The sequence below is a fragment of the Flavobacterium gillisiae genome, from assembly GCF_900107635.1.
GTDB classification, from domain to species: Bacteria; Bacteroidota; Bacteroidia; order Flavobacteriales; family Flavobacteriaceae; genus Flavobacterium; species Flavobacterium gillisiae.
This window is the reverse complement of record NZ_FNRD01000008.1, coordinates 1-57,201: the sequence shown is the minus strand read 5'-3', so window position 1 is coordinate 57,201 and position 57,201 is coordinate 1. Positions and strand designations below refer to the sequence as shown.

Annotated in this window: 61 protein-coding genes and 1 pseudogene (1 of these 62 only partly in view); 23 read left to right on the top strand and 39 right to left on the bottom strand. The window is 33.8% G+C overall.

The genetic code is table 11. From position 1 onward, the window contains the following. From BLV35_RS11965 to BLV35_RS19300, 5 genes are all read left to right on the top strand, one after another. Positions 1 to 630: the final stretch of a glycoside hydrolase family 16 protein gene (locus BLV35_RS11965; protein WP_091090246.1), read on the top strand. It extends 1,011 nt beyond the left edge of the window; the window shows 630 of its 1,641 coding nt (coding positions 1,012-1,641); the start codon falls outside the window, past its left edge; it ends in the stop codon at positions 628 to 630. A 98-nt stretch (positions 631 to 728) separates the two neighbouring features. Next, positions 729 to 3,014 (top strand): beta-glucosidase BglX, encoded by a 2,286-nt coding sequence (gene bglX / locus BLV35_RS11960; RefSeq protein WP_394331046.1) that lies wholly within the window; start codon positions 729 to 731, stop codon positions 3,012 to 3,014. Between the two features lie 3 nt (positions 3,015 to 3,017). Further along, entirely contained in the window at positions 3,018 to 3,773 is a 756-nt protein-coding gene (locus tag BLV35_RS11955) for a glycoside hydrolase family 16 protein (protein ID WP_091090238.1), read from the top strand. A gap of 363 nt (positions 3,774 to 4,136) precedes the next feature. Then, on the top strand, positions 4,137 to 4,721 hold the full coding sequence (locus tag BLV35_RS11950; protein ID WP_091090235.1) for an RNA polymerase sigma factor: 585 nt from the start codon (positions 4,137 to 4,139) through the stop codon (positions 4,719 to 4,721). Between the two features lie 50 nt (positions 4,722 to 4,771). After that, complete coding sequence (locus tag BLV35_RS19300) at positions 4,772 to 4,915, top strand: hypothetical protein (RefSeq protein ID WP_176980612.1); 144 nt, start codon at positions 4,772 to 4,774, stop codon at positions 4,913 to 4,915. A gap of 92 nt (positions 4,916 to 5,007) precedes the next feature. On the opposite strand, the gene BLV35_RS11945 is transcribed toward BLV35_RS19300, so the two are convergent. After that, a complete protein-coding gene (locus BLV35_RS11945; RefSeq protein ID WP_091090232.1) occupies positions 5,008 to 5,658 on the bottom strand; it encodes an endonuclease III domain-containing protein in 651 nt (216 codons plus the stop codon). A 213-nt stretch (positions 5,659 to 5,871) separates the two neighbouring features. On the opposite strand from BLV35_RS11945, the gene bcp reads away from it, so the two are divergent. Continuing rightward, positions 5,872 to 6,330, top strand: coding sequence for a thioredoxin-dependent thiol peroxidase (bcp, locus tag BLV35_RS11940; RefSeq protein WP_091090228.1), 459 nt, complete (start codon positions 5,872 to 5,874; stop codon positions 6,328 to 6,330). Positions 6,331 to 6,417: 87 nt separating this feature from the next. Here bcp and BLV35_RS11935 read toward each other — a convergent pair whose 3' ends face one another. After that, complete coding sequence (locus tag BLV35_RS11935; RefSeq protein WP_091090225.1) at positions 6,418 to 7,893, bottom strand: TonB-dependent receptor; 1,476 nt, start codon at positions 7,891 to 7,893, stop codon at positions 6,418 to 6,420. A 96-nt stretch (positions 7,894 to 7,989) separates the two neighbouring features. Between BLV35_RS11935 and BLV35_RS11930 the strand changes: the two genes are divergently transcribed. Further along, positions 7,990 to 8,754, top strand: coding sequence for an MBL fold metallo-hydrolase (locus BLV35_RS11930; RefSeq protein ID WP_091090222.1), 765 nt, complete (start codon positions 7,990 to 7,992; stop codon positions 8,752 to 8,754). 12 nt (positions 8,755 to 8,766) lie between these two features. Next, positions 8,767 to 9,267 (top strand): hypothetical protein, encoded by a 501-nt coding sequence (locus BLV35_RS11925; RefSeq protein ID WP_091090218.1) that lies wholly within the window; start codon positions 8,767 to 8,769, stop codon positions 9,265 to 9,267. Positions 9,268 to 9,308: 41 nt separating this feature from the next. On the opposite strand, the gene BLV35_RS11920 is transcribed toward BLV35_RS11925, so the two are convergent. From BLV35_RS11920 to BLV35_RS11905, 4 genes are all read right to left on the bottom strand, one after another. After that, complete coding sequence (locus BLV35_RS11920; RefSeq protein ID WP_091090214.1) at positions 9,309 to 9,947, bottom strand: alpha/beta hydrolase; 639 nt, start codon at positions 9,945 to 9,947, stop codon at positions 9,309 to 9,311. 75 nt (positions 9,948 to 10,022) lie between these two features. Further along, entirely contained in the window at positions 10,023 to 10,349 is a 327-nt protein-coding gene (locus BLV35_RS11915; protein ID WP_074723179.1) for a hypothetical protein, read from the bottom strand. A gap of 9 nt (positions 10,350 to 10,358) precedes the next feature. Beyond that, the gene (locus tag BLV35_RS11910; RefSeq protein ID WP_091090210.1) at positions 10,359 to 11,612 is read right to left on the bottom strand and encodes a dihydroorotase; all 1,254 of its coding nucleotides are present in this window, start codon (positions 11,610 to 11,612) and stop codon (positions 10,359 to 10,361) included. A gap of 46 nt (positions 11,613 to 11,658) precedes the next feature. Further along, entirely contained in the window at positions 11,659 to 13,587 is a 1,929-nt protein-coding gene (locus tag BLV35_RS11905; protein WP_091090207.1) for a vWA domain-containing protein, read from the bottom strand. A gap of 226 nt (positions 13,588 to 13,813) precedes the next feature. Between BLV35_RS11905 and BLV35_RS11900 the strand changes: the two genes are divergently transcribed. After that, a complete protein-coding gene (locus BLV35_RS11900; protein ID WP_091090204.1) occupies positions 13,814 to 14,929 on the top strand; it encodes a lactonase family protein in 1,116 nt (371 codons plus the stop codon). Between the two features lie 113 nt (positions 14,930 to 15,042). Here BLV35_RS11900 and BLV35_RS11895 read toward each other — a convergent pair whose 3' ends face one another. The 8 genes from BLV35_RS11895 to BLV35_RS11860 all read right to left on the bottom strand — a co-directional run bounded on the left by BLV35_RS11895 (position 15,043) and on the right by BLV35_RS11860 (position 25,105). Then, the gene (locus BLV35_RS11895) at positions 15,043 to 16,395 is read right to left on the bottom strand and encodes a DEAD/DEAH box helicase (RefSeq protein WP_091090201.1); all 1,353 of its coding nucleotides are present in this window, start codon (positions 16,393 to 16,395) and stop codon (positions 15,043 to 15,045) included. 118 nt (positions 16,396 to 16,513) lie between these two features. Beyond that, complete coding sequence (locus tag BLV35_RS11890) at positions 16,514 to 17,779, bottom strand: YaiO family outer membrane beta-barrel protein (RefSeq protein WP_091090198.1); 1,266 nt, start codon at positions 17,777 to 17,779, stop codon at positions 16,514 to 16,516. Then, the gene (locus BLV35_RS11885) at positions 17,776 to 20,223 is read right to left on the bottom strand and encodes an LTA synthase family protein (RefSeq protein WP_091090196.1); all 2,448 of its coding nucleotides are present in this window, start codon (positions 20,221 to 20,223) and stop codon (positions 17,776 to 17,778) included. The genes BLV35_RS11890 and BLV35_RS11885 overlap by 4 nt, the downstream gene beginning before the upstream one ends. A 10-nt stretch (positions 20,224 to 20,233) precedes the next feature. Next, positions 20,234 to 21,667 (bottom strand): glycosyltransferase family 2 protein, encoded by a 1,434-nt coding sequence (locus BLV35_RS11880; RefSeq protein ID WP_176980611.1) that lies wholly within the window; start codon positions 21,665 to 21,667, stop codon positions 20,234 to 20,236. A 12-nt stretch (positions 21,668 to 21,679) separates the two neighbouring features. Continuing rightward, positions 21,680 to 22,786, bottom strand: a complete 1,107-nt coding sequence (locus BLV35_RS11875) for a hypothetical protein (protein WP_091090195.1) — start codon at positions 22,784 to 22,786, stop codon at positions 21,680 to 21,682. A 5-nt stretch (positions 22,787 to 22,791) separates the two neighbouring features. Next, complete coding sequence (locus tag BLV35_RS11870) at positions 22,792 to 23,151, bottom strand: response regulator transcription factor (RefSeq protein WP_091090193.1); 360 nt, start codon at positions 23,149 to 23,151, stop codon at positions 22,792 to 22,794. A gap of 367 nt (positions 23,152 to 23,518) precedes the next feature. Further along, positions 23,519 to 24,283, bottom strand: a complete 765-nt coding sequence (locus tag BLV35_RS11865; RefSeq protein WP_091090189.1) for a TIGR02757 family protein — start codon at positions 24,281 to 24,283, stop codon at positions 23,519 to 23,521. A 159-nt stretch (positions 24,284 to 24,442) separates the two neighbouring features. Next, positions 24,443 to 25,105 carry an ABC transporter ATP-binding protein gene (locus tag BLV35_RS11860; protein WP_091090186.1) on the bottom strand — a complete coding sequence of 221 codons (663 nt, stop codon included), beginning with the start codon at positions 25,103 to 25,105 and terminating at the stop codon, positions 24,443 to 24,445. A gap of 247 nt (positions 25,106 to 25,352) precedes the next feature. Here BLV35_RS11860 and msrA point away from each other — a divergent pair, with 247 nt between their 5' ends. Beyond that, complete coding sequence (gene msrA, locus BLV35_RS11855) at positions 25,353 to 25,901, top strand: peptide-methionine (S)-S-oxide reductase MsrA (RefSeq protein WP_091090182.1); 549 nt, start codon at positions 25,353 to 25,355, stop codon at positions 25,899 to 25,901. Continuing rightward, a complete protein-coding gene (locus tag BLV35_RS11850) occupies positions 25,901 to 26,200 on the top strand; it encodes a hypothetical protein (protein WP_091090178.1) in 300 nt (99 codons plus the stop codon). Before msrA ends, BLV35_RS11850 begins: the two co-directional genes overlap by 1 nt. Positions 26,201 to 26,206: 6 nt before the next feature. Here the strand turns inward: BLV35_RS11850 and BLV35_RS11845 are convergent, their stop codons facing one another. From BLV35_RS11845 to BLV35_RS11820, 6 genes are all read right to left on the bottom strand, one after another. Beyond that, on the bottom strand, positions 26,207 to 26,509 hold the full coding sequence (locus BLV35_RS11845; RefSeq protein WP_091090174.1) for a DUF6787 family protein: 303 nt from the start codon (positions 26,507 to 26,509) through the stop codon (positions 26,207 to 26,209). 32 nt (positions 26,510 to 26,541) lie between these two features. Next, positions 26,542 to 26,979 (bottom strand): DUF6146 family protein, encoded by a 438-nt coding sequence (locus BLV35_RS11840; protein WP_091090171.1) that lies wholly within the window; start codon positions 26,977 to 26,979, stop codon positions 26,542 to 26,544. A gap of 112 nt (positions 26,980 to 27,091) precedes the next feature. Next, positions 27,092 to 27,652: a hypothetical protein gene (locus BLV35_RS11835; protein ID WP_091090167.1), complete on the bottom strand. Its 561-nt coding sequence runs from the start codon at positions 27,650 to 27,652 to the stop codon at positions 27,092 to 27,094. Between the two features lie 94 nt (positions 27,653 to 27,746). Further along, the gene (locus tag BLV35_RS11830) at positions 27,747 to 28,697 is read right to left on the bottom strand and encodes a D-2-hydroxyacid dehydrogenase (protein ID WP_091090163.1); all 951 of its coding nucleotides are present in this window, start codon (positions 28,695 to 28,697) and stop codon (positions 27,747 to 27,749) included. A 147-nt stretch (positions 28,698 to 28,844) separates the two neighbouring features. Beyond that, entirely contained in the window at positions 28,845 to 29,915 is a 1,071-nt protein-coding gene (gene serC / locus BLV35_RS11825; protein WP_091090160.1) for a 3-phosphoserine/phosphohydroxythreonine transaminase, read from the bottom strand. Positions 29,916 to 30,008: 93 nt separating this feature from the next. Beyond that, positions 30,009 to 31,067, bottom strand: coding sequence for an acyl-CoA reductase (locus tag BLV35_RS11820; RefSeq protein ID WP_091090154.1), 1,059 nt, complete (start codon positions 31,065 to 31,067; stop codon positions 30,009 to 30,011). 135 nt (positions 31,068 to 31,202) lie between these two features. On the opposite strand from BLV35_RS11820, the gene BLV35_RS11815 reads away from it, so the two are divergent. Next, the gene (locus BLV35_RS11815; protein ID WP_091090150.1) at positions 31,203 to 31,553 is read left to right on the top strand and encodes a 4Fe-4S dicluster domain-containing protein; all 351 of its coding nucleotides are present in this window, start codon (positions 31,203 to 31,205) and stop codon (positions 31,551 to 31,553) included. A 99-nt stretch (positions 31,554 to 31,652) separates the two neighbouring features. Here BLV35_RS11815 and BLV35_RS11810 read toward each other — a convergent pair whose 3' ends face one another. The 3 genes from BLV35_RS11810 to BLV35_RS11800 form a co-directional block, all read right to left on the bottom strand. After that, positions 31,653 to 32,186: a hypothetical protein gene (locus BLV35_RS11810; protein WP_091090146.1), complete on the bottom strand. Its 534-nt coding sequence runs from the start codon at positions 32,184 to 32,186 to the stop codon at positions 31,653 to 31,655. Positions 32,187 to 32,315: 129 nt separating this feature from the next. After that, positions 32,316 to 33,059 (bottom strand): class I SAM-dependent DNA methyltransferase, encoded by a 744-nt coding sequence (locus BLV35_RS11805; RefSeq protein WP_091090143.1) that lies wholly within the window; start codon positions 33,057 to 33,059, stop codon positions 32,316 to 32,318. Positions 33,060 to 33,215: 156 nt separating this feature from the next. Next, a complete protein-coding gene (locus tag BLV35_RS11800) occupies positions 33,216 to 35,864 on the bottom strand; it encodes a TonB-dependent receptor (RefSeq protein ID WP_091090687.1) in 2,649 nt (882 codons plus the stop codon). Between the two features lie 311 nt (positions 35,865 to 36,175). Between BLV35_RS11800 and ychF the strand changes: the two genes are divergently transcribed. After that, positions 36,176 to 37,270 carry a redox-regulated ATPase YchF gene (gene ychF / locus BLV35_RS11795; RefSeq protein ID WP_091090140.1) on the top strand — a complete coding sequence of 365 codons (1,095 nt, stop codon included), beginning with the start codon at positions 36,176 to 36,178 and terminating at the stop codon, positions 37,268 to 37,270. Positions 37,271 to 38,108: 838 nt separating this feature from the next. Here the strand turns inward: ychF and BLV35_RS11790 are convergent. The 5 genes from BLV35_RS11790 to BLV35_RS11765 all read right to left on the bottom strand — a co-directional run bounded on the left by BLV35_RS11790 (position 38,109) and on the right by BLV35_RS11765 (position 41,528). Continuing rightward, complete coding sequence (locus tag BLV35_RS11790) at positions 38,109 to 39,374, bottom strand: type II toxin-antitoxin system HipA family toxin (protein ID WP_091090138.1); 1,266 nt, start codon at positions 39,372 to 39,374, stop codon at positions 38,109 to 38,111. 2 nt (positions 39,375 to 39,376) lie between these two features. Beyond that, positions 39,377 to 39,640: a helix-turn-helix domain-containing protein gene (locus tag BLV35_RS11785; RefSeq protein ID WP_091090135.1), complete on the bottom strand. Its 264-nt coding sequence runs from the start codon at positions 39,638 to 39,640 to the stop codon at positions 39,377 to 39,379. A 382-nt stretch (positions 39,641 to 40,022) separates the two neighbouring features. Beyond that, complete coding sequence (locus tag BLV35_RS11775) at positions 40,023 to 40,979, bottom strand: HipA domain-containing protein (protein WP_449403928.1); 957 nt, start codon at positions 40,977 to 40,979, stop codon at positions 40,023 to 40,025. Continuing rightward, entirely contained in the window at positions 40,972 to 41,304 is a 333-nt protein-coding gene (locus tag BLV35_RS11770; RefSeq protein WP_091090130.1) for a HipA N-terminal domain-containing protein, read from the bottom strand. Before BLV35_RS11770 ends, BLV35_RS11775 begins: the two co-directional genes overlap by 8 nt. Next, positions 41,304 to 41,528, bottom strand: a complete 225-nt coding sequence (locus tag BLV35_RS11765; protein ID WP_016991033.1) for a helix-turn-helix domain-containing protein — start codon at positions 41,526 to 41,528, stop codon at positions 41,304 to 41,306. Before BLV35_RS11765 ends, BLV35_RS11770 begins: the two co-directional genes overlap by 1 nt. 304 nt (positions 41,529 to 41,832) lie before the next feature. Here BLV35_RS11765 and BLV35_RS11760 point away from each other — a divergent pair, with 304 nt between their 5' ends. The 4 genes from BLV35_RS11760 to BLV35_RS19295 are packed head-to-tail and all read left to right on the top strand — an operon-like array spanning position 41,833 to position 43,439. Further along, a complete protein-coding gene (locus BLV35_RS11760) occupies positions 41,833 to 42,588 on the top strand; it encodes a hypothetical protein (RefSeq protein ID WP_091090127.1) in 756 nt (251 codons plus the stop codon). Between the two features lies 1 nt (position 42,589). After that, the gene (locus tag BLV35_RS11755) at positions 42,590 to 43,012 is read left to right on the top strand and encodes a DUF5675 family protein (RefSeq protein ID WP_091090123.1); all 423 of its coding nucleotides are present in this window, start codon (positions 42,590 to 42,592) and stop codon (positions 43,010 to 43,012) included. Positions 43,013 to 43,015: 3 nt separating this feature from the next. After that, the gene (locus BLV35_RS11750) at positions 43,016 to 43,276 is read left to right on the top strand and encodes a hypothetical protein (protein WP_091090120.1); all 261 of its coding nucleotides are present in this window, start codon (positions 43,016 to 43,018) and stop codon (positions 43,274 to 43,276) included. Beyond that, the gene (locus BLV35_RS19295; protein ID WP_016991037.1) at positions 43,266 to 43,439 is read left to right on the top strand and encodes a hypothetical protein; all 174 of its coding nucleotides are present in this window, start codon (positions 43,266 to 43,268) and stop codon (positions 43,437 to 43,439) included. The genes BLV35_RS11750 and BLV35_RS19295 overlap by 11 nt, the downstream gene beginning before the upstream one ends. Before the next feature lie 113 nt (positions 43,440 to 43,552). Here BLV35_RS19295 and BLV35_RS19740 read toward each other — a convergent pair. After that, positions 43,553 to 43,972: pseudogene (locus tag BLV35_RS19740) on the bottom strand (DUF6943 family protein). 1,100 nt (positions 43,973 to 45,072) lie between these two features. On the opposite strand from BLV35_RS19740, the gene BLV35_RS11735 reads away from it, so the two are divergent. Further along, entirely contained in the window at positions 45,073 to 45,279 is a 207-nt protein-coding gene (locus BLV35_RS11735; protein ID WP_232226431.1) for a hypothetical protein, read from the top strand. A gap of 433 nt (positions 45,280 to 45,712) precedes the next feature. Here the strand turns inward: BLV35_RS11735 and BLV35_RS11730 are convergent, their stop codons facing one another. The 7 genes from BLV35_RS11730 to BLV35_RS11700 form a co-directional block, all read right to left on the bottom strand. Then, on the bottom strand, positions 45,713 to 46,288 hold the full coding sequence (locus BLV35_RS11730; protein WP_016991354.1) for a hypothetical protein: 576 nt from the start codon (positions 46,286 to 46,288) through the stop codon (positions 45,713 to 45,715). Positions 46,289 to 46,305: 17 nt separating this feature from the next. Beyond that, positions 46,306 to 47,208 (bottom strand): helix-turn-helix transcriptional regulator, encoded by a 903-nt coding sequence (locus tag BLV35_RS11725; RefSeq protein WP_016991355.1) that lies wholly within the window; start codon positions 47,206 to 47,208, stop codon positions 46,306 to 46,308. A 59-nt stretch (positions 47,209 to 47,267) separates the two neighbouring features. Next, positions 47,268 to 47,474 carry a hypothetical protein gene (locus tag BLV35_RS11720; RefSeq protein ID WP_016991356.1) on the bottom strand — a complete coding sequence of 69 codons (207 nt, stop codon included), beginning with the start codon at positions 47,472 to 47,474 and terminating at the stop codon, positions 47,268 to 47,270. Positions 47,475 to 47,484: 10 nt separating this feature from the next. Continuing rightward, positions 47,485 to 48,066, bottom strand: coding sequence for a hypothetical protein (locus BLV35_RS11715; protein ID WP_029596901.1), 582 nt, complete (start codon positions 48,064 to 48,066; stop codon positions 47,485 to 47,487). A 210-nt stretch (positions 48,067 to 48,276) separates the two neighbouring features. Beyond that, the gene (locus BLV35_RS11710) at positions 48,277 to 49,566 is read right to left on the bottom strand and encodes a PDDEXK-like family protein (protein ID WP_091090116.1); all 1,290 of its coding nucleotides are present in this window, start codon (positions 49,564 to 49,566) and stop codon (positions 48,277 to 48,279) included. A gap of 85 nt (positions 49,567 to 49,651) precedes the next feature. Beyond that, positions 49,652 to 50,185 carry a YqiA/YcfP family alpha/beta fold hydrolase gene (locus BLV35_RS11705; protein WP_016990225.1) on the bottom strand — a complete coding sequence of 178 codons (534 nt, stop codon included), beginning with the start codon at positions 50,183 to 50,185 and terminating at the stop codon, positions 49,652 to 49,654. Then, the gene (locus tag BLV35_RS11700) at positions 50,175 to 50,570 is read right to left on the bottom strand and encodes a hypothetical protein (RefSeq protein ID WP_016990226.1); all 396 of its coding nucleotides are present in this window, start codon (positions 50,568 to 50,570) and stop codon (positions 50,175 to 50,177) included. The genes BLV35_RS11705 and BLV35_RS11700 overlap by 11 nt, the downstream gene beginning before the upstream one ends. A 172-nt stretch (positions 50,571 to 50,742) precedes the next feature. Here BLV35_RS11700 and BLV35_RS11695 point away from each other — a divergent pair, with 172 nt between their 5' ends. After that, complete coding sequence (locus BLV35_RS11695; protein WP_091090112.1) at positions 50,743 to 51,162, top strand: hypothetical protein; 420 nt, start codon at positions 50,743 to 50,745, stop codon at positions 51,160 to 51,162. A gap of 84 nt (positions 51,163 to 51,246) precedes the next feature. Beyond that, on the top strand, positions 51,247 to 51,495 hold the full coding sequence (locus BLV35_RS11690) for a hypothetical protein (protein WP_143031856.1): 249 nt from the start codon (positions 51,247 to 51,249) through the stop codon (positions 51,493 to 51,495). 205 nt (positions 51,496 to 51,700) lie between these two features. Here BLV35_RS11690 and BLV35_RS11685 read toward each other — a convergent pair whose 3' ends face one another. The 3 genes from BLV35_RS11685 to BLV35_RS11675 all read right to left on the bottom strand — a co-directional run bounded on the left by BLV35_RS11685 (position 51,701) and on the right by BLV35_RS11675 (position 53,943). Then, positions 51,701 to 51,931, bottom strand: coding sequence for a hypothetical protein (locus BLV35_RS11685; RefSeq protein WP_016990229.1), 231 nt, complete (start codon positions 51,929 to 51,931; stop codon positions 51,701 to 51,703). Between the two features lie 158 nt (positions 51,932 to 52,089). Continuing rightward, complete coding sequence (locus BLV35_RS11680) at positions 52,090 to 52,806, bottom strand: hypothetical protein (RefSeq protein ID WP_091090106.1); 717 nt, start codon at positions 52,804 to 52,806, stop codon at positions 52,090 to 52,092. Between the two features lie 258 nt (positions 52,807 to 53,064). Next, complete coding sequence (locus BLV35_RS11675) at positions 53,065 to 53,943, bottom strand: hypothetical protein (RefSeq protein WP_143031855.1); 879 nt, start codon at positions 53,941 to 53,943, stop codon at positions 53,065 to 53,067. A 345-nt stretch (positions 53,944 to 54,288) separates the two neighbouring features. Between BLV35_RS11675 and BLV35_RS11670 the strand changes: the two genes are divergently transcribed. The 3 genes from BLV35_RS11670 (at position 54,289) to BLV35_RS11660 (ending at position 56,974) form a co-directional block, all read left to right on the top strand. Beyond that, a complete protein-coding gene (locus tag BLV35_RS11670; protein ID WP_091090099.1) occupies positions 54,289 to 54,522 on the top strand; it encodes a hypothetical protein in 234 nt (77 codons plus the stop codon). 76 nt (positions 54,523 to 54,598) lie between these two features. Beyond that, complete coding sequence (locus BLV35_RS11665) at positions 54,599 to 56,293, top strand: tetratricopeptide repeat-containing sensor histidine kinase (protein ID WP_245712056.1); 1,695 nt, start codon at positions 54,599 to 54,601, stop codon at positions 56,291 to 56,293. A 12-nt stretch (positions 56,294 to 56,305) separates the two neighbouring features. Then, positions 56,306 to 56,974, top strand: coding sequence for a DUF5932 domain-containing protein (locus BLV35_RS11660; protein ID WP_091090091.1), 669 nt, complete (start codon positions 56,306 to 56,308; stop codon positions 56,972 to 56,974). Positions 56,975 to 57,201 lie beyond the last annotated feature (227 nt).

The window sequence follows — 57,201 nt, the reverse complement described above, 5'->3', positions numbered from 1 at the left end:
GCTACAAAATGGGCTTATGACTTAGGTGCTGGCGGTTGGGGAAATAGCGAATTGCAAACCTATACTAGTAGTGCAGATAATGTTATTGTTTCTGGTGGAAATTTAAAAATCACTGCGAAAAAAGTAGGAAGTGGATATACTTCAACGCGATTAAAATCAGAAGGTAAATACAAGTTTACCTATGGTAAAGTAGAAGTAAGAGCCAAATTGCCTGCAGGTGCAGGAACATGGCCAGCAATCTGGATGTTAGGTTCAGATTACGCTACCAATACATGGCCAGGTTGTGGAGAAATAGATATTATGGAACACAAAGGAAGTGAGCCTAATGTTATTCATGGAACATTACATTACCCTAATAATTCTGGTGGTAATGGAAATGGAAGTACTAAAACAATTACTAACGCTTCTACTGAATTCCATGTTTACAAAACCATCTGGAGTCCAGCAACAGTAAAATTATATGTTGATGACGTGTTGTTTCATACTGTAGCAAATAATAGCAGTTTGCCATTCAATAAAGATTTTTTCATGATTATGAACGTAGCCATGGGAGGAACTTTTGGAGGAGCAGTTGACTCTGCCTTTACCCAATCTTCAATGGAGATAGATTACGTAAGAGTGTATCAATAATTAGGTATATATTTATCAGATTGAAAGGCCGGATTTTACCGGCCTTTTAATTTTGATAAAATAAAAAAAAGGAACCCATGCAAAATAAATTAAAACTTATGTTAACAATCATTACAGTCAGCCTTACGGTTGTTGCTTGTAGTGATAAAATCATGAAACCATCCGTTTCTTATATGACAGATAATCCTTTAGAAACTAGAGTAGATTCGATTTTAAAGTTGATGACTTTAGAAGAAAAAATCGGACAACTCAACCAGTACAATGGTTTTTGGGAAATTACAGGCCCAACTCCAAAAGAAGGGCAAGCCGCCAAAAAATATGCCGACTTGAAAAATGGTTTGGTAGGTTCGATGTTGAATGTCAAAGGAGTCAAAGACGTTAGAGCGTTACAGAAAATTGCGGTGGAAGAAACCCGTTTAGGTATTCCATTAATTTTTGGATTTGATGTGATTCATGGTTACAAAACGATTAGCCCTATTCCATTAGCTGAAGCAGCAAGTTGGGACTTAGTGGAGATTAAAAAATCGGCAGCTGTTGCGGCCGAAGAAGCAGCTTCTGTTGGATTAAACTGGACATTTGCACCCATGGTAGATATTGCTCGTGATGCCCGTTGGGGACGTGTGATGGAAGGAGCAGGAGAAGATCCTTATCTAGGAAGCCAAATCGCAATTGCTCGTGTACAAGGCTTTCAAGGAGATGATCTAAAAGCTAAGAATACAATTTTGGCTTGCGCCAAGCATTTTGCAGGTTACGCTTTTGCCGAATCAGGTCGTGATTACAATACTGTAGATGTAGGAGAATCTACTTTGCAAAACATTGTTTTTCCTCCTTTCAAAGCGGCTCTTGATGCAGGTGTGCGAACGTTTATGAATTCGTTTAACGAATTGAATGGAATTCCTGCTACCGGAAATAAATACCTACAAAGGCAAATCTTAAAAGACGATTGGAAGTTTGATGGTTTTGTAGTGTCTGACTGGGGTTCTATCAACGAAATGATTGCACATGGTTATGCAAAAGACAGCAAACAAGCAGCAGAGATAGCTATTAATGCAGGTTCTGATATGGATATGGAATCTAGTGCTTATGTAGAACATTTAGCGGAATTAGTAAAAGAAGGAAAAGTAAAAGAAAGTACAATTGATGATGCAGCTCGAAGAATTCTAAAAGTGAAATTTGAGTTGGGTTTATTTGATAATCCGTATTTGTATTGCGACGAAAACTATGAAAAAGAAACAGTAGGAAAACCTGCTTTTCAAGAAGCAGTGCTCGAAATGGCTAAAAAGTCAATTGTTCTCTTAAAAAACGAAAAAGAACTTTTACCACTTAAAAAATCAGGTCAAAAAATAGTGGTTATAGGAGCATTAGCAAATGATAAAACTAGCCCATTAGGAAGTTGGAGAATTGCTGCCGATGATAATTCTGCGGTTTCATTGTTAGAAGGATTAAAAAAGTATAAAAACAATAGCTTATCTTATGTAAAAGGAGCTGATGTTGCTGTAGGTAGAACTCAATTTGTTTGGGAAACCAAAATCAACATGACGGATAAAAGCGGATTTGCAGAAGCAATTAATGCTGCTAAAGGGGCTGATGTAGTTATTATGTCTTTAGGAGAACACGGTTTGCAATCTGGAGAAGGTAGAAGTAGAACTGATCTTGGTTTGCCTGGAGTACAACAAGAATTGTTGGAAGAAGTCTATAAAGTGAATCCTAATATTGTTTTGGTTTTAAACAATGGACGTCCACTGGCCATTCCGTGGGCAGATGAGCATATTCCTGCTATTGTTGAGGCTTGGCAACTAGGAACGCAAAGTGGGAATGCTATCGCACAAGTATTGTACGGGGATTACAATCCAAGTGGAAAATTACCTATGACCTTTCCTAGAAATGTTGGGCAAGTACCTATTTATTACAATTACAAAAACACAGGTCGACCTGTGATGAATGAGCCAGAAAGTGTTTTTTGGTCACATTATATTGATGAGAAAAATACGCCTTTGTATCCTTTTGGTTATGGTTTGAGTTATTCTAAATTTGAATATTCGAATTTAGAATTAAGTCAAAAATCATTTTCAGACAATGGTCAAATGGAAGTATCTGTAATAGTAAAGAATACGGGGAAATATGCAGGAAAAGAAGTAGTTCAGTTCTATATCCGTGATTTGTTTGCTTCGGTAACACGACCAGTAAAAGAATTAAAAGGATTTGAAATGATTGAATTACAACCTAATGAATCCAAAAAAGTGTCTTTTATAATCAATGAAAAAACAATTGAGTTTTTTACGGCTAATTCAAAATGGGAAGCTGAAGCAGGTGATTTTAAAGTGTTTGTAGGAGGAAGTTCTGCGCAAACATTAGAAGGGGATTTTCAATATTTAAATAACTAGTAAATGAATAAATTCTTAATATTACTAATGGTATGTTCGATTTCGTTCGCTCAGCCAAAAGGTAAAAAATTAGTTTGGGAAGAAAACTTCAATGGCAAAAACTTAAATGAGGAAATTTGGAACGTAGAACTTGGAGATGGTTGCCCTAATTGTGGTTGGGGGAATAGTGAAAGGCAGCTTTACACTAATGAAAATCATAAAATCGTAAAGGGAAACCTTGTAATCACTGCTAAAAAAGAAGAGGATAAATATACCTCCACTCGAATTACAACCAAAGGGAAAAAAGAATTTCAATATGGTTATTTTGAAGCGAAAGCAAAACTACCAGTTGGGAATGGCATATGGCCAGCTTTTTGGATGTTGGGATCTAATATTGATAAAGTAGGTTGGCCAAAATGTGGTGAGATTGATATTTTAGAGTATGTAGGGAGAGAGCCCGATATGGTTTTTACTTCTTTGCACACGCAGGACAGTCATGGAAATACTATCAATACAAAAAAAACAAAGTTTGAAGATATTGAGGACGGATATCATATTTACGCTATGGATTGGTCTAAAGATAAAATAGATTTTTTTGTCGATGGTAAATTAGTATACACTTTTAATCCAGAGCATAAAACGGAAGCAATCTGGCCTTATAATCAACCTTTCTATTTTATTGTTAATCTGGCAATTGGTGGAAATTTTGGAGGACCGGATGTGGACGACTCTATTTTTCCACAAGATTTTTCTGTAGATTACATCAGAGTTTACCAATAAATAAAGGAGACACCGTAAGAAAAGTAGCAAGTAAATTTAAACTTGCTACTTTTTTTGTTTTCAGCGTATATTCATCTTTTTCATATTACATTGGCGGTTTTTAAGATATGAAAATTACGGGTAGCAATGGTCTTCAAGTTTTTTTAGCATCCTGTAAATCTGTTTAAATGGAATCTTTAACTCCTTGTTTTTAACACTTTAAAGCTTAGGCTGTTAAATTTTCTTAATTTTATTTGTTTGTTAGCGTAAATATTTGTTAAATTTGAGTATTGAATTAACATTAAACAAAAATTAGCCTATTCCATAAAACTACTTTTAGAAAAAATTACTCCAAATTTTAAACAAAAACTAAAAGGTATAACTATGGCTAATATACAACCCCCAGACGCTTTATTGGTACAAAATTATGTAGCAGGTAATGAAGAAGCCCTGTCCACATTAATCAAAAGGCATGAATCAAGAATTTACGGCTTTATCTACTCTAAAATTTCCGATAGAGATATTTCAAATGATATTTTTCAAGACACTTTTATTAAAGTAATCAAAACGTTAAAATCTAATTCATATAATGAGGAGGGTAAGTTTTTACCTTGGGTTATGCGAATCTCACACAATCTTATTATTGACCATTTTAGAAAAAATAAGAAAATGCCTTTATTTAGAGAAACAGAGGAGTTTTCCATTTTTTCGATCATGTCTGATGATTCCCCTACAATTGAAAATAAAATTATTTCTGATCAAGTAGAAAGAGACATAAAAAAACTAATTGAAGAGTTGCCTCTTGACCAAAAGGAAGTTTTAGTGATGCGTATGTATCAGGATATGAGTTTTAAAGAAATTTCTGAAATCACAGGGGTAAGTATTAATACATCCTTAGGTAGAATGCGTTACGCTTTAATGAACTTAAGGAAAGTTATTGACAAACATCAAATAGTTTTAACTAATTAACAATATATAGATATATGCTGCGTTATTAATGAAAACAAATTAATCACAGCATGGCAAAAATTTACTCTAAAAAATCATTAGTCACTAGGACAATGAAACCAAGAAAAGAAGTCGTTTCTTTTTTGTTAAATTATTCAAAGGCATTAAGCATGATAGAAATTGACAATCATAGTTTCGAAATTATTTCGAACTAGAACATCAGTTAGTTTCAGTGCTTAAAAATGAAGTTCTATTGAGGAACTTGAATTGATAAATTTCACTAATTTGTATTTCAAACTAGTGAAATTTATTTTTTATAGTACCCATCTAAAACCGTTTTTCTTCCTACCGTTTTAGTGATGATGTCTTTTTCTAGATCCCAGCCTCGTGCTGGAGAATATTGTCTTCCGTACCATATTATTTGCAAGTGCAAATCATTCCAAATCTCTTCTGGAAAAATACGTTTGGCATCTTTTTCGGTTTGAACCACATTTTTACCATTAGTCAAATTCCACCTATACATTAAGCGATGAATGTGCGTGTCTACTGGGAAAGCCGGAACTCCAAAAGCCTGAGACATCACCACACTTGCAGTTTTATGTCCTACCGCAGGCAATTCTTCTAAATATTCAAAACTTTGAGGCACTTCACCTCCGTGTTTATCAATTAAAATATGGGATAAACCATGAATTCCTTTCGACTTCATTGGCGAAAGCCCACACGGACGTATGATATCTCTAATTTCCTCCACAGACATTTTTATCATATCATACGGATTATCTGCTTTAGCAAAAAGTAATGGCGTAATTTGGTTAACGCGAACGTCTGTGCATTGCGCAGAGAGCAGCACCGCGATCAATAAAGTATAAGGATCCTTATGATCTAAAGGAATGGGAATCGTAGGATATAATTCTTTTAACGTATTTATAACAAATGTTACCCGTTCTTGCTTCGTCATTTTTGTATTTTTATATCTTGTAAAAATAATATAAATTTTAGGATGTGCCTAATCCAGCTGTTCATTACAAGTCCTCCTTTAAAAAACCTTTTTTCTAAGTCTATAAAGGAGCTTCCTGCCGGTCGCTCTTTATAAACAAGAAAAAAATAGTTTTTTTCAGTCCGGGCTTTCCATTATCATCTGGGGCATTTCATAGATTATAAATAAAAAAATATGACAACATTAAAAAAAGGAGATAAAGCACCTGATTTTTCAGGATTAGACCAAGACGGGAATGCTCATAAATTAGGAGATTATAAAGGAAAAAAACTAGTTGTTTTCTTTTATCCAAAAGCAAGTACACCAGGTTGTACAGCCGAAGCCTGTGATCTTAGGGATAATTTTGAACGCTTTAAAGCGAATAACTATGAACTTCTAGGAGTTAGTGCCGATGCACAAGCGAAACAAGCTAAATTCAAAGAAAAATATGATTTTCCTTTTCCATTATTGGCAGATGAGGATAAATCAGTAATTGAAGCCTTTGGTGTTTGGGGACCTAAAAAGTTTATGGGAAAAGAATACGATGGAATTCACAGAACCACTTTTGTAATTGACGAAAATGGAGTTATCGATGAAGTAATCGAAAAAGTGAAAACTAAAGCCCATGCTGACCAGATTCTAAAAGAGATCTAGAAGCAATCAGTTTTAGTAATTAAAAAAAGCCAAGAAAGTAAATTTTACTCTCTTGGCTTTTTTATTTTATAGACCAAACTGTTTGTCTTAACAATCGGTGTTCAAATTATTTTCGTTCAATATTTTCGTCGGATTGTATCCAAAAAGGCTATGCTCTTTAATTATTTCAGCAATACCGGAAGGAAGCATTGGTTCCCAGCCTGGTTTTCCATCGCTAATCATTTTTAAAACCTCTCTTGAGAAAACCTCTAAAATTGCAGGATCATAATCATCAATATCAACTACTTTTCCATTGAATTTGAAGAATTTGTACAATTCTTTCATTCTAGGATGTACTTTTAGATTTTCTGAAGTAGTGATATCTCCATTCTCATCAAGCATTGGATATAAAAACACCTTCATATCGCGGAAGAATAATTTCCCGAAAGCTTCTAGAATTCCTCCACTTAAATGGCGATAGTACTTTTCGTCAAAAATATCAACCAGGTTATTTACTCCCATGGCTAATCCCATTCTTGCTTTGGTATAGTTGGCAAAATACTCAACCACTTTATAATATTCTTGGAAATTCGAAATCATTACCGTTTGCCCCAGTGAACAAAGCAATTCAGCTCGGTCCATGAAATCGCGTTCGTCAATTTCACCGTCGGAACGTAAATTTGATAAGGTAATTTCAAAAACAACTAGTGTATTTTCTTTCTCCACCTTATTTTCTTCAAGAAACATCTTTAATGATTTCTCGTACATGTCCATATTTACCTTGGTAACAGGACGGAAACTACCTCTTAGCGCAAGAATGTTCTTTTTATACAATATGGCTGCAGGAAGTATGTTTCGTCCTTGAGGATCAAACATAACCGCATCAGTCATTCCGTTTTTTACTAATTGTAAACTCATCAAACGATTGTCTACATCTGCAAAACGAGGACCTGAGAAATTTATAGTATCTATTTCTAGTTGGTCTTTGTCTAAATGGTCATATAAATAACGCAATAATCGTTTAGGGTCATTGTATTTATAGTAAGCACCATAAATTAAGTTCACCCCAAGGATACCAAGTGTTTCTTGTTGTAATCGAGCATCAGTCTCTTTAAAACGAATATGAAGTATAATTTCGTTATAGTCTTCATCAGGCTCAATTTGGTAGCGGATACCTACCCAACCGTGACCTTTAAATTGTTTGGCAAAATCAATTGTAGCAACAGTATTGGCATAACTAAAAAACATTTTATTGGGATGTTTTTCTCTGCTCAATCGCTTCTCAATTAGCTCACCTTCCATGGTAATCATTCTCTTAAGTCGGCTTTCTGTTACATACCGTCCATCTTTTTCTATACCATATATAGAGTCACTAAAATCTTTATCATAAGCTGACATTGCTTTTGCGATAGTTCCGGACGAACCTCCAGATCTAAAAAAATGTCTTACAGTTTCTTGTCCAGCACCAATCTCGGCAAAGGTTCCATATATATTTTCGTTCAAATTTATACGTAGAGCTTTATCTTTTATTGAGGGTATTTGTGCGATGACTTTGTCACCTTTTAGTTTTATTTCTGTATCCATTATATTTTAAATATGGCTAATATGATACAAAGTTAGTTAAATAGGTTTCTAATGAAAGAGAATTAATCCTATTTTTGTAAAAAAATTAAAGAGCAATTGAAAGTATATTTTTTAGGCACTGGGACATCACAAGGAATTCCTGTCATTGGGAGTAATCATCCTGTATGCAAAAGCATTGATTTTAAGGACAAAAGGCTACGTGTTTCGGTTTGGATTAGTTGGGATGAACATTCCTACGTTATCGATTGCGGTCCTGATTTTAGACAGCAAATGTTGGCGTCTAATTGTCAAAAAGTAGATGGAATCCTATTTACTCATGAACATGCAGACCATACTTCCGGTTTAGATGATATTCGTCCGTTTAATTTTAAACAGGGAGAGATTCCTATTTATGCCCATCATCGGGTGATTAATAACCTTAAAGAACGTTTTGATTATATTTTTAGAACTGAAAATCGATATCCGGGTGCACCTTCGGTAAAAACAATTGCTGTTGTCAATAATGAGCCTTTTCAAATAGGAAGCAAAGTTGCGATTCCCGTAAATGTAATGCATGGTGATTTACAAGTTTTTGGCTATAGAATTGATGATTTTGCTTATCTTACAGATGTAAAAACAATAGATGAAAGTGAAATTCATAAGCTTAAAGGTTTAAAAGTATTAGTAATAAATGCATTAAGGGAAGAACAGCACTTCTCCCATTTAAACCTAGAAGAAGCCTTGGATTTAATTGCGCTACTAAAACCTGAAAAAACATATTTAACACATATTAGTCATGTCTTTGGTTTTCATGAAGAGGTACAAAAAAAGTTGCCTGAAAATGTTTTCCTTGCTTATGATAATTTAGAAATTACACTATAATAAATAATTAAAATGAAAAAATCGTTTCTGCTCTATGCCTTTATAATACTGGTTCTTATGAATGTTTTTACCTATAGTTTTTACAGTAGCGAGGTCGCTTTTGAACAAAACAGATATGAAAAAACAACTAAAAAATTAAAAGATAGTTTGACTTCAGTTACAGCTAAGTTGACTGATGCTAATTATTTTTCTTTAGAAAAAAATGAAAATGCTCAAAATTATTTTGACTCCGATGATGCGGAAAAAATGATTAAGTATGAAGAGTTAATTCCTTATGTAACGGAGAAATTATTGGATTATAATTCAAATCCCAAAGGGAATCCTTATGTAGGTCAAGATCAAATAGGGGCTAATAAATTCATCATCAATAAAGTAAAAATTCTAAATCACAGATGGATAATTGCTGATTATAGTGATGGAGAAATTTGGGGAGAAGTGCTTCTTAAATATTTTGTAAATAGTGATGAAAGCATTTCTTTTGAAGTAAATCAAACCCTATTGTATCAGAAATAAAAAAAAAGGTTCCGATTTCGGAACCTTTTTTTTGCTTTATTTTACAACCAATTTTTAAAATCTGTAAATATCTGAGGTGATATTCCGTGTCCAATTGGGTATTCTTTGTATATAGAATTGATTCCTAATGCGTCTAAAAAAGGCTTTGTTTTTCTTGCCCATGTTACCGGGATTACTTGGTCAACGACACCATGAGAAGCAAATATCTTTAGTTTTGACAAATCGTTATTTCGATAATTTTCTTCAAAAATCTCGTCATTTACATAGCCGCTTAAAGCAATTACTTTATTGATCTTTTCTGGATGTGATAATGCAATCGCGTAACTCAATATCGCTCCTTGGCTGAAGCCAAGCAAGGAAACTGCTTTCGGATCAATCGGATAATTAAGAATTAATTCATCGATGAAACCAGCAATTAAATCTCTAGAAGATTTTGCTTGTTCGTTGTCTGAAAATTTATTTTGGTCTGCATCAAAATTGATGGCATACCAAGCATAACTTCCATATTGGAGATCATAAGGTGCTTGTGCAGATATTACATAATACTCATCAGGAAGTTCATCTGCAAATGAAAATAAATCTTCGGCATTGCTGCCGTATCCGTGAAGTAAAAGTAAAAGTGGGTTTTTATCTAGTTTTATTTTTGGTTCTCTAATGAGATATTGTAAAGATGAATTCATTTTGTTTATGATTTTTAAAAATCTATGTCAAAGTTCTAAATTTTGACATAATTGAATAATTTTTGAAATTAATATTTAGGAAATACTTGAAAACCATTTTTGGAATAATGCTCCCAATAAAGGCATCGGTTTTGTTTCTCCTTTTATTGCGCTAAAGATACCATATGACCACAATACTGAAACGAAAATCCACATTGGAGCGGATATAAGTAGGCTGTCAAAATTACTAATAATTAATCCTAGTGAGATAAAAGTAAGCGTTATTCCTAGTCCTTGACGGATATGAAATGAAGCAAATGTATTTTTATCTTCGGAGTTCATGGACATCGCGATAAAAACGCCAATACCTAAAATATAGCTGGTAATCGCTGCCGTTTTTCCTTTTTCAATGGTATTATTCATATTGTATGATTATGCTAATATTAATTTTCCTTGGTTTACGATTCCGTACACTTTTCCTTTTGTTTCTGTTCCCAGAAATGCGGAGTTTTTAGATTTTGATAAGATGGCGGCTTTAGAGAAAATACCTTTTCCCTCTGGAGTGAATAAACTCATATTCGCTTTGGCTCCTTCCGCAATAGGTTGACTTTCGATACTAAAAAATGTTTTTCCTGAAGTCAATTTTTCTACTACTTTTTCTAGTGGTAAAACAGTCATTAGAGCGCCAAAGGCACTTTCTAATCCGATAGTTCCATTTTTGGCCATATCAAACTCCATTTTTTTATGTTCAATATCCATAGGATTATGGTCTGATGTGATCATATCTATGGTATTGTCCAATACTCCTTTGAGCAATGCTTTTCGGTCTTTTTCTGTACGTAGTGGAGGCGAAACTTTAAATCGTGTATCAAAACCTTCCAGTTTTTCATCCGTCATAACTAAATGATGTACTGTGACACTACAGCTAACCTGAAGTCCTTTTGATTTGGCATCTTTAATTAATTGAACTGATTTTGCAGTAGAAACAGTTGGGATGTGCAACTTACCTCCAGTGTATTCTAATAAAAATAAATTTCTAGCAATTTGCAATTCTTCGGCCAGATTCGGAATTCCTTTTAAGCCTAGTCGAGTGGAAACGATACCTTCGTTAACTACACCTTGACCTTTTATTTTTTCGTCTTGTGGAAACGCGATCACTAATCCGTCAAAATCCTGAACATATTGTAAGGCAATTTTCAGCAAATTAGCATTGTCTTGGCTTTTATTATAATCTCCAAAGGCAACTGCTCCACAGTTAGTCATATCAAATAGTTCCGCCATATCTTTTCCTTCACTTCCTTTTGTCAAAGCGCCAATAGGGAAAAGCTGTGTAGCACTTCCGGTAGCTTTATTTTGAACAAAGTTAACTTGAGATTGATTGTCTATGATAGGGAAGGAGTTGGGTTGCAAAGCGATAGCGGTAAAGCCACTTTTTGCGGCAACACTTAATCCATTAGCAATGGTTTCTCTATCTTCATAACCCGGTTCGCCAAGTGAAACGCTACTGTCAAACCATCCTTGTGATACATGGAGATTATCGAGTTTTACTTCTTCGGTTTTATCTGTATTTGGAAGGGAAGTAGCTATTTTTTTTATAATACCATCTACCACTAAAATATCTACTGTCTGATTGTGAAAAGCACTGTTTGAATCGATAATTTTGGCGCTTCGGAGGATAAATTTCATATATAGAGACTGTTTTTTTTAATTCTAGATTCTAAAAACAAATAATTTATTTCATAAATCGTATGATTGCCATTTCAGTGACTAGAAATAGCAATGCAAAGATAACAAACCATTTCCAAATTTGATTGTCCAATCGGTTGGTTTGTAAAGTATCAAATACATTTGCTACTGAATCAATTACTTTATACTCAGAAAGTACGTTTTCATAGACTGCGCTAAGATCGCTTTCTCTTCTGTCGTAATTAAAACTAATGTTTTCCAAAAGTTCTTTTTGGTTGTAGATTCCGTAATTACCGGCTTCTTCTGGATAATCATTAAACGTTAATTTTACCTTATCATTGATGATTCGTTGCACGGGTATAAAACTTTCAGTTGAATTAGTAACGCTTAAGACCGCATCTTTCGATAGTGCAACATCAACCAAAAATGGATTTGAATCTCCAATAGTAAATGCGTTGATACCTTTTGGCTGGTTGTTCATTGCCATTTTATAAAAAGTGGGAACGATAAGAGGAGACTGTTGGAAATTTGAATTTGCAGTATTTATTGGAGCCGAAAAAACATACACGGTAGAAAGTGCATTTGGTAATGCAGTTAAGAAGGTACTTTGATCGTCATTATATAGTGCTGCCGGATTTGTATTTGATATTGTAAAGGAACCGTTTGTTTTCGGATATTGGAAATTAGTAATTCTGTTTTCAAAAACAGCTTTAAACAACGGGTGATTGAAATTGATTTTAGTGATTAATTTCTCGACATTTTCAAAAAATTTAAATTGGATGGCTCCAAAATTTCCTAGAAACTGGTTCAGGTTTGCTGCTGTATCTTTATCTGAAGGGATAACGACAAGACTACCGCCCTTTTCCACAAAAGAACGTAAAGTAGTTTGCAAAGCTTGCGGAATATCATCGAGTTCATTTAATATAATTACATCTTGTTTTTCAATGTTATTGTAATCTAATGAGCGAATAGTCGCATTAACAAAATTGAATTCATTTTCAGTATAAATCCGACTTAGGAAGTTACTTTTTTCGGGTTCACCAATGCTAATGATACTGGTTTTTTTTATTTTCGAAATAGTGAAATATAAAGTATTATCGTAGGTAAGACCATTATCAGTAATAGTAACATAACCGTGAAAGGGTTGTTTTGGAATAGTGAAATTAATGCTCTTCTTTTTAGTTTCAAAGTTGACTGCGGTTTTTGCAACTAGCTTGTTTTGATTGTAAACTGCAATTGGTACCGCTTTAAAATCAGTCCCATAATGTGATAATTCAACCGATATATCATAGAAATCATCTGATATTTCATTAATGTAAACGCTATCTATCGAAGTATTATTTTTTTGTTCTGCTTTTGGTATTATAAAATAAGGGACATCATTTTTATCCCTGTTTTTAAGTTGTTTTTCAGTTAGACCAACTGCATCTGTAATAATAATGATGTCTTTTTTAAATGCAGATTTATGTGCTTTTATTTTAGCCATAATTGGATCCAACTGAAAGGGTGAGGCACTGTATTTCAGATTTTGTAGAGAACTCCGAATTGATTTAATATCGGTGTCCCAAAAAATTTCAGAATTCGTCAACAAAGAAAAGGTAGTGTTTTCTGGAGTGTCTTCAAGTAATTCCTGAACGGCCCGTTTTAATAATTCTCCTTTTTTTCCCTTGGCCTGCATACTAAATGAATTGTCTAAAATAATATACATTTCATTTGTTGCATTCTCTTTGTCTTTTGCTTCAAAAAAAGGTTGGGCAAAAGCGACGACTATACAGGTTAGCAATAATAGTCGGCAACTAAGAAGTAGCCATTTTTTTATTTTAGAGCTTTTTCTGGTTTGAACAGATAGCGCTGATAGGAATCGAACATTAGTGAAGTATTCTTTTTTAAAACGGCGAAATTGAAATAAATGAACCAAAATTGGTACGATCAAAAGGAAGAGAAAGTATAAAATTTCAGGATGTTTAAAATGCATTCTTACGTCGAGTTTACTGCATTGGATTAAATTCTCAATGAAGTTGCAACCAAAAATACAAATTTGTTAACAGTTGTAAGACGCTAATGTTTAAATTTTTTATTGCAGACTCAATTTTCTTTTCTATTTATAACAAATCAAATTTTAATGAACTTTATATTCTTTAACAGCTGTAAACAGACTGCGATATATTATGTATTTTAGCTTTTAAATATAATTCACGAAAATGAAAAAACAAATTACTACACTTCTGTTAGCTTTAATGTGCTGCAGTATTCAAGCACAAGACAATAAGTTCAATTTGGTTATAGGTACTTATACAAAGGGATGTGAAAGCAAAGGGATTTATGTTTATGATTTTGATGTAATTACGGGTGATTTCAACTTTAAAAACACTTCTGAAAACACTGTAAATCCAAGTTATTTGACTGTTTCTGCAGATAATAAGTTTGTATATTCTGTAAATGAAAATGGTAAGGAAAGTAAAGTAAGCTCTTTTGGGTATACGCCAAGTAGTGGTAAATTAGATTTTGTAAATTCACAGAAGTCTATGGGAGCAGATCCTTGTTATATTATTAATGATGATAAAAATGTAATTGTAGCTAATTATTCTGGCGGAAACATTGGAGTTTTTGGTAAAAATAGCGACGGAAGTATTGGCGAAGCAAAACAAGTGGTTCAACACTACGGTAAAGGAAGTAACGTTAGTAGACAGGAAGGACCGCACGTTCATATGGTTCAATTTTCTCCAGACAAAAAGTTTGTTTTATCGAATGATTTAGGGAATGACAAGGTGTATTCGTATGAGTACAATCCAAATGCAAGTGCAGCTGCGTTAAAAGTAAAAGATAGCTTTGCTGTAGAAGCAGGAAGTGGTCCAAGACATTTAACTTTTAGTAAAAATGGGAAGTATGTTTATCTATTACAAGAACTTACTGGAGGTTTGACGGTCTTTTGTTATTCGAAAGGAAAGTTGAAAAAAGTGGATCAAACTACTATTTTAGTCAAAGATTTTAAAGGAAGTTTCACTGGAGCTGCGATAGATATTTCGCCTGACGGAAAATTTTTATATGCAACAAACCGTGGGGAAGCCAATACTATTTCAACTTTTAGAATATTAAAAAACGGAAAATTAGAATCTCAAGGACAAACAGGTACTTTAGGTAAAGGCCCAAGAAGTTTTGCAATTGATCCAACTGGTAAATTTCTTTTAGTAGCACATCAATATTCGAATGACATTGTTATATTTAAAAGAGATACTATTACGGGAAAACTAACGGATACTGGAAAAAAAATAGAGTTGTGTGCTCCGGTATGTTTGGTTTTTACTGCTAATAATTAGAATTCAATCTCCATAATAATTTGTGTTAGCTTATAAAAAAAAGGCTAGAAATGAAAATCATTTCTAGCCTTTTTTTTATTTTTAGTCTTTCGACTTATGGACTTTCAAAAGTCCTATTTGTTTTTGTCTTTTCTTTTCTTGTCTCTTGTTTTTAACATGTTACGATTGACAGATCCATGCGTTTTTTTCTTGGTGACACCAGGTCCTCCCAAATTGACTTTCTTATTCTTTTTACTTTTTTCTTGAAAGGCCCCATCTCCGTCAAGTGTTTTCTTTTTCATTAAGAACTTAACGACTTGTCTCTCTTTTTCTGGTTCAATTAACTTTGCTGAAACTTCCACCTCTTCAGGAAACGCTTCAATAGGTAATTCCATGTTCATTAAGACTTCAATTTCCACTTTTGCTTCTTCTTCTCTAGGGGCAATAAAACTAATTGCTTTTCCAGTTTTATCTGCACGTCCAGTTCTACCTATACGGTGCATGTATAATTCTGGCATCGCTGGCATCTCAAAGTTGATAACATGGGTAATATTAGAAATATCTAAACCCCTAGCCATAATATCTGTAGTAATAAGTCCGCGTAGATTTCCTTCTTGGAAAGAAGCCATCGTACTCAAACGGTAATTTTGTGATTTATTAGAGTGAATTACTCCAAATTGATCTGCAAAATCTTCATCGATACGAACGTGAAGCATATCTGAAATTTTCTTGTTATTTACGAAAATTAAAACACGACTCATGTCTTCATTTTCTTGTAACAAGTGTTTCAATAGATTTACTTTCGTATTAAAATTTGTTGCATTGTAAGCGACTTGTTTAATGTTTTCCAATGGTGTTCCAGAAGCCGAAAGAGTAACCTCTTGCGGATAATCAAAATAGTCATTTAAAATAGCATCTACTTCATCCGTCATAGTCGCAGAAAACAAGATGTTTTGACGTTTTTTAGGCATCATTGCCAAAATAGCAGTCAACTGAGTACGAAACCCTAAATTCAACATTTCGTCAAACTCATCAATAACTAGTTTTTGCATTTCTTCAAAACGGATCACATTGTCTAATGTTAAATCCATTATTCTTCCAGGTGTTCCTACAAGAATGTCGCAACCTTGGTATATCGTTGTTTTTTGGGTATTGATGTTCACACCACCAAAAATACCAACGGTACGGACTGACATATATTTGGTCAATTTTTCCACTTCCTCTACTACTTGAACTACAAGTTCACGCGTAGGGACAAGGATTACTATTTTTGGAGTATGTCCAGGAAGGAATTTGTATAATTTTAATAAGGGCAATAAATAGGCAAATGTTTTACCAGTTCCTGTTTGGGCAATTCCCATCATATCACGACCTGACATTATCACAGAAAAAGTTTTTTCCTGAATAGGAGTAGGGGTAGTAAATCCTAAATCGTCTATTGCTTTTTGGACTGATTTTGGAAGATTGAATTGCTCGAAAGTGGTCATAAAACGTATATTTTGTGCAAAGATACAATTTTTGAAAGTAAAGATGCTAATTGGGAGGCAATCTCCTATAATTACACTTTAGCGGCTTCTATTTTCAATAGCTAAAAATGTATTTTTTTTATTTAAATCGGAGATCCCAAGTTAAAGTGATATTGTAAATCCAAAAGTAATTGCCTTGATCAAAAGTAATTTCTTGATGTGTTAGACCAACTTGTGCTCCCCAAGCATTTCGTTTATTATCAGATGTGAAATAATAGCCCACGTTTATTTTTTGAGATTTCAAATCGACAACGGCATTTTCATTACCGCTGAAATTAAATTGGTTAATTTCAGGAGAAAACCCCATACCGATAGTAGCACCAAAGAAATTATCAGCATCACTCCTGTATTTTCTATAGGTAAATGTTCCTGAAGTACTAGTTCCATTATCTCCCGGAGTAATATAGGGGCGAAATGATAAATAGCTATTTCCAGTGTACCAACCTATGGAACCGGTATAGATGTTAGTGGTTGTACTGTATTTTAGAGAACGGAATCCAAGCGAGGCTTCTAAACTATGTGGTAATGATTTGTACAATTCCGCACCGTATCTTAAATCGGGAAAAAGGAAGGTATTGGCGAAACCAATATTTAAATAAGCATACAATCCCTTTGCTATTTTAGGATACAAATCAAATTCGATTTGCGTTCCATTTTCATTAAAACGTCTATTGACATTAAATTTACTTATAATGGTCCCGTATTTTGTTTGTCGGCTATAGTTTAAGGTGTAATACTGCATTGGGTCGAAAACTTCAGAGTAAAAGTCTACTGCAGCTATTACTCCAATGGTGTTTTTTCTTAACGTTTGATTTAAATTTGCTTTAAAGCTTAGCGCATTTTCATCCTGAGGATTTTTATCTAATATGGATTCAATGCTATTTAAGGCCTCAAGTGGGTTGTTCGTACTTTTTTCGGCTGTTGCTTTCAAATAAGTAAGTTCTGGATCTTCTGGGAAAAATTTCAATGCTTTTTTTGACATTTCTAAAGCAACAAATGGCGACTCACTCCAAGATTCATTTTTTATAGCAGCAACCCAGTTCGCTTTATTCTTAGGGTCTTTATCTATAACATAGGCAAACTCAGTCCTTGCTTTTTTATAGTCTCCGTCCCAAGAATAGGTAGTAGCCAGGAAAGTTCGAATGTCGTGATAGTCAGGGTATTTTGTTAAAATATGCCTAAGTGTATCTTGCGCCTGTTTCCGTTCTTGATTAAAAGCTAGATTTCGAGCAGTTTCAAAAGAGGTATCTGGGTTACCATTATATATTTTCTCTTGTGCTTGCATATGTAATGCAAAACAAAAAGAAAGTATAAAAGACAGTTTGGTCGTTATTTTTGAAATCATTCTTTAAAGGATTTTTTTATTTTAAGGTATTCCGTGTTTTTAGGATATTTTTTTATAATGCTATCCATAATTTTTTCAGCCTTGGGAATTGCATTTGTTCGTTGGTAAGCCTGAGCGAGTTTAACACTCAGTTCTGGACTTTTTACTTCATTTTTCAAAGCTAGTTTTGCAATTGTAATCGCTTTACTATTTTGGTCAGACCACCAGTAAACATCCATTAAGGCTAGGTAGCTATCCTCATAGTATGGAGTTCTTTTTATCACATTCAATAACTCTGTTTCCGCTTTAGGATAATCTCCATCCCATGCTAATGTTCGCGCTTTTAAAGTACGTACGTCACCATAATTAGGAAGTTCATTTAGAATGTAATTGCATAATAATCGGGCTTTCTTGCGCTCTTTGTTAAAGGCAAAATCACGGGCAAGGAAAAAGATTTCATCGTAGCTTAATCCTTTAGTAAGTTTTTTTATTGTAACCATTTCTTGCTCAGAAAACTGGAAAGCAGGCTGAGTATAGATGTTGAGGGCATTGGATATAATTTTATTCTTTTTAGTCAGGTATGCATTTAATTTTTTAGCTTCGTTTAAAGAGTCCCCAATCGTTTTTAATAGCGCTGCATCATTTATTTTTTCAATGTCGAAATTGGCGTTGATTTTAAATAATTCGCCATCAGAATATAGATAGTCTTTATAGATATAGTCATTTATACTTCCTTTATAACGCATTAAAGGAATTTGGTGAATGTTTCTAAATTTTTTGACAGTATCTAGACCTTGGCTCATCCATGTTGTTTTTTCCATTTTGTTTAATTTATAATTATTCATTAAAAATGAAATTAAACTAGGAGTTACATCCCAATGAGAAGAAATAGATTTAAAGCTTTCTGCTTTTTTTAGCATCGGACTGTAGATGTACAAAGGCACATGGAAGCGACATAATTTGTCTTTTTGATTAATAGGAATCAACCTGTGATCTCCTGTAATTATGAATATGGTGTTTTTGTATTCAGGTCTTTTGGCATACGATTGCATAAAGTTCTTGATAGAATTATCAGTATACAAAAGACAGGCAAAAATATCTTTGTACGCTTTAATCTCTCCTTTGTTTATTCCTAAATTAGGATTAGCATTTGCAATGCTATCGACCTTTTTTAGATATACATTTTTTGAAGGAAAATCAAAAGGCTCATGATTAGATAAGGTCATGATTATATCTAGGCGTGGCTCTTTTTTGCCATTTAAATCTGACAGTGTTTTTTTAAATATCTCTGCATCGGGATATCCCCAAGAGAATCCACCTGAATTTTCTTTTGTTTTGGTAAAGCCAGAACCAAATTTATTTACATCAATTACATTATCAATTCCGTTGTATTCTAAGAAGTTAATCTTTCGGTCAAAACTGGATTCATCTCCACTATAATAAGAAGTAGTGTATTGGTTTGCTTTTAGAATACTAATCAAAGAAGTATGGGATGGTAACGGATTAAGTTCTAGAAATCCTTTTTCGCCGTAAGGCAAAGAACCTAACAATGAGGGAACAACTCCAAAAGTTCTTCCGGCATTACTAATGAAATTTTCCCAGTAAAGTGATTTTGGAATCATAGAATCTAAGAAAGGTGTAAATCCTCTATAGGTATTTTGTCCAATGAATTCACTCCCTAAACCTTCTACGATGATCATTACGATATTTGGTTTTTCTTCGTGAATTTCAAAAAACGGACCTAAAACATCTGGGGTAGAACTAAAAGGCTGTACTAAGGGATATTCCTTTTTGTAGAATAAATTGTCAGTGTCAGTTAAGCTTTTGTCATTTTGAAAGCGGATAATATCGCTTGTGAAAAAGTACATTTTATTTTGATAATTCGAAGCCGAAACATCGGGTATAGATAGCTTTAAACCTCCCAAAATCAAAACAAGTACAGCTGCAGTAATGTAAATCCCCTTTTCCGTGGTAAATCTAACAAAGGCACTATTGATACCTAAATAAACCATTGGAAAAAGAATAAAAGGTAAGAAGTAGAGGTAAGACAAAGATTCTGATGCGGTTACAGTAGTATACATGTCATCCATCGAGTAGCCTAAAATGTCAGCTCCCAAGTTGATAAGTGTAGTCAGGCTGTACTTTACTAATGCAAACTGGCCAATTATAATCAAACAAAACAGTACTTTTATCAGTATTTCATCTATAGGTTTTTTAACGAATACAAAAGCAAGGTACAAGGGTAAGAATAATAAACCAATTATTAATCCTGTCCAGAAATCATTTAATAATTTAAATGATAACGTAGTGGTAAGGTCTTGTATTTGAATTCCGCTTGCAGTTTTAGAGTAGATTTCAAATAATGTAATGAGCCAAAAAGTAAATATTAAAGAGAGTGTTAGATAAATATATCTAAAGCCATTTTTAAAAGAAAATGCATTCTTTTTTTTCTCTGTGTTCTCCATATTTTTTAGACTAATTTTTTGTTTGTGTGTTGCTCATTCCTTTTCTTGTCATTGCTCCCCATTTCTTTTTTTTATTGAAATAGTAATCTATATTCCCCATTACGGCGGAATATAGTATAAAAGGATGAATGATAAAAGGCTCTGTGAAAGAAATTATAACCATTTTTAATCCTGTTCCCTTTTTTTTGTATTGATGATAGGTAAGCTCTTCAGAAATGATGGCTATTATCGAAAATAATACAGTGAATAAATACGCTACAAGTATAAAAGCAATAGTGTAATCCCATCTGACTTTACCGAAAAAAACAAGAAGTCCAAAATACAACAGACCAAGGATTTCTACTATAGGAGCCAGCCTTTCGAATAAAAACCAATATGGATAGCTTAGGAGTCCCATAGCGCCGTATTTCCTATTTAAACCAATTTTTCTATGTTTTCTAAGTGTTTCTATAGTACCGCGAGTCCAACGGTTTCTTTGAGAGATAAATGTTTTGTAATTGTCAGGAGCCTCGGTCCAACAAAGAGGATCAGGGATATAGGCCACTTTATATTTCGGTTTGTCTTCCAACTCTTCCATATATCTCCTCATACGAACGATGATTTCCATGTCTTCCCCTACAGTATGAATGTCATAGCCACCCACTTCAATTGCTATCTTTTTATCAAATAATCCAAAAGCACCTGAAATAACGAGCAAGCCATTTAATCTGCTCCACGCCATTCTTCCTAATAAAAATGCTCGTAAATATTCCAGAATTTGTCCTTGTACCATCATGTTTTTAGGAAGGTTAACATCGATTAACTTCCCTTGTTTAATAATACATGAATTTGCAATTCTGATTACACCGCCTGCAGCGATAACCTTCGTGTCCGTCGTTTCTAAAAAAGGTTTGATTAATTTAAGTAGCGCATCTTCAATTAACAAGCAATCTACATCTATACAAGCAACATATTTGTTCGTACTGATATTCAAACCCATATTTAACGCATCAGCCTTTCCTCCATTTTCCTTGTCAACAACTATCAACTTTTCAAATGCTGGATTAGTTGATTTGTATATTCCATCCCTTATCGGTTGGGTAGGTATTTGTTCATTGATGAGGAAGTCCACTTTAACCAGATTATAGGCTTCAATAAGTTTCTCGAGGCTATCATCTTTACTACCGTCATTTACGATAATTACATCGTAATTAGCATAGTGGCAGGAGAGGAGTGATCTTACATTCTCAATAATATTTAAACTCTCATTATATGCTGGGGCAATAATGGAAATAGAGGGAGAAATGTTAGAGGATAATATTTTGTTATAGTTTACAAAGCTGTTCTTTTTCATGTACTCGATACTCTCAATTACAGATATGATTCCCAGAACAATATAAGAGCCTATAAGCATAAAACCGTATAGAAAAAATAGAAAACGAATAACAAGGATTGTATTTTGCATTTAAAAAAACAATTAATTTGATTCGACAAAATTAATAATTTTTATAAACTGAGGGTCTAAAGACAGATCTTTAAAACTATTAAATTCATCCAGACTCAATTCTTTTAAGATTTTAAGTGCAGAGTATTTAATTTCGAAATTTGGATTTAGGATATTATCCAGTATAAATGGCTTGTCGGCCAATTCGTATGTCTCTTCTATCATTGCGAAAAAAGCGATTTGTTCTTCTAAATCGAGTGTGTTAAAATTAGTTTTTAACTCATTTTTTGCTTCTATAATATCGAGGTGGCTTATAATGTGGATTGCTTCAACTCTTACGTTAACATTTGGATGCTGTAAAAGAGCAATAAGTTCCTCTTTTACGCCGTATTGGTTGTAGATTTTAGCAAGTTTTAATGAAAAAAAGACTACAGATTCATTTGATGATTTTAACCAAGACGAAATATCTGAGATTTCCTGAGTTTTATATAACTGCAGCACTTCCAGTAATTGAATTTGATCCCATTCTGATATTGGAGTTTTTATTTCGTTTAAAAAATCCAGACCTTTAAAATGAAATAAATTAACGAGGTACAATTGCATTTCACTACGCACTTCACTTTTCGGGTGATTTAAATGCTCTTTAACTAAATGTTGGACTTCTTTTACTTCAAAAAGGGTAAGTTCCCTAATTCCTTCAGCAATTAAATTCCATTTTTTATTTTTTAATTTGGACAGGCTGTACTCTTTTAAACCGGTTTGAATGTAGAGTTTATCAATAGACTCAGCCATTTCTCCAGAAATCTCATAGCCTAGTTTCAACATTGTTGCAATTAAGATATCTTTTCTATACGATTTGCTTGTTCCTTTTTTTAGGCCTTCAATGATTAATAGTTGATCTGAACTAATTTCTTTACTATCAGGATCACCGGCATACAAATAGGTGATAATGGCAGTTTCAAATTCTTTTTCTAATTTGTTTTTTGACTTTTCATTTCTGCGTAAGGTACTTCTTAAATATTTCAGGTAGATTATGATTGTAATAACTAAGAACAATAGCATAGCAATGAGAAACCAGACAAATTCAATGATTAAATCAGATTTTTCAAAAAGTTCAATAAAATAATTAAAAACAACCATATTGTTTAACGTAAAATTCGCTGTACACGATTCATTAATTCATTAGGGCTAAACGGTTTACTCATAAAGTCATTAGCTCCTAGTTTGAAGGCTTTAAGTACAACTTCTTCCTGACCAGATGCTGAAAAAACGATTATGGGAGTTTTAGCGAATAATGTATTACGAACGTGACTAATTACTTCTAAGCCACTGATAAATGGCATCATAATGTCAGTTAGAATTAATGCAGGACTGTGCTCTTCAATCAATGCGATCGATTCTTTTCCGTTTTCTGCAATCAAAAGCTCGTATCCCTCTTTCTCTAATCTGAACTTAAGTAGTAACGAAAGCATCGAATTATCTTCGGCTAGTAAAATTTTTTTCATGTTAATTTTTGTATAATAAATTCAGGGTAAAATTGATTAACTACTCTACTAATGTATACGTAATGCTTTCGGTTTCGGTTTTGTTTTTTTTAATAATTATTAATCTCGTTTATTAAAGTATTCAATTAGAATAGCTTAATGATAAAAACAAAAAAAAATTCAACATTTGTACAACGCTAAAATAGTATAATTTGTTTTATATTATACGATAAAGTACTAAATACATCGATTAAACACACTTAATTGCGATATATGTAGGAATGTATATGTTAAATATTAAGGTATTCGAGTTGTGGTTTTGGTTTTTTTAAAGAAAAGGTATTGAAAAATATAAAATTAATGTAAAGGAATACGTGTAATTTATTATCTAAAATCCTTCAAAAATACCCAAACCAAAGAGTGCAAAGTCATATTTAACTGGGTCGGTAGGGTCAAGTTTTCGTAGTTTTGCATCTAATTCAGCCACTGCTTTGCCATCATTTTGTTTCCGTGTTAAGAGGCCCAGTTTTCGGGCGACATTACCGGAATGGACATCTAAAGGGCAAGATAGAACTGCAGGGGGAATGCTCTTCCATATTCCCAAGTCAACTCCTTTGTTGTCTTGGCGGCACATCCATCTCAAATACATATTGATGCGTTTTGCGGCGGAGCCATTCATAGGATCTGATACGTGTTTTTGGGTACGGTACTGATGTGGGATTTCAAAAAATATTTTCTTAAACTCAGAGATGCTTTTTTGAATTGATGCTGGCTCTTGATGTTTAGAGAATATTGCTTCTAAGCCATTGTGGTTTAGATAAATATTCTGGAGACTTTTTATAAAACTGCTAAAATCCTGTCCGTTAAAAGTACGATGTACAAAAGTCTCGATCCTTTGTAAATCATCGTCAGAATGAGACATCACGAAGTCAAAAGGGGCATTACCCATCAAATCAATCATGCGATGAGAATTTTTGATAATCATAGTACGATTCCCCCAGGCAATTGTAGCGCTTAGAAAGCCTGCAATTTCAATATCTTCTTTTCGAGTAAAGAGATGAGGTATTTGCACTGGATCACTTTCTATGAAGTCGAGTGTGTTGTATTGAAGTACTTTTTCGTCGAGAAAATCTTTAAGTTCTGATTTGTTCATTATGGGAACTGGATAACATGGATTAAAACAGATTTACACAAATTGTGAAAAAATTACTAATGATAGCAAATAAGCTTAGCCCAGATAGAAGTGAAAATCCTTTTTATCTCGTTTTTAGGACGAGGTAAAAAGATTGTAGCGTATAGCTGGAAATAGCTCCTAATTACTAATTTGGCCATCAACCATCACCAGTTTTCTGTCGGCCATATTAGCTAAATCTTCATTATGGGTTACAATCACAAAAGTTTGACCAAATTCATCACGTAATTTGAAAAATAATTGGTGCAGGTTTTCTGCTGATGCGGTGTCAAGATTACCAGACGGCTCATCTGCAAATATTATAGCGGGTTTGTTTATCAATGCTCGGGCTACTGCCACGCGTTGTTGTTCTCCTCCTGAAAGCTCATTTGGTTTATGGTTCAACCTGTGTGATAAGCCAAGAAAATCTAATAGCTTTTTGGCTTCAGTTTCCGTCTCTTGTTTGGGTTTATTAGCAATGAAAGCGGGAATGCATACGTTTTCTAACGCTGTAAACTCAGGTAGCAATTGATGAAATTGGAAGATAAAACCGAGGTTCAAATTTCTAAATTTGGATAGGCTTTTATCATTCATCGTTAGAATATCTTCATTATTGATGCGAAGTTCTATTTCTTTTTCTACTGAAGGCTTGTCCAGAGTCCCAAGGATTTGCAAAAGAGTTGTTTTACCGGCTCCGGAAGCCCCCACGATAGAAACAATTTCTCCTTTTTTAATATGTAAATCCACTCCTTTTAAAACATGGAGTTGGTCGTAATATTTGTGCAAATTTTTGGCATATATCATAAGAAGCTATTTCTGCAAAGAAACAAAGATTTAAATGAATATTAAATGGCAGACAAATTAATTTTCATGAGACAAACTATAAAATTTAGTTAATAAGAAATAGGGGAGTCTTTTTAATAGCCTAAATTTGATTTATAATGTGTTATTAGGAACAGGTATATTAGAATTACGCTGAAAATAATTCTAATTTCACATCAGTCGAAATAAAAATAAGGTTGTTTTATCTTAAATTAAAGAAACGAATACAATGAGTATACAAGAAGGAATAGAAGTAGCTACGTTTGCAGGAGGTTGTTTTTGGTGTACAGAAGCTGTATTCTTAGAATTAGAAGGTGTAAACAGTGTTATTTCAGGTTACATTGGCGGAAAGACGATTGATCCAACATACAAAGAAATATGTGGAGGTGAAACAGGGCATGCAGAAGCAATTGAGATTAGTTTTGATTCTGGAAAAATTTCATTTGGAGAGCTTTTGGAAATATTTTTTGCCACTCACGATCCTACGACAATAAATCGTCAGGGAAATGATGTAGGGACGCAGTACCGAAGTGAAATTTTTTATCACAACGAGGAGCAGAAAAAGACAGCTGAAGACTATATTGCTTTAATGACAGCTGAGGATACTTTTGGGAAGCGTATTGTAACTAAGATTTCGCCAGCGTCAAAATTTTATGAAGCAGAAGATTATCATCAGAATTATTATAATGATAATAAATCGCAAGGCTATTGTTCGTATATCATTACTCCCAAAATAGAAAAGTTAAAAAAAGTTTACAAAGATAAACTTAAAAAGTAATGGAGAAAGAAGTGATCGAGGTTAATAGAAATGCTAAAAGGAAAAATCTAGGTTTAGGTATTTTGTTTGATGCCATAGGAATGCTGTCCTTTACGGTGCCTATGGTTGGTGAGTTTTCGGATGTTATTTGGGCACCAATAGCAGCTTATTTGATGACGAGAATGTATAAAGGAACGGCAGGAAAAGTAGGGGGAGTGGTAACATTTCTTGAAGAAATCTTTCCTTTTACAGATTTCATTCCGTCTTTTACGCTAATGTGGGTATACAATTATATTATAAAAAAAGAGAGCGGGAGTTAGGTTTGTTTATTGCTTAAAAAGGAAACCCAATCCCATTCTTTTAAGCATTTTCTTTTCGAAAGTCCAAAAGAATTTAAACTGCCCGAAAAGCGATCCTATTAAGACCAAAAGGACTTGATATAAAGGAAAAATTATAAGCAACCGAACGGGTGTGTACCAGAATCCAAAGTCTTCTTTCATAATTCCCAACCAAAAACAAGCGGGTTTTGATAACCAGGCCGAAGTAGAACCGGTTATCGCAAAGACGATAAATATAATGGCAAGTTGAAAATTGGATTCAATTTTCCAACGCTTTTTTAATTCCTTCATTTTTATTTATAATGATTACAAATATAGTAACATTATCTTGGAGGAACATAGCCAAAAAGTTTTTGTTTAAAGGTATTTTGAAAATAGACCATATAGTTGTAAATTAAATAATTCACTTCATATCCATAATCAACATTTTGATCATAGTTAATGGTCATTTCATAGAGGTTTCGATTGTAACTGAATGGTTGTAGTACTCTTCTGTTCCATTCGCCAACCCACAATATATTTTTGTTCTCTAAATAAGATTGGGAGTGGTAGTTGCGTGGTAAAGATCTTGATGCAAGCCAGGTGCTAAATCCTGCGTCAATTATAATTACTTCATATTCTAGTGCATCATTGGTTATTCGTACTGTATCGTTTTTCATCGAAGAATTTATCTTGTCAGATTTCGCATCAGTATTTTTGACTGAGTTACAACTTAGTAACGTAGCCAAAAGAACAAGCAAGACGTAGGATATGTTTTTCATAATGGATAGATTGAATCTTAAAATTACAAAATTAAATTACTGTGAGTTAATTATTTAACATAAAAAAAGCCAGTAATCTCTGAAAACTGGCTTTTTAAAATTATAACTTTTATTACTTTCCAAATAAACTCCCTAGCGTATCACCAAAGCCGCCACTATTCTTTTTAAGTGCTTCCATGGCATCATTCATATCTACTTTGCCATCGGCATTTTGATCTAAGCCAAATTGGCCTCCGTATTTAGAAATGGTATCCATAATTCCAGCACTATCACCGTTACCAGAGATGGCCGCAATAATATCTGAAATTTCAAAACTAGAGTCATTAGGATCTTTAGCTTTTCCTACAAGTGAGTTCAAAATTTGTGGGATTAAACTAGCCGCTACTCCTGAAGCCGCCGCGCTATTCAATCCGAATTTTTCTCCCAAGTTACCCGTAAGTTGTTCTGTAAGCTTTTGTACTACTGGATTAGATTTATCCTGAGCATTGTTTCCTTGGAATAACTCTGCTAATTGGCTTACGTTGCCTTCTGAAACTATTTTTTGTAATCCAGTAACTATTGAAGAGCTGGCTTCATTTATTACTGCTTCATTTTGTTCATTTGGGATAGCATCATTTTTTACTACTGCATCTATTCCAAATTGTTGTGCTAATTGTGTTAATTGTTCGAACATTTTTAGATTTTTTTTGGTTTGACTACAATTTACAAAAAAAAAGGGGATTATTAAATAAAATTAATAATCCCCTTTTTGTATTTACTTGAAATAATTACTTCAATAAACTTATAATTTGTGAAGCAAGTTCTGTTCCAATTCTATCTTGAGCTTCTCCAGTTGCTGCTCCAATATGTGGAGTCAATGAGATTTTAGAATTCATTAGTATAGTCATTTCAGGAGTTGGTTCGTTTTCAAAAACATCCAATCCAGCAAATAAAACTTTTCCGCTGTCTAATGCTTTTACTAATGCTACTTCATCAATAACACCACCACGAGCACAGTTTACAATACCTACACCATCTTTCATGATAGCTAGTTCTTTTTCTCCAATGATGTAACCATCTTGGGCAGGAACGTGTAAAGTAATGAAGTCAGCGTCTTTAAATAAAGATTCTAGTGATTGAGAAACGATTGAAGTAGTGATAGATTGTCCGTCAAAGAATTCCACTTTAACATCCACTTTTGGGATAAAACTATCTGCAGCAATTACTTTCATACCTAATCCAAGAGCCATTTTTGCAGTAGCTTGACCAATACGACCAATACCTACAATACCAAGAGTTTTTCCTCTTAATTCAACTCCATTAGCGTATGCTTTTTTCAAACCATCAAAGTTTGAATCTCCTTCAAGAGGCATATTTCTATTAGAATCGTGCAAGAAACGTACACCTGAAAATAAGTGAGCAAAAACCAATTCAGCCACTGATTCTGATGAAGATGCTGGAGTATTGATCACGTGAATTCCTTTGCTTTTAGCATAATCCACATCAATATTGTCCATTCCTACACCACCACGACCAATTATTTTTAATCCTGGGCAAGCGTCAATAATATCTTTACGAACCTTAGTTGCACTTCTTACAAGAACTACGTCTACGTTATTTTCGTTTACGAAGTTAGCTACTTGTTCTTGCGCTACTTTTGTTGTAATTACTTCAAATCCACCTTTTTCTAAAGCTAGAATTCCACTTTTTGAAATTCCGTCATTTGCTAATACTTTCATTATTTTATTTCATTGCGAGGAACGAAGTAGTATCGTCCTCATATTTGTCTGTTGTTTTTTAGGAGCTATTCCCGCTATTCGTTACAATCCACGCTAAAAAGCATGGGATTTTCACTACTATCGGGGCTAGTAATCCCAGTAATCATATTATACTTTAGTTTCTAATGCCTTCATAACATCAACTAAAACTTGAACACTTTCTATTGGTAATGCATTATACATAGACGCTCTGTAGCCACCTACTGAACGGTGTCCTGGAAGCCCAGATATTCCTGCTGCTTTCCACATAGTATCAAAAGCTTCAGTATGGGCAGTATCATTTAATAAGAAAGTTGCATTCATGTTAGAACGGTCCTCAACAGCTGCAGCTCCTTTAAATAATGGATTTCTATCTATTTCACCATATAACAATGCCGCTTTAGCGTTGTTTAATTTTTCAACAGCAGCAACTCCTCCAAGGTTTTTCAACCATTGTAAAGTTAATAATGAAGCATAAACAGGAAAAACAGCTGGTGTATTGTACATACTCTCTGCTTTAATATGTTTTTCATAATCTAATATACTTGGAATTGTTCTACCTGATTTACCTAGAATTTCTTCTTTTACGATAACTAAAGTAGTTCCAGCTGGCCCCATATTCTTTTGAGCTCCGGCGTATATAATGTCAAATTTTGTAAAGTCCAATACTCTAGAAAAAATATCAGAACTCATATCGCATACGATTGGCATGTCTAACGATGGAAATTCTTTTATTTGAGTTCCAAAGATTGTGTTATTACTAGTACAGTGAAAATAATCTGCATCGGCAGGTACGGTGTATCCTTTTGGAATGTGATTGTAATTTTCTTCTTTTGAAGAAGCAACAACAACAGTTTCTCCAAAGAATTTAGCTTCTTTTATCGCTCCGCTAGCCCATGTTCCTGAATCAAGGTAAGCTGCTTTACCGCCTTCTTTCATCAAGTTATAAGGAACCATTAAAAATTCTAGACTTGCTCCTCCTGCTAGGAAAAGTGCTTGATATCCTTTGCCTTCTAATCCTAATAATTCTAGTGCAAGAGATCTGGCTTCATCCATTACTGCAACAAAATCTTTACTTCTGTGCGATATCTCTAAAATTGATAAACCAGAATCGTTAAAATTCAATATTGCTTGTGCTGATTTTTCAAAAACTTCTTGCGGTAAAATGCATGGTCCTGCGCTGTAGTTGTGTTTTTTCATGGTGTAGTTTATGTCCGAAAAATTAAAACGCAAATTTCGGGAATAGGACTTTAAAAAGCGTTAATTATTTCGGAATTATTAAACATATTTCCACTATGTTGTTAACAAAAACGAAATAGTATCGACGTTATCTGCATAATTCCATAATTTAGGATGTTGTGTTTGTCCAAAATCAATACTGTTTTCAATCAGTTTATCGCTTACGACACATTGGATTTGCTCACTTTCTGATTCTAACCGCGTTTGTAATTCATTGATATCGTCATAGAACTCATAAAACACACTCGAAATAGGAGAGGCGGGGCTTTTATCTTCTTTTAAAGTCAAAAAACCATTATCTAGCAGTTTGAAATTACTCATTAGAAAAACAGCCTTATTGTAATCGTAATTATTTGCATACTTCTCGTAATGAATGACATCCTGATATTCAAATATAGCTTCAAAAAAGGCATCAAAGGTATATCCTTTTGGTACAAAAAGTTTAGACACATTGCGACATCCTAAACCAAAATAACGGAAGATATCTTCCCCTAAAGCAATTAGTTGCTCTTTAGTTTCTTTTCCGTTTAAAACGGCAACTGAGTTTCTACTTTTTCTAATTATAGAGGGTTTGTCTTTAAAATAATATTCAAAATAACGCGCCGTATTGTTACTTCCAGTGGCAATTACAGCGTCAAAGTTTTCTAATTTACCTTCGACAAAAGTAATTTTATCAGTAAATTTTGGTTCAATCGCTATGATGTATTTAGCCAAAAAAGGAAGAAGGTGTTGGTCGTTAGAGGATGTTTTGATCAAAACGTTATGCCCAGAAATTAAAACGGAAAGGAAGTCATGAAATCCCACTAAAGGGATGTTTCCAGCTAAAATTAAAGCTACATTTTTAGATTCGGTCGTGTCAATACTATAAGCGGAAAGCCATTGATTTAAATTTTCTTCGGTAAGCGCTTTAGCCCAGGATTGAATTGAAAAATATACGTGTTCTGGCGTGTACCAGCCATTATGAGATTGTGATAATTTTATCAGATCAATAAAGGAGTCAAAAAACGGATCGTTGTTTAAAACGTTTGGTTTTTTAATCGTATTATCTTCAGAAAATTGGCTTAAGAATTTCCCTAATTCAACAAAAACACTTTTTTTTGTTTCTAATGTCATAATGTTTGCTTATGAATTGTTTTGATTGTAATTTTGCACAAAAATAAGCTTTAATAAGTCGAAAGTCAAAAGTCTTAAAGTCAAATGTGACTTACCAAGGTTTTTTTTAGCTTGAATAACAAATACTATAGTAAAATGGCAATAATAATAACTGACGAATGTATCAATTGTGGGGCCTGTGAACCAGAGTGCCCAAATACAGCAATATATGAAGGTGCAGATGATTGGAGATATAAAGACGGAACTAAATTAACGGGAAAAGTAATTTTGCCGGATGGTACTGAGGTAGATTCTGATGACGCACAAACGCCAATATCTGATGAAGTATATTACATTGTTCCAGGAAAATGTACAGAATGTAAAGGATTTCATGATGAGCCACAATGTGCCGCTGTATGTCCTGTAGATTGTTGTATTCCTGATGATAATCATGTTGAAACAGAAGAGACATTATTGAGTAGACAAGCATTTTTGCATAACGAATAGACTCTTTAATTGTAAGAATAGAATAGAAACAAAAAATCCTGTTCGCCATGGCGAACAGGATTTTTTGTTTTTAGGGCTGTACGTTAAACTAGTATTTAATTATTTTGTTATAATATAAGTCGTGATGGTTACCGTATCTGTAGCTTCATCATAATTTTCTAAAACTAGATTTCCATCTGCGGTAAAATAACCATAAGATGTTTTATCTTTTGCTTTATAGATGTAATTATTATTTGAAGTTTTTCTTAAAACTGCTGATTTAGTGCCATTAGGGGAGAACATTGTGTATCCGCTATTGTCGCTTGCAACTTGATATTTCTTTCCGTCTAATTCATAGTAGGCAGATCTATCAACAGAAATTACTTTAGTTACTCCGTTTTCTGTAATTTTTGTGGTAGCAGTCACTTCTACCGGACTTTCTTTTATATCCTTGTTTAAAACTTTGGAGTTCGCATCTTTTAGTTGAATTGTTTGAACTTCTTCTACTTCCTTAGTTTGGATTACTTTTTTATCTCCATCAGAATCTTTTACTGTAGTGATATTAGTTGTAACTTCAGTCTTTACATTTTTTTTCTGCGCCTGGATATTTATAGTAAATAAAAAAGCAGCCATTCCTAATATTATAATTTTCATGATATTTATTTTTAATGATTTGTATGTTACAAATTTAAAAGTATCTGACTTTAAAACTGTTACATAATTTCTACAAAAGATTATATTATTCACTCCGAAATAAAAAACGATGAGGCACTATTGAATTGTTTAGGATCTCTTTTTTGCTACAATGACGTAAGTGTCATAAGCATAGGTTTTTCTATCTATTGTTTTTATGATTTCAAACTTATTTAGATACAAAAATAACTGTATTTCATTTAACGTAAACACACGCACTGTCGAGAAATCAGTGGCGATTAATTCTTTTTCCTGTTCTTGAATTATATAATATTTAGCGATCCAATCCAACATGAAGTTTTCCTGCGAAGTGGTTTCCCATGTACTTTCTCTTAGATAGCTAATTCCTTCATGTACTGCTTTATGAATGATAAGAGGGTTTTCATTTGCATAGGGGATAAATCGATTGGCATCTATGAAATCAAAAATAATGACGCCGTCATTTGTAATGTTATTATGAAGAGAAGCAAAAGTTTCGTTCACATCTTCATTAGAAATGAGATAACTAGTAGAACGTCCTGTTATAATTATAGAATCTACTTTTTGTTCGAGATTAAAATTCCGCATGTCGCCGAGGATAAAATGACAATCTTGATTTCTTTCTTCTGCAATAGCAATCATACTTTTGCTATAATCTAATCCGGTATAATTTTGATTGTTTTCTTGAAATCGTTTAGCTAAATTTCCAGTACCGCTTCCTATTTCCAGTACAGTTTTACAATTGTATTCTTGAATTAATGTGTTGTAAAAGTTATATTCTTCATCATAGTCGACAAAGGTCTGATACATGGCGTCATATATAGTGGCCATTTTTCCATCGTATAAGGTAGCCATATGCTTCTAATTTGAGTTGATTAGTTACTAAGAGCGATGTTGCTAAAATGAGTTAACTGTTGCAGTTCAGATTAATAACCTTTAAATTTAGGGAAAATTATGATATAAAAAAAGGGCTATCCAATGGATAGCCCTTTTAAAAATTATTTTAAATAATTAGAATTTATAGTTCAACGATAAATTGAACATAGTTCCTAATTGGCTAAAGTGATACCCATCATACGTCATTTGAGAATAACGTTGGTTAAAAGTAATCAAGTTAGATTGATTTTTTACTTGTGCTGGATCATTTAAGAGTGCAGTACCAGCAGCGTTTTCAGCTTTGAATTCCCATTCTGGTAAAACGTTTAACAAGTTGTTTACATTTAATGATAGTGTAAGTTTCTCAGTTGCAGAAAATGTAACTCCTAAATCAGTAACGATTTTAGGAATAAATTCTGTTCTTAAGTCAGAACTTAGACCAGCTTGGTTAAATGTAGTTTTTCCAAAGTAAGTATTGTTAAGAGAAAAACCGAATTTTCCAACTTCGTAGTTAGATCCTAAAATCCATTTAGTAACAGGTCTTGAAGTAAACATCAAAGATTCAAGTGTTTGACCAAAGTTATCACTCTTTACTGGAGAAATTCTTTCGTTTTGAAACGTTACGTTTCCAGATAAATTGAATCCTAATTTTCCTTCACCTAATTCGATGTTACTGTAATTTGCAACTACATCTAATCCAGAAGTTCTAGAATCGAATGAGTTTTCAAACCAAGCTACATCACCAAATGGAGTTTCTTTAATGTCTCCCAAGATGATTCTATCTTCTACTTTGATGTTGTAATAATCTACAGTGAAATTAAAGTTTCTAGATGGTTTAACACCTATTCCAACAGTAACGTTTGTTGATTTTTCAGCATCCAATTTTGGAACACCTATTAAACGAGCTTGAGGAGAAACGTTATTAATAATACCACTTACTTGAATTCCTTCTCCAGGAACGAAAGAGTATTGTGATTTTTGAGTGTAAATTTGGTGTAATGTAGGGGCTCTGAATCCAGTAGAAACTGATCCTCTAAGTGTTACTTTATCTTCTGCAAATTTATATCTAGAGCTTAACTTCCAAACAGTTGCTCCACCAAAATCGCTATAATCTTCATAACGAACTGTACCGTTGATTAAGAAATCTTCAGTTACGTCAAACGCAACATCAAAATATCCACCTAAGTTGTAACGGTTCCATTTTCCTGAATTTTCAGGTCTGTTTCCAGCAAATGAATCAGCTCCAATACCTTCCCATGATGATTGTTCACCTTCTATAACTTCAAAAGTTTCTGTTCTGATCTCTGAACCAAAACCAATACTGATTTTATCAGATAATATTTTAGAGATATCTAAGTTACCAACAACATGATTGAAAGATGTTCCTCCAGGTTTGAAAAAGATAGGGCTATTTTCTTGATATACATTTGCTCCGTTTCCGTCTTTGATATCTGATCTATTGTGCGAGTTATCTACATTATACGTTTGAGTGTTACCACCAACAGTAATACTTGCATCAGTGTTCCAACCGTTTTGAACCGCTTTGTAACCTAAAGTAGCATTATAGTCATTCAAGTCACCTGTAAAAGTAGGTACATACCCTTGGTAAGATGCTGCTGTTCCGTCTCCAAAGAAATCTTTTAAATAAGGAAAGTCAGACAGCGTTCTCCAGTATGGAGTTCTGTAGTTAGCAAATGAGTTTACTTTTTTGTAAACATAAGCAGCGTTATAATACATTTGAGTATTTTCTGATAAATCAAAACCTCCATTTACCAAGAATTTGGCTGCAGCAGTTTCAGGAGAACCATTAATATTTCCTGCATCTGGCATTTTTGCTAGAAATGATTGTACATCAGCGATATTAGCGCCAAAATCTGCAGCTTCTCCGGCAGCATCAACTGTACCAGGTCTGTTTGCTAAGCTTACTTTAGAGAAATCTAAAGTGTAGTTTATAAACCCTTTGTCTCCAACAGTTGATCCGTTGTTTAAGCTAACTCCTAACATTTCACCGTCACCTTCAGAAGTTACTCCACTTCTTAGTGTAACTGATCCACCATTAGTACTCTTTTTTAAGATGATATTCATTACCCCAGCAATGGCATCAGAACCGTATTGTGCAGATGCACCATCGCGAAGAATCTCTACTCTTTCGATAGCGTCAGTAGGTATAGCTGAGATGTCAGCACCTGTTTCACCACGTCCTGGAGACGTTTGCACATAAAGTAAAGAACTTAAGTTTTTACGTTTTCCGTTGATAAGGATTAAAGTTCTACTAGGTCCCATGTTTCTAATTTCATAAGGATCTAATAAAGAAGTCGCATCATTTACTGGTGTTTGTACCGTGTTAAAAGATGGAATCTTGTATTGTAAAGCTTTGTCAAATGATGCTTGTCCAGTTGAAGCTAAGTCTTTAGCAGAAATTACATCAATAGGAAGAGCAGTCGTGGTGTTACTCCTTTGAGCAGTTCTTGTCCCTGTTACAACAATCTCTTGTAATGCTTGTCCACCTTCTTCAGATAAAACAACATCAATTTTAGAACCAGTAGCAGCTCTTTCTACTTTGGCAAAACCAATGTAGCTAAAAACGATTGTAGCTCCTTCTTTTACTTTTATTTTGTAAGCACCGTCAATATCGGTAGAAACACCGTTATTAGTTCCTTTTTCGACGATGTTAACTCCTGGAAGCGCTGCTCCCGAATTGTCTTTTACTACTCCAGAAATTTCTTTTTGTGCAAAAAGAAAACTGACGTTTAGCAGTAAAAATAATAGTGTGATTTTTTTCATAAATAATTTAATTTGGTTTTTGTTTGGTTTAATTTCGGTGGCAAGATAGGAAATTTTTAACATATATTTAAGGAATCGTTAAGATTTACTTTAAAATATGTGTTATTCTTTTTATATTAATGATAATTTATTGGACTGATAATTTGTTATAATTTTTATTATTAGATATGTAAAAGTGTAAAATAAATTTTGCAATTACATTAATCTGTGGATTATGCTGTCTACGATTTATTATATATTATATTTGCACACTTTTTAAAATTAAATATTAAACTTGTAGCGATTAAACGTTATATGTAAAAGATACTATCATGAAAGCAGGAATTGTAGGATTACCGAACGTTGGGAAATCAACATTATTTAATTGTTTGTCAAATGCAAAAGCGCAAAGTGCAAATTTTCCTTTTTGTACTATTGAGCCTAATATAGGTGTCGTTAATGTACCAGATACAAGAATTGAAAAACTGGAAGAACTAGTTAAACCGGAACGCGTACAAATGGCAACAGTTGATATTGTTGACATCGCAGGTTTGGTTAAAGGGGCTAGTAAAGGGGAAGGTTTAGGAAATCAATTTCTAGGTAACATTAGAGAGTGTAATGCTATTATCCACGTACTTCGTTGTTTTGATAATGATAATATTGTTCATGTTGACGGGAATGTTAACCCAATTAGGGATAAAGAAACGATTGACATTGAGTTGCAGTTGAAAGATCTTGAGAATGTAGAAAAACGTCTAGAGAAAGTAAATCGCGCAGCTAAAACTGGTAATAAAGAAGCGCAAACAGAAAAAGCCCTTTTAGACCGTATCAGAGAGACATTGCTTCAAGCAAAATCAGCAAGAACGGTAACGCCTCAAAACAATGATGAAGAAGTTTTAATGGAGGGTTTTCAATTGATTACGGCAAAGCCAGTGTTGTATGTTTGTAATGTAGATGAAAATTCAGCGGTTAACGGCAATAAATATGTGGATCAAGTTCGTGAGTTAGTAAAAGACGAGGATGCAGAGGTTATTATTCTTTCTGTAGGAGCAGAGGCTGATATTACAGAATTGGAAAGTTATGAAGAGCGTCAAGTTTTTCTTGAAGATATGGGGTTAACTGAGCCAGGTGCTTCGGTTTTGATTAGAGCTGCTTATAAATTATTAAAGCAACAGACTTATTTTACTGCAGGTGTAAAAGAGGTTAGAGCTTGGACGATAGATGTTGGTTCAACTGCGCCACAGGCAGCAGGAGTGATTCATACTGATTTCGAAAAAGGATTTATTCGTGCCGAAGTGATTTCATATGAGGACTTTGTTCATTATGGTTCAGAAGCTAAGGCAAAAGAAGCAGGGAAATTTAAAGTAGAAGGAAAAGAATATATCGTTAAAGACGGAGATGTAATGCATTTTAGATTTAACGTATAGACAGAATATACTTATGAATAATGACAAGCTGCTGGAGAAATTCAGCAGCTTTTTTTATTTCTCAAAGTTTTTAATTGATTGACCTTATGATTTAAGGTTGAATGTTGAATTTGTAGCCTTGTTTTTTAAATTTAGTGGTTCGATTTTAAATTGTAGCGGATTGGTAGGAACTTTTCGTCTTTTAAATAATTAGCTATTAGAAGTTGATTTGAAGGTTGTTTTTTAAACTATAGGACTTTTTGTATGTCATTGGAACATATTTTAAAAAGATAGGCGCAAATCGCTCGATCGAAGTAATGAATAAAGACTTGTATTGTGCTAGTGTCGGACTATAGATACTATTGAATATTTTAATTTTAAAAATGATTAAGGTTTGGTAACTATGTTTGGGATTTTGCTAAATTTTTGAAATGAAAGCAAAAGGCTGTCTGAGAAGAGGGGGTTATAGAAATGATGACAATGAAAAAACCCTTTAAACGTTATGTTTAAAGGGTTTTACTTATACTGGCGGAGAAAGAGGGACTTGTCAACCTCTGTCAAGTCTTAATTTTATTGACTTAGCGTTTGTTTTTCAAAATGAGTGCACCGAATTGTGCACCTTTAAATTTCACTCAATTTAGTACTCGTATTGATGACTCAAATTTAATCAATTTTATTGGAATTTGCACCATTGATTGGTTCAAAATATGGTATGGATAAGTACTATTTTACCAAATAATTATATGTTTAAGCTGTTCAATTTTTAAGCTTGTACAGTAACAAAAATTGACCTAGGTATTAAAGTTTTGTTCTGATTTTAGCATCCAATTTTTTAGGAATAGATTCCGTTTATCAACGATTAGTTCTTTATAAAATAAAAATCGTTTTCAATTGTATTGATTATATTTTCTGGGATATTTAATTCAGTGGCCGTTTTTTTCCAGAATACTGCTGTGTTCTGAACCTCATCAATAATTCCTTTAGGGTTTTTAACAGCAAATTCCTCTGCAATTGATAGGACATCATTCCAGTTTATATCCTGTCGTTTGCCATTAATCGATAATGCTCTTGAAATACTTGTAAAAGTAAGCAATGGGTTTAAGGCATACGTTATATCATACGCTGGGGAAAGATTCCAGCTATTTTTTTCTTTATCGTAGATGAAGCTGTGGTTCTTTAAATGGTCGTCTACGTTTTTGAAGACTACATTAAATATCATTCTTCTGAAGAGTTGCTGGATGTCTTTGTGTGGAACATCTAAACTAATGGAAAGTTTAAATAGATTTTCATAGGATGAATTATCAGGTTTTTTAAAATCCCAGCCTGTAAGACCCGATGCGGTAAGTACGTGTTGCTTTTGTCCTTTTTGTCTGTCGTATCGTGAGGTGGCAAAATGGGTGTCATCGATTAATTTTGAAGGCATCATGTCAATACCAGCCTCCAGAGCCATTAAATAATAGATGTATTCTACCTTTTCTTTATTATAACCCTGTGGTTCTTCCAAATGAAGTTTCACAATGTAATGGTTATACTCTTCAGAGAATATTTGGTCTCCCGCGACGATGGCACCGGTTTCCTTGTTTTCTGAAACTACTATTTTAGGTCTGACACCTCCTGCGGAAGTACCAATTTTAAATATGTTTAAAAGCGATAAATCACTCAGGTTGTTTGAAGTGGTTTCGTCTTTTAGATGTAAGACACGTTCAAGAACCTTCACCATTTCTTCAATATCAATTTTGGAGGTCATAGGTAGGTCTTTGACGGGACGGTATTCCAGCGCACCCATACCACGGTCGGCGACATAAGTTAATTGTTCTAAAGGTGTAATTTTAAATCCTTTTTCCTTAGCGTTGAACCATTCCTGGAAAATGATGTTCCCAAACATATCCGGCAGGGAATCGGCAATCATAGGAGGAAGACCTTTAAACGTTTCTCCTTCAAATTGGGTGAATACCTGTACTGGTTTTATTCTCTTAAACAGGAAAGGAAACATATTGGAATACTTGCCCGAATCTAAAAATTCAGGACTGTATTGGAAATAGCATTTACGTTGGTTGAAATCGTATCCTAATTTTCCTATCTCGGTATCGAAAGCGATGATTGATATGCTTTTATCTGCTGCCATAATTAGTACAATGAGATGTTATTATCGGTTTGATCTAGGGTATCGATAGCAAGAAAAATGGTTTCCAGGACATTAAAATGATTGGCTACTTTCAGTAGATTATCTAATGTGGCATTTTTGCCATTCTCAATATTCTGAATGGTGGTGCGGGAGATATCAAGCTCTTTGGCAAGTTCATCTCGGGATAAACCGTATTCCTTCCTTTTGTTTTTACAAAACGCTCCGATTTTGAGTTTAACCGATTTTATTGTGATTGGATCTAGCATAAAATAACCATTATATTAATCAAAATTAGTTAAATTTATTAAATATAACTATTATAATGGTAAAATATTTTTAAAGGGTAGTCGGGAGTTTAACCTATAATATGTAATTCTACCTGCTCTTGTTTCAGGCTAGTGTATTGGCAGAACTCTTGCACGGATACAAACTCCGTAGGGAGCTTGTTAAGCTCCTTTCTGATGTTTTGCAACAGTCTAATGCTTTGGCGATAACTCTTTCCTGTAATACGTTGTATGTCTTTAGGGTAGATACACAATCTCGTGGTTGCTGCTTTCATACTCTATCTATAGCTTTGATTGGGCTTTGGCTTACTTTAAAATTCTATTATCCAAACTTCTAAGTAAAATTAAACAAAAAAGTGCTTGTTTACTTAGGCTGAAATAAACTGCTGTATCTTTCCTCTAATAGTAGTTTGTATTTTTCTTTGAATGCTTCAGACAGGAATGAATTATTGATCCATTGTATTGCAATTGGTTTGTTTTTTTGGAATCGTTTTACTATTCCTTTTAGCTGTTTTTCGTTAAGGCCAAGGTTTGTTCCTAGTGTTTGGAAATGCTCCCATTTTAGTTTTTTCTTTTTTCCATCGAGCGTTAAGGCTAGTTCTTCGGTGTCTTCCGGGTTTACTATGGCCACGTTCAACAGATCATAGGCTGGAGCCAATGTCCAACTATCCCCTGTATTGATCATCGAGAAGTTCTTCAGGTGCATGTCGTTGTTTCCGGTCAGGTAGCTGAAAACTCCTAATTCCAAAAAGTATAGTTTGTCCAGTAAGGTGTTGTCTGAGAATTCGTTGATGGCTTTGCCTATTTTTTCCATCGAGCTTTTGTATTTGTCAAAAGCTTCCGTGATTTGGAACATGTCGAGCATGTGGATTTTTTCTCCAGTAGCTGTCCTATCAATGCGTTTGGTAATATAGGAAAGCTCGCCAGATTGTAGGCGGATCAAGCTTGATTTTACAGTGTTAATTCCAAAAGCTTCTGCAATGCGCATCGTTACATGTTCATTTGCGGGCATTTCAGGGAATTGTTCGGATGGCGGTTTGAAAATATAATTACCGCCCAAAGCACCTACCACGGTAAGACGTCCTTTATTCCCGTCCTGAATCGTGTCATTTACTATTGATAGTGATAATTTGGGTTGTACCCCAGGTACTGCTACGCTTCGCTCCACGACATTTAGCGCTAAGGCGGTCATTTGTTGTAGGGTATGTTCAAATGCAGGTTGGTGTTTTGTTCCAAAAAATGCTAAGCTACATTGCTCGTGAAAATCACCTTCAATTGTATCCTCTACTATCTGATAACAATATACGCATTTCTTACTCATTTTCATTTGATATTGGTTGAACACTAACGGCTCCGATACAATTTTGGCAGCAGGCCAAGAGTAATCCCATGCGGTCATTGGGATTGATTTTCCAGTTTTTGGATGCGATATCCAGGAGCCACCCTTCAGGAATTAGTCCTTCAAAAAAGGGGAATAATCGTTTGTCGGTATATGTTTTAGGACTTACTGGCATCGTAAACGTAATGAACTGCTTGGGATGTTTCTTTATGTATTGTTCTTCATACTGAAAGATATAGTCTCCTTCATCTGTTTCGGTGAGTATTCCCGCTAAGACGTCTTTATAATGTATTGCAGCCTTTCTCATTATTCTTTCTTTTCATTTTTGGATAATTCTCGTGCGTTAACCGGTGCGAGGGTATGCCCGAACATTCGGAGCACTTGATTTACCTTCTCGAGATTTAGATTTTCTTTGCCTTGTTCTATTTTTCGAATAACGGTCAGCGCCACTCCAGCACGTTCTGCAAATGCTTCTTGGGTAAGGTTTACTTCATTTCTTTTTTCTTTTACAAAGTCTGCTAGTGTTATCATAATTATATGCATTTACATCGAATTAGAGCAAATATATGAAATTATATGTAAAAGCATATAATTCACTTGCTAAAACACAATCTATATGTAATTGCATATAGAAATTTATAACTCGTAACGAACTCACAAGTGTCATTTATGTCGATTTATGCCATCTGTGTCTGATCGTGCCATCTGGTCGTCGAGGCCTTTTTAATGTGATTTAATTAGCTAAAATTTGTATTCAAATCAATTGAAAGGTGTTGCAACAGGATGACGATTGAATTCATTTTAAATTAATTTATAAACTTAAATTTTAGGAATTATGGCAAGACAGAAAGGCATAATTAAGTTGAAAGGTACTATTGGAGATATTACTTTTTACAAGACCCAAGACGGGCATTTGGCACGTGAAAAAGGAGGCATCGATGCCAGCAGAATCAAAAATGATCCTGCGTTTCAAAGAACGCGTGAGAACGGTTCTGAATTTGGAAGAGCCGGCAAGGCTGGGAAAATTTTAAGAACGGCTCTGAGAGTCTTACTTCTAAATTCTGCGGACGGTAGAGTGGTGAGTCGACTTACCCAAGCGATGGTAAAAGTGATCCAAGCGGATACGATTAGCGAGCGTGGGTTACGAAATGTAATTGATGGTGAGGCGGAATTGCTTATTGGTTTTGAGTTCAACATCAGAGGGAAACTGGGGACTAGTTTGTTTGCTCCCTATGTAGGGATAATCGACAGAGTATCTGGAGATATCAGCGTTGATTTGGATTCGTTTATTCCCGCTAATATGATTGCAGCTCCAGGAGGAACGACCCATTTCAAAGTTATTTCAGCTGGTGCTGAAATTGATTTTGAGGCAGAGACTTTCGTTTCTAAAAATTCTGAAACTGCTATTCTTCCATGGGATATGACAGCAACAGCGGCGATTAGTCATGTAAACCCGGTCACCCCAAACAGCACAAAACCGTTGTTTTTGGCTTTAGGTGTTGAGTTTTACCAACAAGTAAATGGCCAGATGTATCCCTTGAAAAACGGGTCTTACAACCCGTTAGCTTTGGTTAGCGTAAGCGGATTGTAAGATGATTTTGGTATTAACCAGAATCTATTTTCCTGAAGGAACGCAAGGGATGCTAGAATGGAACGGCACATTAGTTTGTTATACCATCGAATTGCCTTGGTTGGGAAATCAAAGGCGTATCTCTTGTATTCCGGAAGGAGAATATGTTTTGCAGAAGCGGTTTAGCCCAAAATTTAAATGGCACTTGCATTTGAGAAATGTTCCGGGAAGAGATTTAATCTTGATCCATCCCGCCAATGACGCCAAAAAAGAATTATTGGGCTGTATTGCTCCTGTAACGCAACATAGCGGAGTAGGAAAGGGCCGTTCCTCCCGAAAAGCGTTGGAAAAGCTGAAATCTATGGTTTACGCAGCTTTAGATCGTAATGAAATAGTGAAAATAAGTATTCAATCAGATTCCCAAAAGGGAATGATAAAGAAATAAATTATGAATGTAATAAAACGAGCGAAAGCTCCAACTCCTAAATTTTTTAGGATTTTGAGAGCCATTGGATTGGCTTTGTTGGCCATAAGCGGAAGTGTGATTGCGGCGCCGGTTGTTTTGCCTGTTGCTGTGGTAAGTATTGCAGGATATATTGCTGTTGCTGGAGGGGTTATTTCTGCTATCAGTCAGGTTACAGTTGATGAAGCAGCCCTGTCGAAGGCAGAACAAGAAATAATTCCAAAATCTAGAAGCGATGGAGACTAATCTTACTTTAAAATCAGGCACCATTTTAGGAACTTTGTTGAGTATTGCACCCAATATCCTTTCTGAAGATATTCTAAAAACTATTATCTTAGCCGTTGTTGGAGCGATAGTTAGTTTTCTGGTTTCACTTCTTTTAAAGCGGTTGACCAAAAATAAAAAATAAATTCAGTTTCATTAGATTCTGAAACAAGTTCAGAATAAATTCAGTTTTTGTGTGGTAACCTTTACTGAATTTTATAAGAAAGCCTAAATCGCAAGATTAGGCTTTTTTTTTGTTTACCGACAGTACCTAGACAAAATACATTTTTTTAGTTCATTAATCAGTTTTAGATTTTTCTCCAGATGTTCTTTTTGTAGTTCTAGCGCTTTGATTGCATCAATATCTTTCTGATGCTGCTCGAAGTCGTAAAGTAATTGATTTACTTTTTGGTCAAATTCGGTTTTGAAGTTTTTAATTCTGATAAATGGAATAACGGACCCAATAAGATGCTGATGCCAAAATTTCATTTGCCATAGGCTGTATGCTAACCATTAAATCATTTCGGCGTCCTCGTCAGATGAAAAAATGATCACATAACTATTGGTAAAAGGCTCTTTTTGCGGCTTGCCGCTGTTCATTCCTTTGTTGAGAATAAAGATTTGGTTTCCCTTGTAAATGGTTTCTTTCTGATGGGTTTTGATGATGAAGTTTGGCATGATTTCGGATTTTAGATTGTGTGCCTCGCTGCGCTCGGCACCCTAATATTTTAAAAGAAAAAGAAAAAAAAAGAAAGTCGTCTAAGAAGAGGAGGTTTCAAAAGGAGTCCAGTTTTTTTGAAAAAATACTATTCGCCGCGGCGAATGGAGATATTTTCAAAAACCCGGAGGGCTTGAACTTTACTTTTTGAAACCGGAGCTTACCTTTACTTTCTTTTTTTTATTTTTTTTCTTGTATCACAAAATATTCTCGTTACTGTTCTTCTTTTTGGGTCGTTCTTGTGAAATCGGCAATTAAACACCCCCAAGCACCGCAAGGAGCATAAAAAAGTGGTCTCGTCTTTTTAGACGAGAAGGAACTTTTTTATGCGGATGAGGAGCGCAGTGGCGGGGTTGCGGCAATCGAATAGCCACCCTAGACGCGGGAGTTAAGCGGAGGAGACCCTGATTTTCATCAGGGTAAACGGAGCGAAACGTAGCGGATAGGAGCGTGAAACGGCGGGGAAAAAATAAAACACTCCCGACTTTTTTTGGAGGGAAACCTTGATTTAGGGCAAAGTGAGGTTTTTCACCGAACGGAGCCAACCCCGATGGCTGTGCGAAGGAGCAACCGCTGAAAAGATAAGGGGCGACAGACATAATACTGCTGACTGCAGAGTAGCGTAGCGGAACGGAATGAAGCTGTATTGTGGCTGTAATAGCCCCGACGAACGCAGGAAGTGACCGTGTGGAGATGAGGAACGGAACGGCGCAAAAAAAAATAGCTGTCCCGCCTTTTCTTTTAGCGGGACTGCTATATTTTTTTGTGCGGTGTAGTGTCTGTGGAATGGAGGGAAACCCTAAAGAAAATCACGATAAAGACCCTGAAACGAGTTCAGGGTGAAGCGACTGGAACTGCCGAACGGAACAAAGGGAACGACCGTAGGGAGACCGCTTGATTGCCCGTGATATTTAACGGAAATGTTCTTTTTAATACAGAAATACTTCATTAATACAGAGAAATACGCTGCTATTCTCACGGTATTAAATAGTCTTCATAGTTAAAATATCCATTAATCTGTGTACATTTAGAATCAATTACTTAAATTTACACTATGTTAATGACAAGGCAAGACATATTATCTTTAAAAAATCTTTCAACAGTAAAGGACTTCGTTTCTGTTGATAGGATACCCGCTGCTTTTAAAAATGATTTTCAAAGATTCTTTTTTGGAAAAACTTTGGTGAAAGATAATGACACTCTTTTTGCTTACCCTCACGATATTAAGATGTGGGTTCGTTTTATATTCAATAAATATAAAGATTAATTCGTTAATGCTTCCCGACTACCTTCAACACTTTAATGAAGCCCTTCAAAAGTTCCAAGAGAAATTCCCAAGGGAAAAATGATCTCCTGAATTTAAAGATAGCTTAATCAATAATTATTCTTTTTATTCAGCAAGAATAGAGGATGATAAATTGCATTATGGCGATACGATAAAATTTTTAAACAATGAGTTGGTAAGGGTTGGTAAAATGACCGTTATTCTAATCTAAGATGGTTATTTTGTTTTAAATAACACACATTTTGATGTTAAATTGTTTTTGTGAATCGTTAAGAAAAGTGTAAAGTACGATGAGAAAAATGAGTATGATTTTATATAAAACGTACTCTCGTTTGGCTTTCTAAGGTAAAAAAATCCCCTGTTTGATAAACTATAATCACTCTGCTTTTATGCGTATTAGAGCATATCACAGTACTTATTTTATCTCAAAACCAGTTTGATAAGTTGTAAGGGTATCGTTCTTTAAGACATTCAAGTTTTGGTTTTGATATTTGATATCAGTTAGAAATTGCTCGTTTTGGAATACGGATGTTGTAAAAGTAAAATCATCTATTTCAATTCGATCGGTAGCAATTTGTAATTCTAACGATGCAATTAATCCAATTTCCTTTTTGATACTATAGAGGCCTGGTTCTAATTCGTTTGAATTGAAAGCACTGTTTTTCTCGATTTGGTATAATGGAAATAATACCATTTCATTGAATAGCTGGTTTGGTTTTACTTTCAACACTTTGTGCCGGTTAAACCAAATTTCAATTTGGCTTTTTGGTTTATCCAAGACCCCTGATATTACGGTGGCATTTAAATCTAAAATAGAAGTAATGCTACTATCTTTTAATTGATAATAGAAAAACGGATCCAACAGTAAGTCAGGCAGTAATCGTTTCTTTTTTAATGCGATTTCTGTCCATTGCTGATACCTATCAGCGTCCAATTGTACTTGTCTGATTTCTATTCCTTCTCCGAAAATATTGATTTTTAACTTAGGCACTGCAGAATTGAATTTTATTATAAATAACTGTTTAAACTAGCTTTCAATTTTGATATTATTTCTTCCTGCAATTCTTTAGGCTCTAACACTTTTACTTCTTTCCCCATTGACATTAGTTCCATTACAAAATCATAAGTAGGGCATAAATAGAGTTCAATTGTACATTTGGATTCATCTTCAGAAACTACTTTTTGGGTATGATGGAGCGGCAGAGATTTAATATAATTGGCTTGTGCATTGGACAGCTTTAAGATTATTTTTTGTGCTTCTTTCTCACTATTAATTATTCCGAAAGTATGTTTGAATTGTTCCTCGGTGTTAAAAGCTATTGGATAGATAAATTTAGTGTTCGATATTTCTAAGTTTGAAATGCGATCTAATCCAAAGTTTTTTACAACTCCATCAATAGGGTCTTGTGCTATCAAATACCATCGATTTCGAGCTTCTTTTAATGCTAGAGGAAAAACCGTTCTTTCTTTTGTTTCACCTTGAGAATCCCAATATTTCTCATAATTATACTGCACTTGCAATTGGTTTTTAATTGCATGCAGTAGACCATGCATATGCTCTGTTCCTAAAGGTTTTCTTTTTTCAATAATAAGATGATTTTGTAAATTTTTGGACAAATTTAAAGCACTTAAAATTTCAAAACTTTCCATTAAGCGTTCGCTCCTGTCATCATTCTCATCTTCAATTATTTCGTACCTATTTTGAGATCTATTACTTTTTATCTCAATGTTGTATAAGGAAAGAATTTCTTTTAAATCCCGTTGAAGTGTTCTTTTGGACATGGTGTATTTTTCTTCATCTAAGGCTGATTGTTGCGCTAAAAACGTTTGAATTTCCTCAAAACTAGCAGGGCCTTTACGAAGACGATTGATAACTAGAGAATAGCGTTTTATGAATTGTTTTTTGGACATGTCTTTTTATTTTAATCAAATTTACAGCTTTAGAGCGTCAAATGGTGTCGTTATGTCAATTAGTTTATTTTCCAGTCCACTTCACCCAAATCTAGTTCACCGTTCATATCAACCGTTAGCCATGACATACCTGCGAAAGCTTCGTTTAGCGTAATAGAGAATCCAGAAAGCGTGCTGTGTTCTAAATTTTTTTGTCCCTCGTTACTTAGTTTTGCTTTCAGTTTTTCGTGCTGTTCTTCCGTTAATGTAATTCGTAGTTCTTTCATAACACAATTTTTAAAGGTTTGGTTTTTTAAATGAGTTCTCAAACAAATTTTCTATCGCTTTGATTCCATCCGCATTGATATTACGAGCTCCAATACCAGCAAAATCAATGTTAGTTATTTTAGGGGCTGTTTCCAATGATTGAAATTGTTGTAAAGTATAATCCCAGATAAACCAAGATTTTTTCTTTTGGTCAAAAATGGTAATGGATTTGTGATTGTCCATAGCCATTTGAACGGCCCATCCTGTTCCACCAGCCACCATTTCTTTCCCCTTCACTTTTTTAATGGTAGTTATAGCGTAAATATGTTTGGCATTTTTTACGATAAACCAATTACGAGCCAATAACTTAAAGTATCGTTGATAGTTTAATTTTTGAAGCGTATGGTTAGCAACTTCTACATGCTCTATACCTTCTTGAAATTCAGCTTCGGTTAATTCGACTTTGTTTTTGCTGGTATGCGTTTTTGTTTTATAGGAATAAACATCAACAGCAACCCCAAAAGATTCAGCTATTTCTTCAAAACAGGTGTCCGCACCAATTGCGCCACCAGAACGGCATGTAAAATTTGAACGTGTTTTATTTATCATCATTTATTTGTTTGATGCAAAATAAGACTTTGATAGCGCCAATTCGTGACGTACCGTTTTAAATTTAAAAGATGATTATTAAACGGTAAACAACATGTAAGATAAGTGGACTTAGTCTCTTTTCAAAAATTAAAAACAATAGCTATTTTTTGCGACGATATTGGGTTTTTTGGATTAGAAAAATGTATTGATTTTAGAAGGGATTATTTGGATTTACTTTTTTTCCGCGTTATCGATATACTTTGAAATTTTGTCAAATACATGCATTTCTTCGGAAATAAAATCCTTAATCTTTTCAGAATAATTATCGATAATTTTTTTCTTCGAAGTTTCAGATAAAAGCTCGGCAATAATGTTATCGTCATTAAGGTTGTATAATTTTGTCGTATTGTATATTACGGAAGTTTTCCCTGGATTACCGGCTAAATTTAATTCTTTACAAATATCACTTCCTTTATATTTGGCGAGTAATTTAGGATTCAAAACTATTCCATGAAATGTAACAAAATTACTACTCGTTCCTATGTTATACTTATAGTAGAAATAAATACTTTCTTTTCCTTTTTCGTGAATTAGTAAAAAATTAAAATTCCCAGTAAAAAACTTATTATTTATTTTAACTTCCCATTTACTATTGTCAATTTTTGTTTTAACTGACTCTGCTAATTCATCCCAAAAATCAGCTAGTATATTGAGTTTTACATTTATAAAGTTATTATAAATTTCAGTAGACTCTAAATAATTATCTTTAATTAAGGTTGTTATTTCTTTTTTCATTTTAGCATTTGTTGTTTGGTGAGTTAATTTTTTTATTAAATAAATATATTGTTGAAGCACTTCTCTTAACATTGGGAATTTAACAGCTTCTTTTAAACAATTTTCTAACCATTCTAAAATATCTTTTTCATAAGACATTAAAAAGTAATCCTTATTTATTTCTAATTTTTTATTACTTTCTACATCAATTACTGTATTTATATCATTTGTTGAAGTAGAATCGTGACCATCTAAGGTTAGAAATATAATTGGTGCATTGGGATAAGCTTTACTGTAACGTACAAGTTGTTTCTTTTGTTCTTCGGCGTAGATTTTATTTTCAATAATTATTGCACCATTCACATTGTCTTTAACCACAACATCAATTCGTCCACCTTCTGAATAATCATCACTTATTTTACCAACATGTTCTTCAATTTTTACTTGACAACTCTTAATGTCTAGATTGAATCGATTTAAGATTAAGTTTTCTTCTTCTGACGGTTCTTTCTCAGCTGAGTTAGGTATAATTTGTTTGATAAATAACTCTAAAGGAATATTATCTAGGCCATGACTTCCATTAGGATCTAGTAAATGACCAATAATAGCTGAGTGTGTTTTTACCTCGTTGCTTTCCATTCCCATTACTGAGAAGATATTAAAGTTTTCACCTGTTATCTTTGCTAATTTATTGTAGCTATTTAGTAAAAAGCCAACTTGTTTTAATAAATTTTGATGTTTATCCATGTATTTTTTTATTTATTATAATTGTAATTGATTCAAACTACGACCTTGACAAAGCTAATTTTTGAGGGCGTAGGAAAGATTAATTTTATTTCAAAAGATCCAATTCATTGAAGAATCCTGTTACTTCCATTTCAAAAACATCCAATGGAATTTGATGCCCCATTTGGTTGTGAATTGAAATTTTAATGTCAGTATTTGGTAGTCTGTTTTCAGAGAGCCATCTTAAATTATCATTGGCTTTGATGATATCATCCTGACCACCTAATGCAAAATGTAGAAGCGATGCAGTATTTGAAGTATTTATCTTAGGAATGTTTAGAGGAACTGGTCTATGTGGCAAAGCCGGATTAAAGAGTAGTGCAGGGCATGTGATGGTGTTGGCAAAATAATAGCCCATAAAACCACCCATGCTGCTGCCAATTACAACATCAAATCGTTTCTCTTCATTTAGTTTTTTAAGTAAATCAAAAACATTAGGATTGTTGTGATAATCTAGGTCAGGTGCAATAACGGTTCCGAAACGTTCTAAAACGGATCGTTTTTGCGGATTTAGTTTGCTCTCGAGCCCGTGTAGGTATAAAATATTCATGTGTTGTTGATTTTCAGTTTTAAAATTCATCGTATAAGTTGTTTTTGAAATTTAATATAATTTCCGCTACTAACTCTTCTTTAGAAGTCACTTGGTCCGGCCAAAAGGTATTATAGTAGAAAAAGCGTAATTCTAAAACGTCTTCTTTTTCAAGGCACAAGAGGTCTATATATCGTTCATATCGTTCCCATGTAAAATAGTCTTCGTCATAATCTTCATTCGTTTTACCTAGTTCCTTTTGTTTCGTTGGAAATCCTTCAGCCTCGTAGCCTTGCGCTTCGCAATAATCTGATATGAGTTCTCTAATGTAGCCTTCTTGTACTTCAGCATATTTATCGTCGTCTATGGAATCTCCAGTGGAGTCCCACGATGGATGTGTTTCCAGTATTTTTTGCTTTATTTCCTCTACAGTCATCCGTTCTTATTTATTATGTAAAAATAGTGGGTTATAGCGCCAAAACGTGACGTTGTTAAATCGGTTATTTAAAATCATTCGTCTTTCTAACGGTTATTTTTAAAAGTAGCTGTAATTTAGAGGAACAAAGTTTTTATAAGAATTATTGACCACTAAAACTACCCTTTAATATATGAGAAAGCAAGTTATTATTCTAATTATTCTACTTTTTTCAAATGCTATTATTGGACAAAGTGTAAAGCAAAAAGACAGATACGGCAACGCCTTTGTTTATGTAGATGGTTTGACTTTGAAATCAAAAAACAAATATGGTAAGCCCCTTTATTATTATGATGGTCAAACCATTAGAATTAAAGATAGATACGGAGATAAAATATATTTTATGGATGGTAACACGGCTAAAATTAAAGATCGATACGGTGCTAAAATCTATTACTTTGACGGATTAACTATACGCGAAAAGGATAAATACGGGCAGGCTTTATATTTCATAGATGGTCAAACTCTTCGTGTTAAAGATCGGTATGGGTCGGCTGTTTATTATTTTGAGGGTTTACCAGAAAAATGGGTCCTAGTCTGTTTGATTAGATAAATTCTTTGCTTAGTAAATAAGAACTTTTGATTGCAACGACACCATTTGTCTTTGTTCACGGTTAATTTTGAAAAAAAAATAAAAATGGAAACTCAAAAGCTCTCGTTTAAAGACCGGTATAACCAAAAAATCAAAGAATATTTAGAAGCAGAAGAACTTATTGAATTAGCGTCGTCACAATTGCTTATCGTATGTGCTTTAAATAAAAAAAACTCAATAAATGAAGGTCATATAAGTAATGAAATGGAGTCACCAAAAAGCTCAAAAAGCAGTTGCGCTTTTAAAATAAATTTATTTTTGTTCAAATTAACAATAGAACGACGCAGTATCTGAATTCTGTGTGAAAATTTGAAAAAATAATTTGGTCTTGTTCAAAAAAGCAACGACCAAATATCGAAATATTTATAAGAAAGAAGTTCAATTGCATCATAACAATACTATTGACTTATTTCTATGCCACAGTAAATATGATGAACCAAGTACTAATTCTAACTATCTTATAAATTAAATATATTCTCGTTTTGTCGTAATCAATGTTTTAATCAAAAGCGTTTTGCAAAGCATTCGTTACCGGATTCAATTCTTGTTGCACATATTTAAGAACATGAGGCGATTCGGTCTTTAAGGTGCCATGTTCTCCATGCGTGACAATTCCCTCCCCTATAATTATTAGTTTTAGGATCCCGGTTTCTAAATCTTCCACTTCAATGTTTTTTGCTTCAAGTGTGTGGGTGTTTGTTGATGGTTCTAGTGTAATACGGTTCTTCATTATACGGTTCTTTTTAGTTAAGTACTTTAATATTTGATTTTTAAATTTATTTGTTGAATTTGCAAATTATTTTAATCAAGTAATAATCATTTGGTTTCAAGAGTTACGATGAACATAAAATTAGGGATATCAATGTTTGATCTCACTACTTTTTTAGATTACGATTCTGCAGTTAGTAGATTAAAATATTGGTCTGCTGTTAGCGGGATGATTTTACCTTTAGGATTCACCTCTGTTTTCATTTCAACGAGCATAATATCTCCCTGTCGCTTTAATTCTTTGATGTGTGGGATGACATTTTCATGAAAACGGAATGTACTGGCAATTGCTGCAAGGGGATCGTCTTTATATTCTTCTTCAATCCATAACCAATGTTCCTTGTTAGTCGAGGTACACCAACACTTCACGGCGAATAAATTGATGTCTAGTTTTAGTTCTAACAATCTGCCGTCTATTGTATAGGTTTCGTAAATGACATGGTAGTTTGTCTCTGGCAAAGAATCCCCGAAATGATCGTATTGTTTTCTTGTCACTTGTTTGCCTGCAACTTGTAATCTTGTAGCTCCAAGATTATTAATCATTTCAGTAATGTTGATGCTGTCGAAAACCATCCTTTTAAATCCCAATGATTCTATTTGGAAAGCCTCTTTAAACGAAAAAGCTTCTACCGAATCATAGTTGTTTAATAGATAGGAATGTAATTTATGCAATTCAGGAATTGAAGCGATATTTTTTAAATAGCGTTCTTGAAAACGTTCTTTATTAGTATAAATGCCTTTAAGGTATCGTAGTGCTTCCAGGCAAGTGCATTCACCCAATTGGTTTTTGTTTAATCTGTAGGTTAAATTATTTTTAAGATGAAAATAGGTTTCCATAGTGTTGTTTGTTTGAGCAGCAAAACTAAGGCAGTGTAACGACAAGAGATGTCGCGGTAATAATTATATTGGAATTACTTTATTAGAAATTATTGTTGCGAATTGACCATTAGAAAATGAATTCTTTTTAATTATAAATTGTTTGCAATTATCTTTATGGGTAGTAATTTTTATATGATTTGGAATGGTGAGTAGGGGATGTGAACGGTTTACGATTGTAGTTATCGAAGTATCGCTGATTGTTTTAGTAGATAAGGCTTACTTCACGTACTTATCAATCATATATTGTGTAATCGGTTTTAATGTTTTTTCATTTTCAGGGTGGAAACCTGGGGCATTAAAAAAATCAAGATGATCTCCATTTTTATAATACCATAAAATGGGTTTATTATGCTTAAAAAAAGTTGTTGTATCCGAGACCTCAATTTTTTTAAAAGTTAGCATATTTTCATTCATGGGCAGTTTGGAGTATAAATTTACAATGCCGAGTTCTTCAGTTTCACAGACAACCGCTTCATAATGGTCTTTTTGCCATTGCATACACGTTTTTTTTGTTAAAAACCAATATACGAAACCACCTAGGATAAAAATCAGAAGCATTGCGGGAATAATTTGCGGTGTCTGTAAAAATCGCATTTGTTTTTTCACCAAGAATGATTGTTGAATTATTCCATCATTCTCCATGTTGTTATTTATTGCAACTTTCTCTTCTCCGGTAACTTTGGGTACAACTGTACCTTCATGACTATCAATAAGATTAAGCTCTTTTTTAAAAGATTCTATTTTTGAAAATTTAAGGTAAGGTCTTGGATTAAAGCCAACCAATATTGCCGCAATATTCACCGCTTCAATATCAGTTAAATCTGTTTCTCCTTTAAAAAAGGTTTCTATAGGCCTGAATCTATCTGTTTGATCTTTTAATTTATTGGAACAATTTGGAACAAAATCAAATTGAAAAAAAGCAGAAAAGCTTTTTAAATCATCAGCGTTTGCATCATTTTTAAATAACTCGGCACACAATTTCCTCAATTTAGCGCGTGAAGGATTTAGCAAAAAACTGGAATGACTTCCCATTTTTTCTATCTCGTACTTCAATTTAATAGTTGCTTTATAATCTTCTAAAGTATTTTTCACCATAAGCTTAAAGGAATTTTTAGGAATTTTCAGGAATCCTTCGTCATACTGGGAATCATAGGAATTCCGTATCAATTTTACTTCAGAAGCATCATTACTTTGCCTCAGAATTAGTTGTTGTTCTATTTCGCGATAAGGACAAATGTACAAAACTACTTCTATAAAAGTGACGCTATACAGAACAGAATTTTTATTCCGGGAAGTATAATTAAACGGTTCTGTACTAGCTCACTTTACTTCCCGAAACCAAAACAAACTGTTCTCATTTTAATGGTTTAGCCAATATTAATTATTCGATTAAAGATATCGAACGGCCAAACCTATGTCCAATTTTTAACAATTACAATCATGAAAAAAATATTTTTTATAGCTGCTTTTGCAGTATCGGGCTTAGTTATGGTATCCTGTGATGCGGATGCTATTGATAGTACAACGGCGCAATCAAAGGAATTCGCAATTCAAAAAGAAAACCTAAAATCAATGGAAAGAGACAGTATTTCTGTTCTTAACACAAACACGGCTAGTGCAAGTGAAGATCCTGGTGATGAAATAATTATTATTACACCTCCAAAAAAGCCATAATAAAAAGCTTTAATTTACAATTAAATACTATTTTCGGGGAAAGAAACTTTATATGTTCCGTTCCCCGTTTTTTATTGTGCTGTTTTTGCTTTTAATTGTGTCTTGTCAAAAGAATGTAAAAACAGTTATTGATATTTCTACAAAACAAGATAGCCTAGAAAAGACTGAAGCTATTAATTACTCAGGCATAGGTGATTCTTATAATGTTGCTAATAAGCCAGATAGTGCTTTTTATTATTATAATAAGTCCAAAGAATTATTTGAAAATTTGGGGGACAGTTCTTACATTGCTTATAATCTACTCGGAATGGCACATATCCAACAGACCTATGGCGATTATTATAGCAGCGAAGAAACTTTGACCGAAGCTTTACCGTACATAAATAGTGATTTGCAATATCAAATGGCCGCAAATAATTTATTTGGGATTTCAGCAAAAGAAGTGAAAAATTACGATGACGCCGTTCGTTATTATACTACAATTTTAAAATCGGTAAAAGATTCTGTTTCTAGAATGGTAGCATTCAATAATATCGCTACGGTATATACGGAACAAAAAAAGTACAAAAAAGCCATTGCTCTTTTAGAGCCCATTTTAAAATCGGATGTTTTAGATACACTACAGAATAAGAAAGCTAGAATTATTGACAATCTGGGATTTGCATATTACAAAGACAATCAAATTCAAAAGGGACTAGTTTTAATGAACCAGGCTTTAGCAATCAGAACTAAAATTAATGACTCCTATGGTAGTATTAAAAGCTATTTGCATTTAGCGGATTTTTATCAAAATAGAGACTATCAAAAATCGAAGGAGAATGCATTGGAGGCTTATAAGGTAGCCACAAAGTATAAAAGTATAGATGAACGATTGGAAGCATTGGAACTCTTAATGTCTTACAATCTAGAAAGAGGGGTAAATGCTTATGCCGCATTGTTTGTAAATCTTAATGATAGCATTAAAACAGTACGAAACAATGCTAAAAATCAGTTTGCTAAAATTAAGTATGATTCCAGAGAAGCGACTTTGGAAAATATAAAATACAAGGGGCAAAGAGCAGAAACCCTTTTGCAACTTGAAACGCAAAAAAACGAAAAGTACTTGCTCAGTTTTGGATTCGTTGTACTACTTGGAGGAACCAGTTTCCTTATCCATTATTCTAGAAATAAAAGCAAACGAGAACTATTAGTAGCAAGTTACAATACCGAAACTCGAATTTCTAAGAAACTTCATGATGAACTCGCTAATGATGTTTTTTATACGATGACTTTTGCGGAAACCCAAGATTTACAAAACCCTATAAAAAAGGAAACGCTGTTAGACAATCTTGATAAAATATATGTTAGAACACGAGATTTCTCTAAGGAGAATAGTACGATAGAGACAGGAGAAAGTTTTGAACACAATCTCAAACAAATGCTCAGTAGTTATAAAAGTGACAGTGTCGAAGTTATTATAAAAAATGGAAATATAATAGATTGGTCAAAAGTTCAAAACGAAAAAAAGATAGCACTGCAAAGAGTATTGCAAGAGCTGATGGTCAATATGAAAAAATACAGCCAAGCCAATTTTGTGATAATTGGTTTTGATAGCGATCAAAATAATGTAAAAATTGACTATTCAGATAATGGAGTAGGCTTCACCGAAAAACTAATTTTAAAAAATGGACTCCAAAATGCGGAAAACCGTATTCAGGCAGTAAAAGGAATACTTACTTTTGATTCTCAAATTAATAAAGGTTTCAAAGCTAAAATTTTACTTCCTAAATAATACAACAATAATATGTTTACAAAAGTTTTAATTGCAGATGATATAGATTTTAATGATGTGGGTGCGGCTCAAATACTCAAGGAACTTGATGTTCCCGAAATTCAATATGCAAAATATTGTGATGAAGCTTTGTTAAAAATTAAAAAAGCACATATTGATGGTACTCCTTTTGAACTGCTAATTTCTGATTTATCTTTTAAAGAGGATCATCAGGTGAACAAACTCAATTCTGGTGAAGAATTAATAGCTGCAGTAAAACAGTTGTTCCCTAACATTAAGATTATTGTTTTTTCGATTGAAAACAGAGCACACCGTATCAAATTATTATTTGACGAGCTTAACATAGATGGCTATGTATTAAAAGGGAGAAACACCATATATGATCTTAAAAGAGCCATTCAAAAAGCGTACAATAATGAACCGGAAAATATTTCACCGGAATTGTTAAACTTGCTTCAAGACAAGACTACAAGTGAAATAGACAACTATGACGTGCAGTTGATTAGGCATCTCTCCCTTGGTCTATCGCAAGAGAAAATGGAAACGGTATTGAAACAAGAAGGCATTAGCCCCAATAGTATAAGTTCTATTGAAAAGCGGGTCAATAAGCTTAAAATTTATTTTAAGGCAAACAATACCGTACATCTTATCGCTATAGCTAAGGATTTAGGGATTATTTAACGAGCAAAACCTAACTCTTTTCAGAGCTTTTGGCATCATCAAATCCTTTTTTTATTTGCTAAGTTAGTATCAGATCCTCGCAAGGTTGCTAGTCTTGCTTTTATAGTACTATTTAGATCGAGCATAGAACTAGTTGGGTATTTCGGTCGGACCGTGCCACCCATTTCGGTTGAAATGGTGCCACTTTGAAAGATATTACAATAATACAAAAAGTTTGTTCAGTTTAA

Coding starts and splice junctions, on each gene's coding strand:
- bglX (WP_394331046.1), top strand. CDS start 729: ATGTTAACAATCATTACAGTCAGCCTTACGGTTGTTGCTTGTAGTGAT.
- BLV35_RS11955 (WP_091090238.1), top strand. CDS start 3,018: ATGAATAAATTCTTAATATTACTAATGGTATGTTCGATTTCGTTCGCT.
- BLV35_RS11950 (WP_091090235.1), top strand. CDS start 4,137: ATGGCTAATATACAACCCCCAGACGCTTTATTGGTACAAAATTATGTA.
- BLV35_RS19300 (WP_176980612.1), top strand. CDS start 4,772: ATGGCAAAAATTTACTCTAAAAAATCATTAGTCACTAGGACAATGAAA.
- BLV35_RS11945 (WP_091090232.1), bottom strand. CDS start 5,658: ATGACGAAGCAAGAACGGGTAACATTTGTTATAAATACGTTAAAAGAA.
- bcp (WP_091090228.1), top strand. CDS start 5,872: ATGACAACATTAAAAAAAGGAGATAAAGCACCTGATTTTTCAGGATTA.
- BLV35_RS11935 (WP_091090225.1), bottom strand. CDS start 7,893: ATGGATACAGAAATAAAACTAAAAGGTGACAAAGTCATCGCACAAATA.
- BLV35_RS11925 (WP_091090218.1), top strand. CDS start 8,767: ATGAAAAAATCGTTTCTGCTCTATGCCTTTATAATACTGGTTCTTATG.
- BLV35_RS11920 (WP_091090214.1), bottom strand. CDS start 9,947: ATGAATTCATCTTTACAATATCTCATTAGAGAACCAAAAATAAAACTA.
- BLV35_RS11915 (WP_074723179.1), bottom strand. CDS start 10,349: ATGAATAATACCATTGAAAAAGGAAAAACGGCAGCGATTACCAGCTAT.
- BLV35_RS11910 (WP_091090210.1), bottom strand. CDS start 11,612: ATGAAATTTATCCTCCGAAGCGCCAAAATTATCGATTCAAACAGTGCT.
- BLV35_RS11905 (WP_091090207.1), bottom strand. CDS start 13,587: ATGCATTTTAAACATCCTGAAATTTTATACTTTCTCTTCCTTTTGATC.
- BLV35_RS11900 (WP_091090204.1), top strand. CDS start 13,814: ATGAAAAAACAAATTACTACACTTCTGTTAGCTTTAATGTGCTGCAGT.
- BLV35_RS11895 (WP_091090201.1), bottom strand. CDS start 16,395: ATGACCACTTTCGAGCAATTCAATCTTCCAAAATCAGTCCAAAAAGCA.
- BLV35_RS11890 (WP_091090198.1), bottom strand. CDS start 17,779: ATGATTTCAAAAATAACGACCAAACTGTCTTTTATACTTTCTTTTTGT.
- BLV35_RS11885 (WP_091090196.1), bottom strand. CDS start 20,223: ATGGAGAACACAGAGAAAAAAAAGAATGCATTTTCTTTTAAAAATGGC.
- BLV35_RS11880 (WP_176980611.1), bottom strand. CDS start 21,667: ATGCAAAATACAATCCTTGTTATTCGTTTTCTATTTTTTCTATACGGT.
- BLV35_RS11875 (WP_091090195.1), bottom strand. CDS start 22,786: ATGGTTGTTTTTAATTATTTTATTGAACTTTTTGAAAAATCTGATTTA.
- BLV35_RS11870 (WP_091090193.1), bottom strand. CDS start 23,151: ATGAAAAAAATTTTACTAGCCGAAGATAATTCGATGCTTTCGTTACTA.
- BLV35_RS11865 (WP_091090189.1), bottom strand. CDS start 24,283: ATGAACAAATCAGAACTTAAAGATTTTCTCGACGAAAAAGTACTTCAA.
- BLV35_RS11860 (WP_091090186.1), bottom strand. CDS start 25,105: ATGATATATGCCAAAAATTTGCACAAATATTACGACCAACTCCATGTT.
- msrA (WP_091090182.1), top strand. CDS start 25,353: ATGAGTATACAAGAAGGAATAGAAGTAGCTACGTTTGCAGGAGGTTGT.
- BLV35_RS11850 (WP_091090178.1), top strand. CDS start 25,901: ATGGAGAAAGAAGTGATCGAGGTTAATAGAAATGCTAAAAGGAAAAAT.
- BLV35_RS11845 (WP_091090174.1), bottom strand. CDS start 26,509: ATGAAGGAATTAAAAAAGCGTTGGAAAATTGAATCCAATTTTCAACTT.
- BLV35_RS11840 (WP_091090171.1), bottom strand. CDS start 26,979: ATGAAAAACATATCCTACGTCTTGCTTGTTCTTTTGGCTACGTTACTA.
- BLV35_RS11835 (WP_091090167.1), bottom strand. CDS start 27,652: ATGTTCGAACAATTAACACAATTAGCACAACAATTTGGAATAGATGCA.
- BLV35_RS11830 (WP_091090163.1), bottom strand. CDS start 28,697: ATGAAAGTATTAGCAAATGACGGAATTTCAAAAAGTGGAATTCTAGCT.
- serC (WP_091090160.1), bottom strand. CDS start 29,915: ATGAAAAAACACAACTACAGCGCAGGACCATGCATTTTACCGCAAGAA.
- BLV35_RS11820 (WP_091090154.1), bottom strand. CDS start 31,067: ATGACATTAGAAACAAAAAAAAGTGTTTTTGTTGAATTAGGGAAATTC.
- BLV35_RS11815 (WP_091090150.1), top strand. CDS start 31,203: ATGGCAATAATAATAACTGACGAATGTATCAATTGTGGGGCCTGTGAA.
- BLV35_RS11810 (WP_091090146.1), bottom strand. CDS start 32,186: ATGAAAATTATAATATTAGGAATGGCTGCTTTTTTATTTACTATAAAT.
- BLV35_RS11805 (WP_091090143.1), bottom strand. CDS start 33,059: ATGGCTACCTTATACGATGGAAAAATGGCCACTATATATGACGCCATG.
- BLV35_RS11800 (WP_091090687.1), bottom strand. CDS start 35,864: ATGAAAAAAATCACACTATTATTTTTACTGCTAAACGTCAGTTTTCTT.
- ychF (WP_091090140.1), top strand. CDS start 36,176: ATGAAAGCAGGAATTGTAGGATTACCGAACGTTGGGAAATCAACATTA.
- BLV35_RS11790 (WP_091090138.1), bottom strand. CDS start 39,374: ATGGCAGCAGATAAAAGCATATCAATCATCGCTTTCGATACCGAGATA.
- BLV35_RS11785 (WP_091090135.1), bottom strand. CDS start 39,640: ATGCTAGATCCAATCACAATAAAATCGGTTAAACTCAAAATCGGAGCG.
- BLV35_RS11775 (WP_449403928.1), bottom strand. CDS start 40,979: ATGAGTAAGAAATGCGTATATTGTTATCAGATAGTAGAGGATACAATT.
- BLV35_RS11770 (WP_091090130.1), bottom strand. CDS start 41,304: ATGAGAAAGGCTGCAATACATTATAAAGACGTCTTAGCGGGAATACTC.
- BLV35_RS11765 (WP_016991033.1), bottom strand. CDS start 41,528: ATGATAACACTAGCAGACTTTGTAAAAGAAAAAAGAAATGAAGTAAAC.
- BLV35_RS11760 (WP_091090127.1), top strand. CDS start 41,833: ATGGCAAGACAGAAAGGCATAATTAAGTTGAAAGGTACTATTGGAGAT.
- BLV35_RS11755 (WP_091090123.1), top strand. CDS start 42,590: ATGATTTTGGTATTAACCAGAATCTATTTTCCTGAAGGAACGCAAGGG.
- BLV35_RS11750 (WP_091090120.1), top strand. CDS start 43,016: ATGAATGTAATAAAACGAGCGAAAGCTCCAACTCCTAAATTTTTTAGG.
- BLV35_RS19295 (WP_016991037.1), top strand. CDS start 43,266: ATGGAGACTAATCTTACTTTAAAATCAGGCACCATTTTAGGAACTTTG.
- BLV35_RS11735 (WP_232226431.1), top strand. CDS start 45,073: ATGACAAGGCAAGACATATTATCTTTAAAAAATCTTTCAACAGTAAAG.
- BLV35_RS11725 (WP_016991355.1), bottom strand. CDS start 47,208: ATGTCCAAAAAACAATTCATAAAACGCTATTCTCTAGTTATCAATCGT.
- BLV35_RS11720 (WP_016991356.1), bottom strand. CDS start 47,474: ATGAAAGAACTACGAATTACATTAACGGAAGAACAGCACGAAAAACTG.
- BLV35_RS11715 (WP_029596901.1), bottom strand. CDS start 48,066: ATGATGATAAATAAAACACGTTCAAATTTTACATGCCGTTCTGGTGGC.
- BLV35_RS11710 (WP_091090116.1), bottom strand. CDS start 49,566: ATGGATAAACATCAAAATTTATTAAAACAAGTTGGCTTTTTACTAAAT.
- BLV35_RS11705 (WP_016990225.1), bottom strand. CDS start 50,185: ATGAATTTTAAAACTGAAAATCAACAACACATGAATATTTTATACCTA.
- BLV35_RS11700 (WP_016990226.1), bottom strand. CDS start 50,570: ATGACTGTAGAGGAAATAAAGCAAAAAATACTGGAAACACATCCATCG.
- BLV35_RS11695 (WP_091090112.1), top strand. CDS start 50,743: ATGAGAAAGCAAGTTATTATTCTAATTATTCTACTTTTTTCAAATGCT.
- BLV35_RS11690 (WP_143031856.1), top strand. CDS start 51,247: ATGGAAACTCAAAAGCTCTCGTTTAAAGACCGGTATAACCAAAAAATC.
- BLV35_RS11685 (WP_016990229.1), bottom strand. CDS start 51,931: ATGAAGAACCGTATTACACTAGAACCATCAACAAACACCCACACACTT.
- BLV35_RS11680 (WP_091090106.1), bottom strand. CDS start 52,806: ATGGAAACCTATTTTCATCTTAAAAATAATTTAACCTACAGATTAAAC.
- BLV35_RS11675 (WP_143031855.1), bottom strand. CDS start 53,943: ATGGTGAAAAATACTTTAGAAGATTATAAAGCAACTATTAAATTGAAG.
- BLV35_RS11670 (WP_091090099.1), top strand. CDS start 54,289: ATGAAAAAAATATTTTTTATAGCTGCTTTTGCAGTATCGGGCTTAGTT.
- BLV35_RS11660 (WP_091090091.1), top strand. CDS start 56,306: ATGTTTACAAAAGTTTTAATTGCAGATGATATAGATTTTAATGATGTG.